A 57,324-nucleotide genomic window follows, 5' to 3' on the forward strand; every position below is an offset into this window, starting at 1 on the left:
GAGCGGGAAACGAGACTCGAACTCGCGACCCCGACCTTGGCAAGGTCGTGCTCTACCAACTGAGCTATTCCCGCAACTACCTTAAAACAGGCCGTACAGCATTTGGTTGCTTGCGCTACTGTACGGGAGCCGAATTATAAGAGCAGACATTCCAATTGCAAGGGCTTTTTTGTCTGGTTGCGCGCGTTCGCTCAAAAGCTGGCCGAACTGTCGATTTTAGCAACCAAACCGGGGCAACTCCTTGCCAATGACTCAGATCTTGAAGACGTGGCTGCGATAGAAGCGCAGTTCGGCGATCGATTCGCGGATGTCATCCAGTGCCTGATGGGTGCCGCTCTTGGTGAACTGATCCAGCAATTCCGGCTGCCAGCGACGGACCAGCTCCTTGATGGTGCTGACGTCCACGTTGCGATAGTGGAAGAAGGCTTCCAGTTCGGCCATGTGCTTGACCATGAAGCGGCGATCCTGACCGATGCTGTTGCCACACAGCGGGCTGGTGCGCTCCGGCACCCACTGGCGGATAAAGTCGAGGGTCTCGGCAATGGCTTTCGCCTCGTCGTGCTGGCTCGCCTTGACCCGGGCCACCAGACCACTCTTGGTGTGGGTGTTGACGTTCCAGTCGTCCATCTTGGCAAGCTCTTCATCACTCTGATGAATGGCGATGACCGGCCCTTCGGCCAGTACGTTCAGATCCTTGTCGGTGACGATGGTGGCGATCTCCAGTACCACGTTCTGTTCGGGGTCCAGACCCGTCATCTCCATGTCGATCCATACCAGGTTCTGCGCGCTGACTGTCATGATTGCTCTCTCTATTGGGAGGAATGGCGGAATTTTGCCAATTTGCATGTATCATACTGGCTTTGGATCTGTTCATAAACTGGCGAATCGAGTGGCAAAGAAAGCAAAACTCAATCTGGGTCAACAAAGGCGCGTCCAGGCCAACCGCGAACGGCGGCTGCAAAAAGATCACTCCACTGTGGTGGATGACACCCTGTTTGGCCCAGCCATCGAAGGGGTGGTGATCAGCCGTTTTGGTCAGCACGCAGACGTGGAAGCGGTCGATGGCACCATCCACCGCAGCAACCTGCGTCGCAGCAGCATCAGCAGTCTGGTGTGCGGCGACAAGGTGGTGTGGCGTCCCGGCCTCAATGCCGCGACAGCGGGCGTCATCGAGGCGGTGCATCCGCGCCACTCGGTACTGACCCGGCCGGACTTCTACGACGGGGTCAAACCCATCGCCGCCAATATCGACCAGATCATCATCGTCTCGGCGGTGATGCCCGAGTTCTCCACCAACATCGTCGACCGCTATCTGGTGGCCGCCGAGGATGTGGAGATCCAGCCGCTCATCGTGCTGAACAAGGTCGATATGCTGGATGACGCGGCGCGCAAGCGCATCGAGCGCCAGCTCGAACCCTATCGCAAGCTTGGCTATCAGGTGATCCTGGTGAGCTGCGAGAGCGGCGAAGGGCTCGATGAGCTCAAGGCCCAGTTTGAAGGCAAGATCAGCATCTTCGTCGGCCAGTCAGGGGTCGGCAAATCGTCCCTGACCAACGCCCTGATGCCGGGGCTGGATGTGCTCACCGGCGAGATCTCCGAAAACTCGGGACTCGGTACGCACACCACCACCACGGCGCGACTCTACCACTTCCCGAGCGGCGGCGATCTGATCGACTCCCCCGGGATCCGCGAGTTCGCCCTCTGGCATCTGGAAGCCGATCGCATCACCTGGTGCTTTATCGAGTTCCGCGACTATCTGGGTGGCTGCAAGTTCCGCGACTGCACCCACAAGGACGATCCCGGCTGTGCCCTGCGGGCGGCAGTCGACAGTGGCGCCATCAGCGCCGATCGCTTCCACAACTATCACCGCATCCTGGAAACCATGCAGGAAGCCCGTCACGGTCGCCAACAGGCGCGCCTGTGACCCTAATAAACCTACGTTGATGATGAACATGAGCATTACTGACAACCTGAAAATTGCCGGTCAATACTGTCTGCCCAAGCACGCCCTCTCCCGTCTGATCGGCAAGTTTGCCGCGGCCGAAGCGGGCAACCTCACGACCAAAGTGATCGAAGCCTTTATCAAGCAGTATCAGGTCGACATGAGCGAGGCGCTGCATGAGAGTCCGGCCCACTACAAGAGCTTCAACGCCTTCTTCACCCGTGAGCTCAAGCCCGGCATCCGCCCGGTGGTTGACGATGCCATGACTCTGGCACTGCCGGTAGATGGCACCGTCAGCCAGCTCGGCCCCATCCAGCAGGGCCGCATCATTCAGGCCAAGGGCCACGACTACAGCGCCCGCGAGCTGCTGGGTGGCTATGAGGATCTGGTTGCGCCGTTCAAGGATGGCGACTTTGCCACCATCTATCTGGCGCCCAAGGATTACCACCGCATCCATATGCCGCTGGACGGCGTGCTGGAGAGCATGGTGTTCGTGCCGGGGGATCTCTTCTCCGTCAACCCGCTCACCGCCGAGAACGTGCCCAACCTGTTTGCCCGCAACGAGCGGGTGGTCGCTACCTTCCGCACCCCGCACGGCCCCATGGCGCTGGTGCTGGTCGGCGCGACTATCGTGGCCAGCATCGAGACCATCTGGGCCGGCAACATTGCGCCGACCAAAGAGAAGAAGGTGGTGCGCTGGGACTACACGGGCGACGAGGCCATTACCCTGCAAAAAGGCGCCGAGATGGGCCTGTTCAAGCTGGGCAGCACCGTGGTCTGCCTGTTTGGCCCGGGCATGCTGGCCGGTTTCGAACCTCACTTGGCCAACGGGGTGACCACCCGCATGGGCCAACCCTTTGCCAAACTGGCGGAGCAGGCATGAGCGCAGAACAGCCGACCCCGGCGCAGAAAAACAACCCGCTGCACGGGCTGACCCTGGAAGCGATCGTCACCGCGCTGGTCGAACACTATGGCTGGGAAGAGCTGGGGCAGCAGATCAATATCCGCTGCTTCACCGATAATCCCAGCATCAAGTCCAGCCTGAAGTTCTTGCGCAAGACCCCCTGGGCTCGGGAGAAGGTCGAAAGCCTCTACCTCTACGTCCAGCGCAAGCAAGCCAAATCGAAGAAGGAAGGGCAAGATGGCCTTTAAGATTACCTATACCTATAAAAAACAGGCCAAAGAGATCGGCTACGCGAACGACAAGTTCCGCAGCATCTACGACGCCATCGCCGCTGCCGAAGGGCTGGATCTCTCCAGTTTCCACGCCATGGAGGCTCAGCTGGCTCAGGTTTGTCGCCGTGACAAGAAAAGCGTAAAGGATTACCAAGAGAACTACTTCAAAGAGTTGGGATTCTCCAACATCGTCATTGAACGGGATCATCTCGAAGACAAGCAGGAGTAATCATGAGAACCTTGACTCTGCTGGCCGCCTCTCTGCTATTGGCCGCCTGCAGCGCACCGGAGCAACCTATGACAGGCACTATGCCAGGCAGTGATCGCGACAGCCACGGCTGTATCGGCAGTGCCGGTTACCAGTGGTCACCACTGACCAACCAGTGCGTACGCCTGTTTGAACAGGGCGTACGACTGAACCCGACCGATACCAGCCAGACCAGCAGCGCCTTCGTGCTGTTCAACACCGACCAGACGCAGGCCGAACTGCATCTGCCAAGCGGCGAGCTGCTTGCGCTGACCCGTCAGGGCGCGGAAGGCAACTGGTCCTGGCAGGGTGGCGACTACATCCTCTTCCCCTGGAAGGGGTATGTGCTCAAGTCCGGTGACAAGGTGCTCTATCAGGGGGAATAACCCAGAGCGATAGCGCACTGCATGGTATCGATGCGATACCAGCGAAAAAAAATGCCGACCATGTGGTCGGCATTTTTGTATCTGAAACAGCCTGTTATCAGGCTCGGCTGAGGTAATCGGCCTGCCCCACCCACTTGTAGCTGGTGAGCTCGGTGAGCCCCATGGGGCCGCGAGCATGCAGCATCTGGGTCGAGACCGCCACTTCAGCGCCCAGACCAAACTGGCCGCCATCGGTAAAACGGGTCGAGGCGTTGACGTAGACCGCTGCCGAACCGGCGCCATTGACGAAACGCTCGGCGTTGGCCAGATCGTTGGTCAGGATGGCATCAGAGTGACCGGCGTTATGCTCACGCATATGGGCCAGCGCTTCGTTGACATCCGCCACCAGCTTGACCCCTAGGGTCAGACCCAGCCACTCGGTATCGAAATCCTCTGGCCCGGCCTCGCACAGGTTGTCGGCGCCCGCCAGTAGCGCCATGGCATTGGCCGCGCCGACCAGTGTCACCTTGCGTTCATTCATCAGCGCCACCAGCTGCGGCAGGAAGGTGGCGGCCACCTTCTCGTGCACCAGCAGGGTATCGAGGGCATTGCAGGCGGAGGGGCGCTGCACCTTGGCGTTGTCGATAACCGCCAGCGAACGCAACAGATCGGCGCTCTCGTCGACGAAAATATGGCTGATGCCAAAACCGCCAATGATGACCGGAATGGAGCTGTTCTCCTTGCACATCTTGTGCAACCCGGCACCGCCGCGCGGGATGATCATGTCCACATAGCGATCGAGGCGCAGCAACTCACCGACCAGCGCCCGATCCGAGTTGTCGATGTACTGGACCGCCGCCTGCGGCAAGCCGGAGGCGACCAGCGCATGCTGGATCACCTGCACCAGCTCCAGATTGGAGTGGAAGGTCTCGCGCCCGCCACGCAGTATGCTGGCGTTGCCGGTCTTGAGGCAGAGGCTGGCGATGTCGATGGTGACGTTGGGGCGCGCCTCGTAGATGACGCCGATGACGCCGATGGGCACCCGCCGACGGGAGAGCCGCAAGCCGTTCTCCAGCACCCGGCTATCCATTTCGGCACCGACCGGATCATCCAGAGTGATCACCTTGCGCACATCGGCCACGATCCCGGCCAGACGAGCCGGATTGAGCAGCAGGCGATCCAGCATGGCTTCTGACAAGCCAGCCTCACGGCCAGCCGCGATATCCTTGTCGTTGGCCGCGAGGATCTGCTCGCTTCGCGCCTCCAGCTCGTCGGCGATGGCGGCCAGCACCCGATTCTTCTGCGCCGTGCTGATAGTGGCCAGCTGATAGGCGGCTTCACGGGCCGCCAGCCCCATTTTCTCCAGACTCATCTCGGTTCCCTTTTATTCATGCTGTGCCGCCCTGATTAGAGCAGCACCATATCGTCTCGATGGATGGCTACTGAACCATAGCCATAGCCCAATACCTGTTCAATCTGATCCGAGTGGACGCCGCGCAGCTTCTCCAGCTCCAGATGGTCGTAACGGCAGATGCCGCGGGCCAGCTCAACCCCTTTGGGATCAAGAATGCGCACCACATCGCCCCGGATGAAGTCGCCCCTGACCGCGACGATCCCCTTGGGCAGCAGGCTGGAGCCTTTATCCTTCATGGCGGCGACGGCCCCCAGATCCACCTGCACTTCGCCGTGAGGGGGGGGGCCTGCCAAGATCCAGCTCTTGCGCCCTTCCAGCGGGGAAGCCAGCGCCGGGAACAGGGTACCGATCCGCTCGCCCTTGGCGAGACGGCCGATCACCTCCGGCATCTGGCCGGTGGCGATCACCACGTTGACACCGGCACGACGCGCCACATCGGCCGCCTGCAGCTTGGTGGCCATGCCACCAGTGCCGAGACCGCTGACGCTGTCACCGGCCAGCGAGCGCAGGGTATCGTCGATGGTCTGCACCTCTTCGATCAGCTGGGCATCCGGATTGGTGCGCGGATCGGCGGTAAACAGCCCCTTCTGGTCGGTGAGCAGGATCAGCAGATCGGCATCGGCCAGGATGGCGGCACGGGCGGAGAGGTTGTCGTTGTCGCCCACCTTGATCTCGGCAGTCGCCACCGCGTCGTTTTCGTTGATCACCGGAATAATCCGGTGATCAAGCAGGGTGCGCAGAGTGTCGCGGGCGTTGAGGTAACGCTCCCGATCTTCCAGATCGGCGCGGGTCAGCAACATCTGGCCGATATGCAGGCCATAGAGGTTGAACAGATCCTGCCATACCCGAATAAGCTGGGTCTGGCCGACCGCCGCCAGCATCTGCTTGTTGGGCAGGGTTGGCGCCAGTGGCGGGTGGCCCAGATGTTCACGCCCGGCGGCGATCGCCCCCGAGGTGACGACCACGACCCGATGGCCGTGACGGTGCAAGGCCGCACACTGTCTGACCAGCTCGACCATATGGGCACGATTGAGCTGGGAAGACCCCCCTGTGAGCACGCTGGTGCCCAACTTGACGACTATGGTTCTGTTTTCCATGGGAGCATAAAGGCTAAAAAAGTAAGGAATATCTTTATACCCACGGCCATGGAGCCCTGCAAGGCAATTAACGCCGGGGGTGAGGAGATGCGGGCAAAGACCCGGAGGATTGTGAGCGGAGGGGAAAATGGCTGACTGATGGCCCGGCAAGCAGCGTGATGCGGCTTGCCGGGCATCAGGGATCAGGCGGCGGTGACGCTCAACTCGTTGGTGACCTGCTCGGCAGGCACCAGCTGGCACTCCAGTGCCGTCAGTTTGTCGCTGATGAGCTTGTAGAAACGGTTGAGGGTTCGCTCCACCTCGACCTGGTGCTTCTTGGGGATCGGCTTGTCCAGCCACTCACCGTCAGCATTGTAGAAACCGAGCTGATAGTGATAACGGAAATGGTGATCGTCCTGCTCCAGCACCAGCCACCAGCCCCAGAACTCCCGTTTGTCCGGCGCCGGCTTGGCGCTGACGCAGACCGACAGGCAGTCGAAACGATAACGCCCCTCTTCGCAGAGATCTTCGCGCAAATAGGGGCCAATGGCAGCGAACTGCCGCAGCAGTCGCTTGTAGGTCACTTTTTCAGACATGTTAACCTCCCTGTTAAACAAGCCGCGCCACCTCGGGATGGCGTCAGTTTTTTAGCGCAATATCAGGTACACAAATGCTGTTTCAGCCACTCGACGATTTCGTCCAGCGCCTTGTCATACACCTCCAGCAAAGGCTGCTTGTCGAAAACGATGGCCTTGCCGTTACGACTGGCCGCCGCCAATGCCCGTACATCCTGCTCGGGACAAATAAAATCTCGCTTGTGTCCAATACTCAATATCGGCACAGAGGTGCGAGTCCCCAGTAATCCTTGCGTTTTCAGTGAAAATACCTGGCACTTGGTACGCATGGCATCCCACTGCGCCGCATCGGCCCCCAACCGGTTGGCCAGACTGTCCCGCATCATGCGCGGGCACTTGGCAAACAGCTCCTGATTGGTAAACACCTGATTGACCCCGGCCCCGACACAGACCACGGTACGCAGCTTGAACGGTTCGATAAAGGCCAATCTGGCGGCGACATTCCCCGCCAGACGCATCCCCACCATGGCGATACGCTGATGATCGACCCAGGCCACCTCGGAGAGGTAGTGCAGCACCGCCTGATGGAGTCGGCTGGTATCCTGCACCAGCGGCCAATGCTCGGCATAGCCGATACCCGGCATGTCGAGAGAGAGCATGCCGATGCCATGGGGTTCGAGTCGCTTGAGATAGAAGTTGAGGAAATCGAGCTGCAGTGAGTCGATCCCGCCGCTAATGATCACCAGCGGCACCGGTTTGTCGGTGGTCGGCAGGTGGAGATAACCCTGAATATTCTTGCCGCGAAAGGGCACCTGGATCTCTTTGAGCGGCACCTTGAACAGCCGACCCGCCTCGCGATAGGCCATGTTGCCGAGCAGTTGGGCCTGATCCGCCAGTTCGTCGTCTTTGAGATGGGGATAGCTGGCGATGGAGTAGTAGCGAACCGCCTTGAGCAGCTGTTTCAGCGCGCCCGCGGCATCCCCCTGCTCGCGCAGCTCGCGGCCCTGCTTGAAGTAGTTGCCAGCCACCTGGCTCCACTCGTAGATCCAGTTGCCGGGCACATAGCCCTTGATGGTATCGAGATAGCAGTCGTGAGTGCGCTCCCCCGTCGCCATGGCGATGCGGGCCAGGGTCTGCTCCACCTCGATCGGATCAGCCCCCTGCCAGGCCCAGGAGGGTCGGCGCAGCAGGCGATACCAGCTCTTTGACATGGAGCCGTCGATAAACATCTCGTCTGACGCGGCCTCCGCCAGATCAGCCGCACTGGAGTTGGAGATCTCGGATGTTTCCAATACCTTCTTGACGCGGGTAAAGAGCTGTTCGGTCAGGTTTAGGTCGTCGTTCAAGTCCAAGATAGTGTCTCATTCATATCAGGCAATGGCCCATCTTAACCACTTTTAGCGCCACTCAGCCACCCCGCAACAGATTGATAGACAAAAAAACAGGGCTCCTAATTGGAGCCCTGTGAAACCATTCTTGCCGCGTGCGGCCAATTGACGCAGTGAACGTCAAATTCCGATCCTGTTACTGTTCGTCGCAGATCGGTGTGGCGAACTCCAGCGCCATATCCCACGGCTGTTCGATCCAGGTATCCTGCGGGATCGCCACTTCGAAATCGTCCAGCAGCGCTTCGCCCATCGGCTTGGCGAAGATCGCGATGAACTTGGCTTTCGGGTAGAGCTCGCGGATCGCCTTGGCGGTGGTGCCGGTGTCCACCAGATCTTCCACCACCAGCCAGCCTTCGCCGTCACCGGCTGTGGTGGCGGCCTTCACGACCACCAGCTCGCGCTGGTTGTCGTGGTCATAGCTGGAGATGCAGAGGGTTTCCACATTACGAATGCCAAGTTCACGGGCCATCAGGGCAGCGGGCACCAGACCACCACGGCTGACCGCGATGATACCTTTCCACTGGCTGACAGGCAGCTGACGACGGGCCAGACGACGAGCTTCACGTTGCAGGTTGTCCCACGACACATAGAACTTTTTCGGCATGTTATCGATCTCAAATAGTTATATAAAAACAATCACTTAAAATAATGACACCCGCAGATTTCCCTGCGGATGCCAGCAAATGGCGGCCCTTGCCCGACTGAATTCAGATTGCACTTCGGCTGCCTCAGGGCTGAGCCTCGGCAGCAAATCTGATAACAATGGAAGCAAGATGGGCGTATCCGGCGATCGGTTCGATGATGTGTCCAAACCGCGGACAGGCTGTTGGGCCGATATGATAGCACCGTTTACAGAGAAAATGCCTGGCAAACGTATGCCAAATTCAGGAAAAATCGGCATCAACCTCTCCATTTGGCACATCAAGAGAGCCAAACGACCAATCTGTCGCTGCTGCTAATGACATCAAAATGGGCGTAGCGGCAAATCGCAGATAAAAAAATAGCAGGGGGAGGTTTGACCTCACGCACCTGCTGCTTTCTCGCCTCTGCCCGGTCAGGCAGCTCGTCTTAGCGACGAGTGACGAAGGGGTTAGGGTAGCTGAAACCCTGGGTATACAAAGACGGGGCAAACCAATAGGTTGAGTTGCTGCCTGGCATATTGAAACTCCTGATTGCTTAACAAGTTACGTACCTTTAATGCGGGCTCAAATCCTTGAACGAACACTCGGTTCCATGGAGGCGCACTTGCTTTGCTTCGGTTCCCTGGAGGCTTTCATCGTCATCCTGACGGGTGGCGAACCACGGAAGCTAATTTACCAGTCGGCGCGTTAAATTCAACTTTTTTGTGAGATCGGTCACATAATTTCTTTTCTACCGGCCAGCGTCGTCCAAACCTGACGATCGTACTGCCTGGTTGCCATGGCCCAGCACAAGCTGCCTGCGATTTGCGCTGATTGCTCACATTTTTGTGTGATTGACTGTATTATCGTTACCCTCTTCCCCGGCCCGCTGATGGGGCCCTGTTTATTCCGTGCTGGTAAGGAGTCCCGACGTGGCACAGCTTAGCTCTCTCTCTCCCAAACTGATTTGGCATTTCTTCGAACAGATCTGCTCCATTCCCCACCCTTCCAAGCATGAAGCCAAACTGAGCGCCTGGATCATTCAGTGGGCACAGGAAGAAGGTCTGGCAGTCAAGCAGGACAAGGTCGGCAACATCATCATCAAGAAACCGGCCACCCCGGGGATGGAAAACCGCAAAGCCGTGGTGCTGCAAGCGCACATCGACATGGTGCCGCAAGCCAACGCCGACACCCAGCACGACTTCGCGACCGATCCCATCGATGCCTATGTGGATGGCGAGTGGGTCACTGCCCGTGGCACCACTCTGGGTGCCGACAACGGCATCGGCATGGCCGGTTGCCTGGCGGTGCTGGCTGACAAGACCATCAAGCACGGCCCACTGGAAGTGCTGCTGACCACCGACGAAGAGACCGGCATGACCGGCGCCTTCGGTCTGGAAGCGGGCTGGCTGGAGGGCGAAATCCTGCTCAACACCGACTCCGAAGAGGATGGCGAGGTCTATATGGGCTGCGCTGGCGGTGTGGATGCCAATATCCGCTTCCCGCTCGAGCTGGTTGACGCCAGCGAAGGCGAAGCGTTCGAGCTGGCGGTCAAAGGGCTGCGTGGCGGTCACTCAGGTTGCGACATCCATCGCGGTCGTGGCAACGCCAACAAGCTGCTGGTGCGTCTGCTCAAAGCAGCCGAGCCGCTGGGTATTCGTCTGGCCGAGATCCACGGCGGCACCCTGCGCAACGCCATCCCGCGCGAAGCCCGCGCAACCCTGCTGGTGCCCGCCGCCAGCGTGAACGAGTTCAAGGCGCTGGTTGACCGCTATACCGGTATCTACCAGACCGAACTGACCGCCACCGAGCCGAACCTGACCCTGCTGGTCAACGGCGCCGCCAAACCGGCCAAGCTGATGAGCGTCTCCCTGCAGCAACGCCTGCTGGATGCCCTGCTGGCCTGCCCGAACGGCGTGATGCGCATGAGCGATGCCATGCCCGGCGTGACCGAAACCTCAACCAACCTGGGGGTCATCAAGACTCAGGATGGTGAAGTGTACGTCCAGTGCCTGATCCGCTCCCTGATCGATTCCGGCCGCGAGAGCATCGAGCAGATGACCCGCTCCCTGTTCACCCTGGCGGGTGCCAGCTGCGAATTCACCGGTGCCTATCCGGGTTGGGCGCCGAACGTGGACTCCCCCGTCATGGCGCTGGTGCGCAACAGCTACCAGACTCTGTTTGGCACCATGCCCAATGTCATGGTGATCCACGCCGGTCTCGAGTGCGGTCTGTTCAAGAGCGCCTATCCGGAGTGGGACATGGTCTCCTTCGGCCCGACCATCCGTGGTGCTCACTCCCCTGACGAGAAGGTGCACATCCCGGCAGTCGAGCGTTTCTGGCAACTGCTGGTGCACGTGCTGGAAGCCATTCCGGCCAAGTAAGCCAGCCCGGATAAAACAACAAAACAAAGCCCCGCACTGCTGCGGGGCTTTTTATTGTCTGCTGTTCAGGTCTATCAGGCTTTGGCGCTTAACGAATGCCGCGTGCCTCGCGGATCCACTCCCAGGCTTGCTGGATCTCCTGGGTCTTCTCCTTGGCCATCTCCATCATCTCAGGCGGCAGCCCCTTGGCGGCCAGCTTGTCCGGGTGATGCTTGCTCATCTCCTTGCGGTAGGCGCGCTTGATATCCTGATCGCTGTCGCTCTCGCTCACCCCAAGCAACTGGTAGGCATTCTTGAGGCGATCCGCAGAGGGCGGCTCCTGCCGATACTGCTGGCCACCCGCACTGCCCCCCTGATACTGACCATGGGCCTGATTGAAGAAGTTCATCTGCGCCTCGGCCATCGCCAGAATGCGGGCCAGCTCGATGCGACTGAACCCCAGCTCGTCGGCAATGGTGTGCAGAATGGCGCGCTCGCCCTCCTCTACCCGCCCGTCGGCAAAGGCCGCCTGTAACTGCACCTCGAGGAAGAAGCGCAGAATGTCGCGCTGCCCCAGACTGGCACGGCGAAACTCGGCCAGGGTCTCGCGCAACGGGAAGTCGGCCTCTTTACCGAGACGGAACGACTCCTGCGCCCGGGCACGCTGTTCGCCCACCAGCCGCATCCGATCCATCAGGTTGGAGGCAACCCGGATCTCCTGCTCGGTCACCTGACCACTGGACTTGGCGATGTGACCCATCACCGAGAAGGTGGCGTGGAAGAAGATGGCTTGCTGCGCCTGACTCGGGCCGCGACGAAACGCCCCCTGCAGCCCCATGCCACGGTCGAAACGGTGGCCAATCCACAGGCCAATCAGGGCGCCGATGATATTGCCGAGCAGAAAACCGAAGAAGGCGCCCAGCACCTTACCCCAAATACGCATGGTTCAAGACCTCTTGAAGTTAATGAGTGCGGGCCTGGAGCTGGTCATCCAGCTCGCGCAGTCGATCGACCGTGCCGATATCGCGCCACTCGCCAGCGAGCAGGCTGCCGCCCACCCGCCCTTGCGCCATCCAGTCACGCAGCAGCGGCGCCAGCTTACGGGCGCCGCCCGCGAGACCGGCAAAGGCAGCCGGATCATATAGTCCGACCCCGCTAAAGGTAAACGCTGGCGTATCTATGACTCGCCCTCCTTGCAGGGCAAAGTCCCCGCTCGGATGCTGGGGCGGATTGGGCACCAGCCAGAGGTGGGCCAGATCATCGCCAAGGGGCTGGCTGACCAGTGTGTGATAATCGAGATCGAGCCAGGTATCGCCGTTGATCACCAGAAAAGGGTCTGCGCCCAGCAGTGGCAGCGCCTGCACTATGCCGCCCGCGGTCTCCAGCGCACTCTCCTCGGCTGACCAGTGGATGGTCACCCCAAGCGAACTGCCATCACCGAGCACTTCGACCAGCTTGTGGCCGAGCCAGGCGTGGTTGATCACCAGCTCGGTCACGCCAGCTGACTTCAACTTTTCGATATGGTGGACGATGAGCGGTTTGCCCCCCACCGCCAGCAGCGGCTTGGGCAGCAGGTCGGTCAGCGGGCGCATCCGCTCGCCACGGCCAGCGGCCAGGATCATCGCCTTCATGGTTTCACTCCAGCGTTGGCTATCCCGGGCAACACCACCTGCTCCAGCCACTGACCAAAACGGGCCAGTACCGGATAGGCGCTACCGTGAGTGCGACAGGCATCCACTACGTAGCCGAGAGTGCGGGGAATATCCTTCAGATAACCGGACTTGCCGTCGCGATGATAGAGCCGGGTGAAGATCCCGGCCGCCTTGAGGTGGCGCTGCATGCCGGTCAGGTCGGCACCACGACGGAAACTGGCATAATCGAGCTCGCCAAGCAGCCCCGCCTGTTGCAGGGTGGCAAAACCGTGGCGCATCCCTTCATCGATCACCTCATCCGGCCAGCGCACGTAACAATCTTTGAGCAGGGAGACCAGGTCATAGCTCAGGGGCCCGATGACCATGTCCTGAAAATCGATGATGGCCAGCCGGCTGCTCTCGGGGGTATCACCGCCACACACCATCAGGTTGCGACTGTGGAAATCCCTATGCATCACCCCTTGCGGCTGGGCCAGATTGCAGGCGGTGAGGCAGGCAAAGGTCTCGTCCAGCAACTGCTGCTCTTCATGGCTCAGGGTCAGTTGCAGATGATGGCCAAGCAGCCACTCGGGGAAAATGCTGTTCTCCCGTGCCATAAAAGCCGTATCGAAGGGCTCAAGCGCCAGTTCGACCGCCCCCAGTCGGGGCAGCAGATCAATGGCTTTGCCATACCAGGCCAATACGTTTTGTTCATTCAGGCAGCTGATCAGCTGGGTATCGCCCAGGTCAGTGACCGCCAGCAAGCCCTGTTCGTAGTCCACCGCCTTGACCTCTGGCGCCAGCAACTGACGCGCCTGCAAGGCGGCAGCGTTACGAACAAATTCATGATTTTTTTCGGTTTTCGGATTGGCATCCACCCACACCAGACCACCACCACGAGAGTAGCGGCGGAAACTGGCATCACCGGAAATGAGGGTAAGCGTGAGAGTGGCATCGCCGGAAATACGGCGTGCCCACTGCAATAGCAGGGAATCGCGATCGTGCATAAGTAGAAGACCAAGGTGGAAAGCAGCACTTGGCTGTTAGCCCTGGCCGCAATAATGCTTTATCATTGCCGGCTAACATAAAGCAATGACATGCAATGTCAACTCGATGAAACCTGTCGTAAAATGCATGCCTTGGATCAACCGTATCTATCACGGATTGCACGAGTCTTTCACATGACCAAATGGACACTGGGGTACCGCTATCCCATCGCCCTGACTATCAGCCTGGCCCCCGCACTCGCCCCAATGGTGGTGCAGGCAGCCCCGTTCGAAACGCCGCCAGCCACCGGCATTCTCGATAGTCTCTGCTATGACTATGTTCCCAAGATAGAGAAGCCTGTATCGGATCAGGAGGCCAACGCACAGCCGGTCGAGGTTGATGCCGACCGTCTCGAGGCCAAACAGGGCGGCACCGCCGTCTATGAAGGCGACGTCAAGGTTCGTCAGGGTGTTCGCAAGTTTGACTCCGACTACGCCCAGCTCGACCAGAAGAGCCGGGATGTCATCGCCATCGGCAACATCTATTACAACGACGGTCAGGTGACCGTCACCAGCGACAAGACCCTCAAATCCAACCTGGATACCAAGAACTCCGAACTGGAAGAGGGCAAATATCAGGTGCATGGCTCACCGGTACGCGGCTTTGCCAAACGCGTGGTGATGACCAACAACAACCAGAACATCACCATGGAGGGGGCCCAGTACACCACCTGCCCCCCCGGTCAGGAAGTGTGGACCCTCAAGGCGGGCAGCATCGACATCGACCAGAAAGAGGTGTTCGGCGAAGCCTGGAACGCCAGCCTCTGGCTCTATGACTATCCGGTGTTCTACTTCCCCTATATCAACTTCCCCATCAAGGATGAGCGGAAGACAGGTCTGCTCTACCCGGGTTACAAGCAAAGCTCCAGCAACGGCATGGATATCACCCAGCCCTTCTACTGGAACATTGCTCCCAACTACGATGCCACCATCACCTCCCGTTTTATGGACAAGCGCGGCCTGATGGAGCAGGTGGAGTTCCGCTACATGCCGGACCCCGCCCACACCGGCACCCTCTATTTTGAAAATCTGGCGGATGACAAGCAGTATGCCGCGGGCAACTCTAGTTTCACCAACCCTGCGACCGGCACTCCGTACCTCTCCGATGGCCATCGCTATTTGATGAATGTCCGTCACGGCTCAACCCTGATGGATGGTTCACTGCGCTTTGGCATCGACTACACCCAGGTGCGGGATAAGGACTACAACTACTTCAACGACTTCAGCCCGCAAGTAGGCACCCAGGTCGACAGCCAGTTGCAGCAATCTTTTACCGCCGGTTACTACCAGCACAACTGGAACCTTACCTCCGAGGTGCGCCGCTACCAGATCCTGAGTCCGTATGCGCTGCTGCCCCACGAGATGCTGCCGCGCATCGACCACAACTACTTCCAGCAGGGCAAGTGGTTCGATCTGGCCTGGAACAGCGAGCTGACCAAGTTTGGCTATGACAGCGGCAGTGCCACTACCCAGCAGGCCGGTGAACGCTACACCGCCACCCGTCTGCATCTGGCACCGACCCTGACCGTCCCCTTGGTGGATGCGCCGGGTTACTACCTGACCAGCCAGTACAAACTGATGTTTACCTCCTACAACCAGGAGGTGCCCAAAGATCTGGTCTATACGGACCGCAGCCGCTTCACCGATGCAGACAGCAAACAGCTGACCCTGAAAGACGGCACCATTACCCGCACCCTGCCATCCTTCCGCCTCAAGGGGGGCGTCAACTTCGATCGGCCGCTCGACTGGTATGATGGCAAGGGTACCCAGACCCTGGAACCCGAGTTCCAGTACCTCTATATCCCTTACAAAAATCAGGACGAGATCGGGATCTACGACTCCACCACCACCCGTCAGGACTACTACAGCCTGTTCAGCGATCGCCGCTTTGCCGGTCTCGACCGCATCAGTGATGCCAACCGGATCACCGTTGGCCTGACCAGCCGGGTCTATGACAATGCGGGTGATGAGCGGTTGCGTCTGGCGGTGGCCCAGGCCTTCGAGATGACGCCACCCAAGGTGCGCCTCTACCCGTCCGATCCGGAAAGCACCAACGCCCGCTCGCTGCTGTCGTTTGAGGGGGATGCCCGCATCACCGATGAGTGGTTCGCCCATGCGGGCACCCAGTACGACACCTCGGAAGGTGAATTTACCGCAGGCAACGGTGCGGTGGAGTACCGGACCGGCAAGCTGACCACCCAGGTCAACTACCGCTACATCAAGGATGGCAACCTGGACTACCGTAATCCGACCAATATGGCGCTGGCGGAAGATCTGAGCCAGGCGGGTTTGGTAGTGATGGCGCCGATCGCCGATCAGTGGCAGATGTATGGTGGTTACTACCGTGATATCAAGCAGGATGTGAACATTGACCGCAAGATCGGTGTCAAATACGACTCCTGCTGCTGGAGTATCAACATGAGCCTGGAGTGGCACAACCAGCCGGACAACGTCACCCTGACCCCCACTTCGGAAAAAGTCATTGGTCTGCAGTTTGAAATGAAGGGACTTGGCAGCGTGGGTACCGGTGGCCGCAGTGTCACGCTGGATACCGAGCTGTTGCCCTATGTTCGCCCGTTTAATCTGAAAGGCCAGCAATGATGCTGGCCCAGCCTTGAGAGATGGATATGAAAAAGACCCTGATTGCCCTGCTGACCGCGGGAATGTTCGGCGCCATGAGCCAAGCCGCACTGGCTGCACCCGAGCTGATGGACAAGGTGCTGGCCGTGGTCAACAAGGACGTAGTGCTGTCCAGTCAACAGGACGCACTGGTCAACAAGGTAAAACTCTCCGCCCAGGAGAGCGGCCAGTCCCTGCCTGACGACGCCACCCTGCGCAAACAGGCGCTGGATCGTCTGATCCAGGAGAGCCTGCAACTGCAACTGGCGGATCGCCAGGGGCTGAAGATCAGCGATACCCAGCTGGAACAGGCTATTCAGGGCATCGCCGCCGACAACAAGATGACCCTGGATCAGTTGCGTGCCCAGCTCGCCCGTGAAGGGATGACCTATGCCCAGTATCGGGAAGAGGTTCGCCGCGAGATCCTGATGAACGAGGTGCGCCGCAACCAGGTGCGCCGCCGTATCAACATCTCCGAGCAGGAGGTGAAGCAGGTGGTGGAGATCCTGAAGAAACAGGGTCAACAGCAGAACGAATACCACGTCGGCCATATCCAGATTGCCCTGCCGGACAACCCCACTGCCGCCCAGCTGGATGCCGCCAAGAGCAAGATCGAGCGCATTCTGGCCGCCCTCAAGCAAGGTGCCGACTTCCGCAAACTGGCCATTGCCGAGAGTAACGGTCCTAAGGCGCTGGAAGGGGGCGACTGGGGCTGGATGAGCCCGCAAGAGATGCCGACCCTGATGGCGGAAGCGGTGCAGGGTGCCAAGAAGGGCGACATCGTCGGCCCGCTGCGCTCCGGCGCCGGTCTGCACATCGTCAAGGTGTTCGACACCAAGGGTCAGCAGCAAGTGATGCAGACCGAGGTGAAGGCCCGCCATATCCTGATCAAACCCTCTATCATCCTGAGCGAAGAGAAGGCCAAGGGGATGCTGGACGGCATTCTGCACGACATCAAGAGCGGCAAGGCCAACTTCGCCAGCATGGCGGAGAAGTACTCCGAAGATCCGGGCTCTGCGGTGCAAGGTGGCGAACTGGGCTGGTCTGATCCCAACGTCTATGTGCCGGAGTTCCGCGACATGGTCAACCGTCTGCAACCGGGCCAGATCAGTGCCCCGTTCCGTACCAGCCACGGCTGGCACATCGTGCAGGTGGAAGATCGCCGCAGCCAGGATGCCACCGACAAGGCTCAGGAGCAGCGCGCCTACCAGCTGATCTACAACCGCCGCTTCGTCGAAGAGTCCCAGGCGTGGCTGGATGAGCTGCGTGACGAGGCCTACATCCAGATCGAAGGCGCTGGTAGCTGATGAGCTGCCGTCGCCTTGCCGTTACCCCGGGCGAACCGGCCGGGATCGGCCCGGATCTGGTGCTGCAGATTGCCCAGCAGGATTGGCCCCACCAGCTGGTGGTGATTGCCGATCCGGCGCTGCTGCGCGAGCGGGCCGCCCTGCTGGGGCTCAGCATCGAGCTTGAGCCCTACGATACCGCCGCCCCTGCCCATCCGCAGCGGGCGGGCACCCTGACCGTCTGTCCGATCACCCTCGGCGCCCCCGTGGTGCCAGGCGAGCTGAACGAAGGCAATGGCGCCTATGTGTTGGCAACCCTGCAACGCGCCTGCGATGGCAATATGAGCGGCGAATTTGCCGCCGTGGTGACCGGACCGGTGCACAAGGGGATCATCAATCAGGCCGGGGTCTCGTTCAGCGGCCACACCGAGTTCTTTGCCCAGCAGTCGGGCACCGCCGATGTGGTGATGATGCTGGCAACCGAGGGGCTGCGGGTCGCGCTGGCGACCACCCATATTCCGCTGGCCTATGTGGCAATGGCCATCACCGAGGATCGCCTCGGCAAGGTGATCAGGATCCTCAACGAGGATCTCGCCACCAAGTTTGGCATCGCCAAACCCCGTATTTACGTCTGCGGCCTCAACCCCCATGCCGGGGAAGGTGGCCATCTCGGACGTGAAGAGATTGACGTGATCGAACCCGCTCTGGCCACGCTGCGCCAGGAGGGGATCGATCTGGTCGGCCCCCTGCCGGCCGACACCCTGTTCCAGGATAAATACCTCAAGGATGCGGATGCGGTACTCGCCATGTACCACGACCAGGGGCTGCCTGTGCTCAAATACAAGGGCTTCGGCAGTTCGGTCAATATCACCCTGGGGCTTCCCTTCATCCGCACTTCGGTGGATCACGGCACCGCGCTGGATCTGGCAGGCAAGGGCCTGGCGGATTCGGGCAGCCTGATCACCGCGATTAACCACGCCATCAAGATGGTAGAGAAAAAAAGATATGAGCAGTAAGGTGCAGAGCAATAAGGTGCACATGGGTCACACGGCCCGTAAGCGTTTCGGTCAGAACTTCTTGCACGACCGCTATGTGATCGACCAGATCGTCGCCGCCATCAACCCGCAGCCGGGTCAGAATCTGGTGGAGATCGGTCCGGGTCTGGCCGCGCTGACCGAGCCGGTCGCCTCCCAGATGGACAAAATGACCGTGGTCGAACTTGACCGGGACTTGGCCGCTCGCCTGCGCGAGCACCCGACCCTCAAGGACAAACTGACCGTCATCGAAGCAGATGCCATGCGTTTTGACTTCGGCACCCTGATGGGTGAAGGCAAGCCGCCGTTGCGTATCTTCGGCAACCTGCCCTACAACATCTCCACCCCGCTCATCTTCCACCTGTGCGAATTTGCCGACCGGGTTGAAGACATGCACTTCATGCTGCAAAAAGAGGTGGTATTGCGGATGTGTGCCGGCCCGGGCAGCAAGGCCTATGGTCGTCTGAGCGTCATGGTGCAGTACTACTGCCAGGTTGTGCCTGTGCTGGAAGTGGGCCCGGGCGCCTTCAAACCGGCGCCGAAAGTGGACTCTGCCGTGGTTCGCCTGATCCCCCACAAGAACCCGACTCTGGTCGCGAAAGACATGCGCTGCCTGAGTCGCGTCTGTACCGAGGGCTTTGGCCAGCGTCGCAAGACCATCCGCAACAGCTTCTCCAACTTCATCACCGACGCCCAGCTGACCGAGCTTGGTATCGATGGCAACCTGCGCCCGGAGAACCTCTCCCTCGAGCAGTTCGTCATCATCGCCAACTGGCTGGCGGATCAGCAACAGGCCTGATCCTGTGGCTCACCCGCACATCGAGATCCGCCCATACCCCGTGTATGTGGCGGGCTCCCAAGACCCTTACCAGTTTCACTATCTGATCGAGATTGAGAATCTGGGGCCCGGCCCGGTGCAACTGCTGCACCGGTGCTGGCTCATCACCGATGCCAATGGCAAGATGCTGGAAGTGGCAGGCCCGGGCGTGGTCGGGGAGCAACCCGTCATTGCCGAAGGTGATACCTACCGCTACCAGAGCGGCGTGCCGCTGGCGACCCCGCTCGGGGTGATGGAAGGGAGCTATACCCTGCAAGATGGCTCTGGTCAGCAGTTCGAGGCGCCTATCGCCCCCTTCACGCTGGCCATCCCCAATATTATCAACTGAGGTTTCATGGCGAACTGTTTTGTCGGTGACATCCAGGGCTGTTACGACGACTTGCGCCGTCTGCTGGATCTTGCCGCGTTCGATCCCGACAAAGACGTACTCTGGCTCTGCGGCGACCTGGTCGCCCGCGGCCCGGACTCCCTCAATACCCTGCGTTTCGTCAAAGGGTTGGGCAACCGCGCCGTCACCGTGCTCGGCAACCACGACCTGCACCTGCTGGCGGTCGCCAATGGCGTCGCGCCGCTCAAGAAGAAAGACAAGCTGCAGAGCCTGATGGATGCCCCTGATCGGGATGAACTGCTGGAGTGGCTACGCCACCGCCCGCTGCTGGCCGAACATCCTGATCTGCCCATCATGATGGTGCATGCCGGTATCTCCCCCGCGTGGGATGCCCGCACCGCCCGCAACTGCGCCCGCGAGGTAGAGAGCCTGCTGCGCGGCGATCAGTACCACTGGCTGCTGCACAACATGTATGGCGACCTGCCCGATGGTTGGAAAGATGATCTGGTCGGGATCGACCGCTACCGCTACATCATCAACACCTTCACCCGGATGCGCTTCTGCTATTTCGATGGTCGTCTCGACTTCAAATGCAAGAAGGGGCCCAAGGAGTCGACTCCGGGGCTGCGCCCCTGGTTCGAACAGCGGGAGCATCACGTGGACGACCCCATTCTGGTGTTCGGTCACTGGGCCGCCCTGATGGGCAACACCGGCAAGAACGATATCAAGGCACTCGATACCGGCTGCGTCTGGGGCAACAGCCTCACCTTGTGGCGCTACGAAGATGATGCCCTGATCGCCACCCCCTGCCCGGTTCACGCCAGCTAGAGGCTACGCAGCAATCAGGCGGTCGCAACCGCACGGATTGCCAAGACCCGCATCAATAACAAAGCCCGGCAACCTGCCGGGCTTGCTGTTTTATGTTCTCTGTTTTCCGGTGGATGACGTTACAACTTGCGCCCCAGCCGCTTCTCGATCTGGCGCCGCTCCCACTCCGGGCCAAACAGCTTGAAGGGCTGAAATACCCGAATGGCATGGGAGGCGAGCCCCAATCCCCACCCCAGTGCTGGCCACCAGGCCCAGATGTACTCCGGATTGCTCAGGTAGTTGATGACAAACAGCCCGCAGATCACCACCACATAGCTGGCGACATGGTGATAGAAGCCCTTGAGCGCCTCCACATAGCGCATGGCAGCCCGCTCCTCGGCCGATACCTGCACCGCATCCTGACCCATAGTGTCACTTCCTCTCATCTCGCGCTCCTGTTGCTCTGACCCATCCAGTTGAGCCACATCGAGTTCAAAGACGGAGGCCAGGGCCTTGAGAGATTCCAGTCCGGGTTGCTGCCCCTGCTCGATCCGCTGGATAGTGCGAACACTCAAACCAGTCATCGTCGCCAACTGATCCTGGGACCAACCCCGTTGCAATCTCAACTTCCTGACGATCATCTCGAACTCCTTGTGGTAATTGACAGGGCCAGCATACGGGCTCAGATGTGACAAACGACACGACAGATGCCTGACATAAACCTGACTTTCCTTTTAAATCAACAGATTAACATCATCATCTCTGCCGTTTTCAAGCACCGCCTGTGAACACTGCAGACAGGTGCCGGTCACCCGACAGCAACCCGACAAACGCTATCTATTCAAGATAGCGTTTACCGAGGCTCAAACCATGGATTAAAGACCCTGCATCAGCTCGGCGGCGATCTCGAAGGAGCGCAGCCGGGCCTGATGGTCGACGATGGGGCCATTGAACATCAGCTCATCGGCACGGGTTTCCGCCAGCAGCGCCTTGAGACCGTGACGAACCTGTTCCGGGTCGCCCACCAGAGAGCGGGCAAGCGTCTGCTCCATCGCCATCAGCTCACGGGGTGCCCACTCGTCGCCAAGCTGGACGACTGGCGCAGGCAGCTTGCCCGCATCGCCGCGATGGAGGCGCAAGAACTGCTGCTGCACGGTAGTGAACTGGAAGCGGGCCTCCCGCTCAGTGTCAGCGGCGATCATATTGATGCAGACCACCGCATGGGGCTTGGGCCAGCGAGCAGAGGGACGATACTGGCTGCGGTAGATCTCCAGCGCTTGCAGCAACATGGCGGGGGCGAAATGGGAGGCAAAACCGAACGGCAAGCCCATTGCCGCCGCCAGTTGTGCGCTATAGAGGCTGGAACCCAGCAGCCAGACTGGCAGATGCAGCCCCTGACCTGGCACTGCCTGCACGGCGCCGATCTCGTCGCCAAAGTAGCTCATCAGCTCGCGCACATCGGCCGGGAAATCGTCCACCTCGCCACTGCGCATACGCCCCAGCGCCCGCATGGTGCGCTGATCGGTCCCGGGCGCCCGGCCAAGGCCCAGATCGATGCGATCGGGATAGAGAGAGGCCAGCGTGCCAAACTGCTCGGCAATGACCAGCGGCGAGTGGTTCGGCAACATGATGCCGCCCGCTCCGATCCGCAAAGTGGTGGTGGCCTCGGCCAGATGACCGATCAGCACCGAGGTGGCGGCACTGGCAATGCCCGGCATGTTGTGATGCTCGGCCAGCCAGTAGCGCTGGTAACCCCAGCCCTCGGCATGGCGGGCAAGATCCCGCGAACGGCGAAACGACTCGGCAGGCACAGAACCTTCGGCAACAGGCACCAGATCGAGTACGGAATAGGGGATGGCAGACATAAATACACTCCATTGCATCACAATTTGCTAACAGAACGGGCACTCTATCATGAGATGTTCGAACGGAACACAATTGCCCTTGATGGCCTGACGGGTGACTCAATGCGCCGGATGCAAAAAGGCCACCCCGCAAGCGGGATGGCCTTTTTCACCACGACGAGGTGATCAGAACAGCAGGTGTGCCACCGCGGCGATAACCGGCAAGGTGACCAAGGTGCGCAGCAGGAAGATAACGAACAGCTCCCACAGCTTGACCGGGATCTTGCTGCCCAGCAGCAGGGCACCCACTTCCGACATATAGATCAGCTGGGTCACTGACATGGCGGCAATCACGAAGCGGGTCATCTCGCTTTCGATGGTCGAGGCCAGTACCGCCGGAATGAACATGTCGGCAAAACCGACCATGATGGTCTTGGAGGCCGCTTCCGCCTCCGGCAGTTGCAGCAGCTCCAGCAAGGGGACGAACGGGGCACCAAGCCAGTTGAAGATCGGAGTGTGTTCGGCCAGCATCAGGGCACAGGTGCCGATCGCCATCACCACCGGCAACACGCCAAACACCATATCCAGCGCATTCTTCACCCCTTCCCGCGCGACGGCGCCCAGGTCGGTCATGCTGTCAGCCTTGGTCAGCGCCCGCTCGAAACCATAGCTCATCACGCTGTGCTGGTGCGGCACCGCCTCCTGCTTGCGGCACAGGGGAGTGCCGTCGGCATAGATGTCCTTCTTCCAGCAGAGCGGTGGCAGACGCGGCACCACGATGGCAGCAACCACACCCGCCAGACAGACGGTCAGGTAGAAGGGAACAAACATGTGCTCCAGCTTCACCTGGGAAATCACCACCAGACAGAAGGTGATGGAGACGGCGGAGAAGGTGGTGCCAATCACCGCAGCTTCACGCTGGGTGTAGAACTTGCCTTCATACTGCTTGCTGGTCAGCAGGATGCCGACGCTGCCATCGCCGAGCCAGGAGGCAAAGCAGTCCACCGCAGAGCGACCCGGCAAGCGGAACACCGGACGCATGATGCGGGTCATCATGGTGCCGACAAATTCCAGCAGCCCGAAATCGAGCAGCAACGGCAGCAGCAGACCGGCGAAAATGAAGACCGAGAACAGCACCGGCAACAGATCGTTGAGCACCAGTCCACCGGTTGCGCCCGAGTAAAGCACCTCTGGCCCCGCCTGGAAGAAGGTCAGCAGCACGAAGATACCGCCCAAGACCCGCACGCAGGCCCAGAAAGGGGAGACATTGAACAGGCTGTTGAGGAAAGGACGGCGCACCAGAATCGCCGGTTTGAACAACCAGGCGATCAGCGTCATCAGCATGGTGGTGGTGATCACTGCGCTGACCATGGCGACCAGATAATCGGCAAACACCCGCTGCACCAGCTTGGCCAGCACGGCCACCGGAATGGTGACGTTACCGTCATAGACGACCGGCGTCATGAACAGCAGGATCCCGATGAGTGACGGAACCAGAAACATCAACAAGTTACGGCGGGTATTGACCGCAGGTGCTTCGAGACTCTTTTCCAACATGATATGACTGCCCTAATGTTACTTTTCCCTAGCCCGGCCAACCTGCGTATTCATGCATTAACCGGCAAAAACGGGCGCAAGAATACTCTAAAAAAATGCACAAACAAGCCTTTAAGGCAGAAATCTGCGCATAAATATTTCTGCAGGTAAACCTTCCATCAAAACAACCGGATACAGCAACGCATATCGATTCAATCGACATCGCCAGATGATTGTTTCGTTATTGTTAATTTAGGTGGGCAGTATAATCGGTTATCAATGGCAGACAATAAGTGACATAACAAATATACCTAATGAGCGGTGACTCGATAGATATAAAAAAACCGGAGCCTGTTCAGGCTCCGGTTTTCAATGAGAGTGACGAGGATCAGTCGCGCACGTAGATGACTTCAACACCGTCATCTTCGTCGTCATCCCAATCGTCATCATCCAACCCTTCATCGAAGGCCACGGAAGCTGCCAGCGCTTCGGCTTCAGCCTGAGCCAGCTGGTTCTTGTGGTAGTCGTCCCACTTGAACTCGACCTTCTCGATCGCCTCTTTGGCATCCTGCTCCAGTTGACGGGGCATGGTGTCCAGCAGATCCAGAATGTCATAGCAGACCTTCTTGGTACCTTCCTTGCTGATGGCCGAGATCTGGTAGACCGGACCTTCGTATGCCAGTGCCGCCTTGACGCGGTCCATCACTTCCTGGGCTTCCTCTTCCAGGATCAGATCCATCTTGTTGAACACCAGCCAGCGCGGCTTGCCTGCCAGCTCGGGGCTGTATTTTTCCAGCTCCCGGACAATGGTCACGGCATTTTCAGCAGGATCGGAGCCATCGATGGGGCAGATATCCACCAGATGGAGCAGCACGCGGCAACGCTCGAGGTGCTTCAGGAAGCGAATCCCCAGACCGGCACCTTCGGCGGCCCCCTCGATCAGACCCGGAATATCCGCGATCACGAAGGAGCGGGAGTTCTCGCCACGCACCACACCCAGGTTCGGCACCAGGGTGGTGAAGGGGTAGTCGGCCACTTTCGGACGCGCGGCGGAAACGGCACGGATAAAGGTCGATTTACCGGCGTTGGGCAGACCCAGCATACCGACGTCAGCCAGCAGCAGCAGCTCCAGCTTCAGGGTCCGCACTTCACCCGGGGTACCGTTACTCTTCTGGCGCGGAGCCCGATTGACAGAGCTCTTGAAGCGGGTGTTGCCCAGACCATGGAAACCACCCTTGGCAACCATCAGCTTCTGACCATGAGTGGTCAAGTCGCCCAGTCGCTCACCGGTATCCTCGTCGCTGGCGCGAGTACCGACAGGCACACGCAGGATCTTGTCCTTGCCACGATGGCCGGTACAGTTGGCACTGCGACCATTCTCGCCACGCTCGGCGGCATGGAAACGCTCAAAACGGTAATCGATCAGGGTGTTGAGGTTTTCGTCGGCCAGCAGATAGACATCACCGCCATCGCCACCGTCACCGCCATCCGGACCACCGTTGGGAACATACAACTCCCGGCGAAAACTGACACAACCGTTACCACCGTCACCGGCATCGACTCGAATCTGGACTTCATCAACAAACTTCATAGGTAACCGTCACCTTAATTCGAAAAACCGATACGCAATTATAGTGGTACAGACCCCTGCGGGCGATACGCATCTTGGCAATCCACGCCCCTGTCGGAGCCCGGGTCATCTGCGTTCCGTTTTTTCGTCAGTTATTCAGAAAAACAAAAGCCCCGCCTGTTGGCGGGGCTTCGGATCCTTGCGGTCCGTAATTACTCAGCAACGATGCTAACGTACTTACGATTCAGCGGACCTTTAACTTCGAACAGGATTTTACCAGTCGCGGTTGCGAACAGGGTGTGATCCTTGCCCAGACCAACGTTGGTGCCAGCGTGGAACTTGGTGCCACGTTGACGAACGATGATGCTACCAGCCAGAACTGTTTCGCCGCCGAAACGCTTAACGCCCAGGCGTTTAGCTTCAGAATCGCGACCGTTGCGGGATGAACCGCCAGCTTTTTTGTGTGCCATTTATCGGACTCCTCTAATTAAGCGCTGATGCCAGTGATTTTGACTTCAGTGAACCACTGACGGTGGCCCGCTTGCTTACGATGGTGCTTACGACGACGGAACTTGACGATAGTCACTTTCTCGCCACGGCCGTGAGCCACAACTTCAGCTACAACCTTGCCACCTTCAACGAAAGGAGCACCTACTTTAAAAGTGTCGCCTGCAGCAACCATCAGAACTTCGTTGAAGTCGATAGTAGCGCCAGTCTCAACGTTCAGCTTTTCCAGACGAACGATTTGACCTTCGGCCACACGGTGTTGTTTTCCGCCGCTTTGGAATACCGCGTACATTTGATTAACTCCGTAAAGGCATGTCTTTTGCTCAAGGCTAGACATGCGCAAAAACCTATAACAATGGGCGGGCATTCTACGCAAATCGATCTGCTCAGGCAAGGCCAATTTAGCAAAAAGTTTATTTTGTGCGCATATCTGCCGCCGTGGATAAACGCCTAACTGTAACCCATTGTGAAATCGTGTAGAATCCCTGCCATTACTAAAATCGCAGTTATTGCTGCTGTCACGTTACGAGACTTATGGACCAACAGACTATCCGTGCGCTCTGTGCCGCCGACATGACGGCGGTCAATGAACTGATCCTGGCCCGACTCCAGTCCGACGTTAGTCTGATCAATCAGCTGGGTTTCTACATTGTCAGCGCCGGCGGGAAACGGATGCGCCCCATGCTGACCGTGATGGCTGCGCGTGCGCTGGGCTATGAGGGTGAGGATCACCTGAAACTGGCCGCCATCATCGAATTCATTCACACCTCTACCCTGCTGCATGACGACGTGGTCGACGAATCTGACCTGCGCCGCGGCCGGGAGACCGCCAACGCCATGTTTGGCAATGCCGCCAGCGTGCTGGTCGGTGACTACCTCTATAGCCGCTCCTTCCAGATGATGGCCGAACTCTCCAACCTGCGGGTCATGGAGATCCTCTCGGACGCCACCAACACCATCGCCGAAGGGGAAGTGTTGCAGCTGATGAACTGCAACGATCCGGACACCACCGAAGAGAGCTACATGACGGTCATCTACTGCAAGACCGCCAAGCTGTTCGAGGCCGCCACTCGGCTCGCCGCCGTACTGACCCATCAGCCCGAGCCCGTCGAGCAGGCCATGACCGATTACGGCAAGTATCTGGGCACCGCGTTCCAGATCATCGATGACGTGATGGACTATTGCTCCCAGAGTGAAGAGATGGGCAAGAACGTCGGTGACGATCTGGCCGAAGGCAAACCGACCCTGCCGCTGCTGCGCGCCATGGAAGTGGGCACACCGGAAGAGCGTCAACTGGTGCGCGATGCTATCGAGCACCGCAACGGTATGGAGCATCTTGAGCAGATCCTTGGGATTCTCGACCGTACCGGCGCGCTGGAGTACTCCCGCATGCGGGCCCGGGAAGAGGCCGACAAGGCCATTGCCGCTCTCGCCATCCTGCCTGACTCCCCGCACAAGCACGCACTGGAAACACTGGCCCACATGGCCGTGCAGCGCAGTGCCTGAGTAAACGACATGCATGAAAAAAGAGGCCTTCGGCCTCTTTTTTATTGTCTGCTATCTGCTGGACTGTGCATTGCGCCAGACTCAGCGACTCAGCATCCAGAGGATCACGCTACCCGCCACCACTAGCGAGCCGCCGATACGGCGCAACTGCTCCGCTGGCTGATCGCTCAGCAGCCGCAACATCTGCTGCCATGCCCTGGGCATCAACAGCGGGCCGAGCCCCTCGAACAACAACAGCAATCCCAACCCCATCAGCATGGATGTCAGCATCCGACCTCCTTCAATGCAACCAGCCACCCGGGTCGATGGCTAGCGTTGGCGCCAAAAACAAAAGGGTCTGACAATGCAGACCCTTTGAATGTGACCTCGTGGCGATTACTGCTTGGTGCCGTGAGGAGACTTAAGGTAACGGAAGAACTCGCTGTCCGGCTTCAACACCATCAGGTCGTTGCCACCGGCGAAGCTCTTGCGATAGGCCTCCATGCTACGCACGAAGCTGAAAAACTCGGGGTCTTTCTTGTAGCTGTCGGCATAGATCTTGGCGGCTTCCGCATCCCCTTCACCGCGCAGCTGGCGAGCGTTACTCTCGGCGTCGGCGATCATGACGGTCACCTTGCGGTCGATATCGGCACGCAGGATTTCAGCCTTCTCGCGACCCTGAGAGCGGTGCTCACGGGCGACTGCGGTACGCTCAGCGCGCATCCGCTGGTAGATGGAGTTGGAGACTTCCACCGGCAGGTTGATCTGCTTGATCCGCACATCCACCACCTTGATACCGAGCTCGGAGGAGCGCGCCATCTTCTTCAGGGCATCTTCCATCACGGTACTACGCTCACCGGAGACGATATCCTTGATGGTGCGGTTACCGATCTCGGAACGCAGACCGTTGTTGATCTTGCGCTTGAGCAGATCTTCAGCCTGCAGCTTGTTGCCACCACCGGTTGCCAGGTAGTACTTGGAGAAGTCCTCGATCTTCCACTTCACGTAGGAGTCGATGATCAGATCTTTCTTCTCGGAGGTGACAAAACGGTCGGCCTGGCTGTCAATGGTCTGGATGCGGGCATCCATCTTGCGAACCTGGTCGATGAGCGGCACCTTGAAGTGCAAGCCCGGCTCATAGAGGCGCGGCTCACCGGAGTCAACCCGCTTCACCTTGCCAAACTGCACCACAATCCCCTTCTGACCTTCATCAACGATAAAGACAGAAGAGAAGCAGACCATGGCCGCGACAGCGATTGCACCAATAGCTAGCTTTTTCATCTATCAGTTTCTCCCTGAGCTGAAGCGGTCACCGCTACGCAGCGGCGTTGTCGGCGTAGAGTTGGCACCCTCGTTGGAAACGGGGGCCTGCTCTGCGACCGGGGCGACAGTGGCACGATCAGACTGGGCTGCATTCGGCTTGCCGGACAGCTTGTCGAGCGGCAGGTAGATCATGCTGTTGTTGCCAGCCGGCATGTCGACCACCACCTTGTTGGCCTGCTGATAGAGCTCTTCCATCGTTTCCAGATAGATACGCTCACGGGTCAGCTCGGGGGCCGCCTGATACTGGGGCAGCAACTCGTTGAAGCGAGCGACTTCACCCTGGGCTTTCAACACGATCTGGGATTTGTAAGCTTCCGCTTCCTGCTCCAGACGCTTGACCGAACCACGCGCCTTCGGCTCCACTTCACGAGCGTAGGCTTCCGCTTCACGAATGAAGCGCTGTTCATCTTCCTGAGCGGAGATGGCGTCATCGAAGGCGTCTTTCACCTCTTCCGGCGGACGCGCCGGCAGGAAGTTGACGTCGACGATCTGCAGACCCATCTGGTAGGGCTCGATGATGCCATCGATCACCTGCCAGGTCTCCTGACGCACCTTCTCACGACCGGTAGTCAGCACGTCATCCATCCGGGTATGACCCACCACGTAGCGCAGGGCGCTATCGGTAGCCTGGCCCAGACTCTCGTCGGCATTGGTCACGCTGAACAGATACTGCTCGGGATTGACGACACGGTACTGTACGTCCATCTCGACCCGTACCACGTTCTCATCCTGAGTCAGCATGAAACCGGAAGCAGGCAGGGAGCGCACGGACTCGACGTCCACCGGGATCACTTGATCGATAAAGGTCGGTTTCCAGCGCAGGCCCGGCTCGACAATATGGGAAAACTTGCCAAACCGCAGCACGGCACCACGCTCCGCTTCGCGAATGGTGTAGAAGCCGCTGACGACCCACACCACCACAGCCACAACCAGCGCGATGGAGATACCAAAGCGACCTATATCGCCGCCAGATTTGCCGCCACCAAACAAGCCACCGAAACGGCGACTCACTTTGCGCAGCATTTCATCCAGATCAGGGGGTCCCTGATTCTTGCCGTTATTCCCCCAAGGGTCACGGTCTTTGCCGTTGTTACCAGGCTCATTCCAAGCCATCAGCGTCTCCATTAATACATGCGGATGGATATCATCTCTACCGGGCCATCATACGTTGAGAAGCCCCTAAGGGTTCATCTTCTTCGACGAATCAATGCCTGATAAAGCGTTGTAAACTCTCACCTTCCTGTTTCACGAGGCGGTTCCAGTCGGCCACTTGCAAGCGGACTTCCAGCACGAAATCACCCTCCTCGCTAAAACCTTCCTGCTCAATCCCTTTCAGCTGATAGAGCGCACTGCGCAATCTCGCGGCAGAAGGAGGCAACTGCAGGGTGTGATGCACCATGGAGCCAGCCAGCAATTCGGTCAGCGCCGTAAACAGATGCTCACAACCTTCACCGGTCTGGGCAGACAGCCAGACGCGCAACGGGCGCCCCTCGTCATCTCGCTCCAGACCTGCCGGACGATCCGCCAGCTTGTCGATCTTGTTGCAGATCATCAGCTGGGGCCTGTCATCGGCTTCAATCTCGGCCAACACCTGCTGCACGGAGTCGATATTCTCCTGCATCTGCTCATCGGCACAGTCCACCACATGCAGCAGCAGATCCGCTTCACGGGTCTCCTGCAGGGTCGCCTTGAAGGCCGCGACCAGATCATGGGGCAAGTGCCGAATAAATCCAACTGTATCCGCCAAAATCACATCACCCACATCCCGGATCACCAGTTTACGCAGGGTGGGATCCAGAGTTGCGAACAATTGGTCGGCAGCATACACGCTGGCAGCTGTAAGTTGGTTGAACAAAGTGGACTTTCCGGCGTTGGTATAACCAACCAGTGACACCGTCGGCACTTCGTTGCGGTTACGGGCGCGGCGTCCCTGCTCCCGCTGCTTGGCCACCTTGTCGAGCCGACGCAAAATCGCCTTGATGCGTTCCCGCAGCAGACGTCGGTCAGTTTCAAGCTGGGTTTCACCCGGGCCACGCAGACCGATCCCGCCCTTTTGACGCTCAAGGTGGGTCCAGCCTCGCACCAGACGAGTGGAAAGATGGCGCAACTGGGCCAGTTCGACCTGCAGTTTACCTTCGTGGGTACGGGCGCGCTGGGCAAAGATATCGAGGATCAGGCCGGTTCGATCCACCACCCGGCACTGGAACAGACGCTCCAGGTTGCGCTCCTGGGCGGGGGTCAGGGCATGGTTGAAGATCACCACGTCCGCCGCCAGCATCTGAACCTGGGACGCGATCTCTTCAGCCTTGCCGCTGCCGACAAAAAATTTGGCACTGGGCGCACTGCGACTGGTGGTCACGACCCCCAGCGCATTGACTCCGGCCGAGCTCACCAACATCTTGAGCTCTTCCAGATCCTCCCGCTCACCCTCATCACTGAAGTTGACATGCACCAGAACGGCCTGTTCGCCAGCTTCATAACGGTCAAACAAGCGCTTGCTCCTTAACAGGAATCATGATGAATCTGAGTTGGCGAGTCGACTCGCCCAGGGATATCACGCCTCGGCATCACCCTGTTCATCAGCCGCGCCACCCGGAGTGGGCTGGTGATGATTGACGGCACGGGCCGGTACAACAGTCGAGATGGCGTGCTTGTAAACCATCTGGCTAACGGTGTTTTTCAGCAGGATAACAAACTGGTCAAAAGACTCGATCTGACCTTGCAGTTTGATGCCGTTCACCAAATAGATAGAAACAGGAATCCGCTCACGGCGCAGCGCATTCAAAAACGGGTCTTGGAGAGATTGCCCCTTAGCCATTTTTCTTTTCCTTATAGTTTGTTGTTTTTAAACACCGAATATCAATATAACAACCTGATTATACAGGGAGTGTCAAGCCGCACCAGCGCGAGCAAGCACGCGGGCGAGATTGCCAGACTCACCAGATTCCAACCAGGTCACGTCGGGCCAGCCACGCAACCAGGTCATCTGTCGTTTTGCCAATTGGCGTGTGGCAACAATGCCACGATAACGCATCTCATCATACCCCACTTCACCGCACAGGTAGTCCCACATTTGGCGATAACCCACACAGCGAATGGAGGGGAGATCCGGGTTCAGATCGCCGCGCGCCATCAGCGCACGAACCTCCTGTTCAAAGCCACCTTGCAGCATCTTGTCAAAACGCTGTTCGATCCGCTGATGCAGCACGGCGCGATCGCTCGGGGCGATGGCAAACTGCAGCACCCGATAGGGTAACCCCTCCCCCTGCACCTGCGTCAGCTCGGTGAGGGTCTTGCCGCTGATGCGATAGACCTCCAGTGCACGACTCAATCGCTGCGGGTCATTGGGGTGGATCCGCGCCCCGGCCACCGGGTCAATGCGCACCAGCTCGTCGTGCAGCGCCTGCCAACCGAGGCGGGCAGCCTCTTCCTCAATCCCGGCACGAATGGCGGGATCGGCGGAGGGCAATGGGGACAATCCCTCCAGCAGCGCCTTGAAATAGAGCATGGTACCGCCCACCAGCAGCGGAATGCGGCCACGGTCGGCGATCTCTTTCATCTCCCGCAGGGCATCCTTGCAAAAGTCGGCCGCCGAATAGCTCAAGGCCGGGTCAAGAATGTCGATCAGCCGGTGCGGGGCCCGCGCCAGTTCATCGGCGGTCGGCTTGGCCGTACCGATATCCATGCCGCGATAGATCAGCGCCGAATCGACGCTGATGATGTCGCAAGGCAATGCCTGGCACAGTTCAATGGCGAGATCCGTCTTGCCGGAGGCCGTCGGCCCCATCAGAAAAATTGCGGTCGGCAAGTCACTCGCCATGTTCAAACTCCTCCAGCACGGTCGCCAGCGAAAGCGGGCGCACCATGCGAATGTCTGCCAGTTGGTCACTGAAATCGGTCACAAGTTCCGTCAGCAGACGGCTGGCAGTTGAAAAATCGTATATTTTTTCGCGACTTATCCCCTGATCTACCAGCCATTGGCATAATACTTCAGCCTGCTGGCCAGCATCACTGTCAGATCCGCCCTCGATAATTTGCAGCAATTCGGGTAACAGCCTCACCAGATCGGTCTGGCGCAGCAGGGCCGGCACCCGAGTCAGGATCATGGTGTCGCGCCCGCCGCTTTTCAACTCCAGCCCCATGCGTTTGAGCAAACGTTCCTGCTCGGTCACCAGCGCGATCAGATTCTTCGGCAATTTGAAGGAGACCGGCAGCAGCAGCGGCTGGGCCGCCAGCCCCTGGCCCCAGGTCTCCAGCAACCAGTGACGCAGCAGCACCCGCTCGGCGCGAACCAGCGAGAGCAGCGCCAGCTGATTATCCCGCTCGATCAACAGGTAGGCCTGATCCACCAGCGTTAGGGCGCGACATCCCCCCTGTTTGGGTGGCGGCACTGTGTCAGTGGGCTGCTCGGTCGCAGCAGCCGTTGCGATAGGCAACGCAGTGAGCAGCGCCCCCATGCCGCGCATCGCCTCGCGGCTTGGCGGCTCGGGCGGTTGATAGTTGCTGGCGCGCGCCGCGCCCCCTTCCCGCACCTGCGCAGGCGCCCGGTAGCTGTGCTCGGCACCGTACCACTCCGGGCGTGGCGCCTGACCGGGATATTCAATCTGCGGGCTGACCGGCAACTCGACCAGGGTTTCGGCCAGCGGCGCGTCCTGATGCACGGCGCGGACCCCTTCACGACGCAGCGCGGTAAACAGCGCCTGAAAGATAAAGTCGTGGATCAGCCGCGCCTGATGGAAGCGCACCTCGTGCTTGGCCGGGTGGACGTTGACATCCACCTGACGGGGATCCAGCTCGATATAGAGCACATAGGCGGCGAAGCGATCGGGAGGCAACAGTTCGTCATAGGCCTGACGGATGGCGTGATTGATGAGCTTGTCGCGCATCATCCGGCCGTTGACGTAGGTGTATTGCAGGTCGTTCTGCGGTCTTGCCCCCTCCGGGGTCGCCAGCCAGCCCCACAGCCGCACGTCGCTGTGTTCGCTCTCTACCGCCAGCGCATGGTGCATGAAGGGGGTGCCGCAGACGGCGGCGAGGCGGCGCTCCTGCTCCGGCACGGTATTGGCGGCCTTGTACTGGCGCACCACCTTGCCGTTGTGGCGCAGGATCAGGGTGGCATCGAAGCGGGAGAGCGCGATGCGGCGCACCAGCTCGTCGATATGGGCAAACTCGGTCTTTTCGCTGCGCATGAACTTGCGCCGCGCGGGGGTATTGAAGAAGAGATCCACCACCTCCACCGTGGTGCCCACCGGATGGGCCGCCGGCTTGATGGTGACGTTCATCTCGCGCCCTTCGGCCTGCGCCTGCCAGGCCTCGGCCTGCTCGGCGGTGCGGGAGGTGAAAGTGAGGCGGGAGACCGAGCTGATGGAGGCGAGCGCCTCGCCACGAAAGCCCAGGCTGTTGATCCCCTCCAGATCATCGAGGGTCGCCACCTTGGAGGTAGCGTGGCGCGACAACGCCAGCACCAGCTCATCTTTGGCAACGCCGCAGCCGTTGTCACGGATACGGATCAGCTTGGCGCCCCCCTTGTCGATATCGATTTCGACCCGGTCGGCGCCCGCATCCAGACTGTTTTCCACCAACTCCTTGACCACGGAGGAGGGCCGCTCCACCACCTCTCCGGCGGCAATCTGGTTGGCCAGAATAGGTGGCAAAATACGGATCGGCATCATTTACTCCTGAATTTCTATCTTGCGGATGGTCAGTCCCTTAACGATCCAGGAGGACCGCTCCACCACATTACCACCGGCTGCGATCTGGTTGGCCAGAATCGGGGGCAATATACGGATCGGCATCACTTGCTCCTGAATTTCAATCTTGCTGATGGTATTCGCTAACAGCGGGAGCGGCATCGCCCGCTCCCGCGCATCAGTTTTGCGGAATGTAGAGCACCTGCCCCACCTGAATATCCCGCGACTTGAGCTTGTTGATCTCCACCAGCCGCGCCTGACTCACCCCATGCTTCTCGGCAAGGCGGGAGAGGCTCTCGCCCCGCTTGACCACATGGCGGATCATCTGCGACTTGTCGTCACTGCGAACGGGAGCGGCACTGCGGCTCTGCCCCTGTTGGGGGATATAGATGGTCTGACCAATCTGAATATCCCGGCTGCGCAGCTGGTTGATCTCCACCAAAGTGGACTGACTCACCCCATGCTTCTCGGCAAGGCGGGAGAGGCTCTCGCCCCGTTGGACCACATGGCGGAGCATCCGCGATTTGTCATAGTCGCCCACGCTGCTGACCGGCGCTCCGGTCTCTTGCGCTGCTGCCGAATAAGGCTTGATCACCCCGGCACCAGAGCCGGTCGCCGCACCGCCGTCGCGGGCAGTGGCGGGCATCTTGTTACTCACCACCGGCTGCAACTGTACCTGTCTGGGCTGGCTCACCGGCTGCTGGGCGACCGGCGCAGACCGAGTGGTCGCGGCAGGTCGGCTCGCCTGCCCCTTGCCAGTCAGCATGGCCCCCTTGGTCGGGTGGGCACGGTAGTAGTTGCGGATCCCCTCGAAGATGGCGCGGGCCAGCTGGTCCTGATAGCTGGCGGTGGCCAGCAGCTTCTCTTCCGCATGGTTGGAGATAAACCCGGTCTCCACCAGCACAGAGGGAATATCCGGCGCTTTCAGCACTGCCAGACTGGCGTGTTCCGGCGCCTTCTTGTGCAGTCGGGCAACCTTGCCCATGGAGCGCAGGATCTGGCGGCTGACGTCATATCCTTCGGCACGGGACTTGTCCATGGAGAGGTCGAGGAAGGTCTGCGCCAGATAGGGGTTGGGATCGGATTCCGCCAACACCTTGCCGACACCGCCCAGCAACTCGCCCTGCTTCTCCTGCTTCTCCAGCCAGCTGCCCATCTCGCGGTTGGCGCGGTTGGTCGACAAGACCCAGACCGAGGCACCACGGGGAGTGGAGTTATGGAAGCTGTCCGCATGCACAGATACCAGCAGATCGGCCTTGGCCTTGCGGGCAATCTCGGAGCGCTTGTTGAGGTCAACGAAGTAGTCGCCACGACGGGTCAGCACGGCGCGCATCCCCGGCTCGCGGTCGATCAGCGCCGCCAGCTTCTGGGAGACCGCCAGCGTGACCCGCTTCTCGTAGGTACGGCGCGGGCCGATGGAGCCCGGATCTTCCCCGCCATGGCCCGGGTCGATGGCAATCACCACCCCCTTGCCCTTGCCACCGACAGGCGTGGATTGCACCGCAGCCGCCGAGCGCTTCTCTTCATAAGGCAGGTCGATGACCAGACGGTGGCCATAAGGCCCGGCTGGCGCCAGCGGAAAGACCACCGGCTTGATGGCGGAGCTGAGATCCATCACCAGCCGCAGACCGCCCTTCTCCAGCGGCGTGCTCTGGCGGATCTTGCGCACCAGTTCGCTGTTGTTCTCGATCCGCGCCAGATTGGCGGCGTTGCTCGCCCCTTTCAGGTCGATCACCAGCCGATCCGGGCCGGTGAGGGTGAAATAGTTGAAGTTGGGGGCGCTGCTCATGTCGAGCACCACCCGGGTATTATCCGGTGATGGCCAGATTCGTACGCTCTTGAGCTGATTCGCCCAGGAGGGTAACGCCATCAAAGAGAGAGCAATAACAAGGATCAAGCGCACGTAGATGACAACCGTTCCAGAATGGCTTCGCCAATAGCAGTGCGGGCCTCTATCAGAACCTCGCGCTGCTCGCCTACATAAGTGAGGGTAATTTCCAGGTCGGGAGCCGGTAACCAGCCCTCGCCCTTCTCGGACCACTCCACCAGACAGAGAGTGTTGGCGGCAAAATAGTCCCGAATGCCCATGAATTCCAGCTCTTCCGGATCAGCCAGGCGATAGAGATCGAAATGGTAGACTTGCCAGCCATCGAGCTCGTAGGGCTCGACCAGGGTGTAAGTCGGGCTTTTTACCTTGCCCTGATGGCCAAGGCCCTGTACCCAGCCGCGGGTCAGGGTGGTTTTACCGGCGCCAAGCGTGCCATGCAAAAACACTGTGGTCGCCTGCTGGCAAGCCTGTGCCAGACGGCCACCCAGTGCCACGGTTGCTGCCTCGTTCGGCAGTGTCATCATCAACTGTTTTGCCATGTTCTTCTTTTTAACTTGTTATGGTGTCGGGATTAACCAGTCTGCGGATCAGCGGCAGCAGATCTGACGCCAGCATGCCCCGCTCGCCGTCGGCGGCGGCCTGATCTGCGGCCTCGCCGTGGATCACGGCGCCCAGCCAGCTTGCCATGGTGGCAGACCAGCCCTGGGCCAAAAGGGCGGCGATTATACCAGATAACAGATCACCCATGCCGCCACTTGCCATGCCGGGATTGCCTTCACAACAGAGAGCGACCCGCTCGCCGTCATAAATAAGTGTTCCCGCCCCTTTTAACAACACCACACCGCCATAGCGCCGCTGCAACGCCTGCACGGCGGCAAACCGGTCGGTTTCAATCTCGGCAATGGTGCATCCCAGCAGTCGCGCCGCTTCGCCGGGATGGGGCGTGAGCACCCAATTATCCTGATGGCGGGGAGATTGCGCCAGCCAATTCAATCCATCGGCGTCCAAAACCAGTGGCAGCCGATCGGTGAGATAACGGGCGATTTGCCCCCTTCCCCACTCATCCTGACCGAGGCCGGGGCCAATGACCTGCACCGACGCCCACCCCTCGTCATCTGTGGTGATAAGGCTCATCAGCTCGGGTTGATAGAGGCTAACCGGCGGATGCTCCGGATGTTGGCACACCCGCACCAGCCCGGCCCCCGCCCGCAGGCAGGCGCGGGCTGCCAGCACGATGGCCCCCTGCATGCCGCGATTGCCCCCCACCAGCAGCACCTTGCCATAAGAGCCCTTGTGGGAAGCGCGCTGGCGCGGGGTCAGTTGCGTGCTTAGCAGTGGATAATCGATGCGCCAGGCGGCGGGCGAAATAGCATCATCTGGCGTGACGCCAAGGGGATCACAGTCGAGCAGGCCGACGCAATCCACCCCGTCGCCGGTGAGCATCCCCTGCTTGATCCCGATAAAGGTGAGGGTGCGAGTGGCCTGCACCACGGCCCCCATGGCACGGCCGGTATCGCCGTTGAGGCCGGAGGGGAGATCCACCGCCAGCACGGGCACAGCCAAGCCATTGATTGTTGCGACGATCTTTGTCAGTAGCGGCGAGAGGGGGGTGTTGACGCCGGTGCCAAGCAGGGCATCGACCACCAGATCCGGGGCAGGCTGCTGGGCACCATCAAACTGCTCGGCCAGCCAGACCCGGCCACCGGCCGCCAGCCACTCATCGGCGGCCCGTCTGGCATCCCCCTTCAGCTGGTCGGGTGCTCTGGCGGCAATCACCACCACCTCGATGCCGATCTGGCGGGCAAGGCGGGCCAGCACATAGCCATCACCGCCGTTATTACCGGGGCCGACGAAAATCCACCAGCAACGACTCTCGGGCCAATGCAGGGTGGCATAGGTGCGCAGTGCAGCACCGGCTCGCTCCATCAGGGCATAGAGAGGTTGCCCCTCACGCGCGGCCCAGTTGCGCTCCAGTGTGCGGATCTGTTCAGTCTGCCACAGCCCCTGTGGTAAACTGCCCCCCTCTTTTGTGCCCAACGCGCCCCTGATGATCTCTACCATGACGGCTCCCGCCTCTTATCAATCGACCCACGCCAGCCAACTCCGGCCAGGCCAAGCCGCATGAGCGCACCTGACTTCCACCAGCTGGCCCACGATATCAAGCTCTGGGCACGGGAGCTAGGATTTGACCAGGCGGGCATCACCGACACCGATCTGCGTATCGAAGAGCCGCGATTGCAGGCCTGGCTGGATGCGGGCTATCACGGCAGCATGGATTACATGGCGCGCCACGGCATGATGCGCGCACGCCCCCACGAGCTGCTGCCGGGCACGGTGCGGGTGTTGTCAGTGCGGATGAACTACCTGCCATTCGAGGCGGGCTTTGCCGCCACCCTGCGCGATCCGACCCTCGGCTATATCAGTCGCTACGCCCTCGGCCGCGACTACCACAAGGTACTGCGCAACCGGCTCAAACAGCTGGGTGATCGCATCGAAGCGCGCTGTGCCGAGCTGTTTCAAGGCACTGAAGAGACCTTGGGTGAGTGGCGCCCCTTCGTTGACTCCGCCCCCATCCTCGAGCGGCCGCTGGCAGCCAAGGCGGGCCTCGGCTGGGTTGGCAAACACTCACTGCTGCTCAACGAATCGGCCGGCTCCTTCTTCTTTCTCGGTGAGCTGTTGCTCAACCTGCCGCTGCCGCTCGACCAGCCGGTAGCGAAGGAGCTGTGCGGCAAGTGCGTCGCCTGCATCAACATCTGTCCGACTGGCGCCATTGTCGCCCCCTATGTGGTGGATGGCCGCCGCTGCATCTCCTATCTCACCATCGAGAACGATGGCCCTATTCCGGAAGAGTTCAGGCCCTTGATGGGCAACCGCATCTACGGCTGTGACGACTGCCAGCTTATCTGCCCCTGGAATCGCTATGCCGATGCCAGCCCGGAACCCGACTTCAGCCCGCGTTCCAGCCTGCACCGCCCGCCCCTGCTGGCGCTGTGGCACTGGAGCGAGAGTGATTTTCTCAAGCAGACCGAAGGGAGCCCGATCCGCCGCATCGGTTACCAGCGCTGGCGCCGCAATCTGGCGGTCGCCCTCGGCAATGGCCCGGCAACCCCCGAGGTCATCGCCGCCCTGCAACTGGGGCTGACCAACGCCGAGCCCATGGTAGCCGAACATATCGAATGGGCGCTGGCCACTCTTACCCGGCGTCAGGATGAAGAGAACAAGAAAACCCGTTTGCTGATCCGCTGCATCGAAAAAGGTCTGCCGGATCACGCATAAGTGATCTGCCCCTTGCCGGATTGCTGTACTTTTTTCATGCTCTGCCGACCCGCAGTGACCAGAACACCGTAATCAGTATCAGCTGGTCGGCACACAACAAGGACAACACAGATGCATATGTTGGGAGTGGATATTGGAGGCTCTGGGATCAAGGGCTGTCTGGTGGATACCAAAACCGGCGAACTGATCGGCGAGCGCCATCGCATTGCCACGCCGCAACCGGCCACCCCGGCCGCCATCGCCCATACCCTCAAGGCGCTGGTCGAACACTTTGACTGGAAAGGGCCGGTGGGTTGCGGCTTTCCCGCCACCATTCACAACGGCATTGCCAAGAGTGCGGCCAATATCGACAAGAGCTGGATTGAGACCGATGCCGAGCATCTGTTTGCCGATGTCACCGGCAAGCCCTGCTATGTGCTGAATGATGCCGATGCCGCCGGTCTGGCCGAGATGCGCTTTGGCGCCGGTAAAGATCGCAAGGGGGTCATCATCCTCATCACGGTCGGCACCGGCATCGGCACCGCCATCTTCGTCAACGGCCACCTGCTGCCCAACACCGAGCTGGGTCACCTGATGCTGGAAGGGATGGTGGCCGAGCACTACTGCTCCGATGCGGTGCGCAAACGGGAAGATCTCTCCTGGAACCGCTGGGGCAAGCGCTTCAACAAGTATCTGGCGCGCCTCGAGTTTCTCTTCTCCCCCGACCTCTTCATTCTGGGGGGCGGCAGCGCCGCCAAGCTGGATAAATTTGTCGATCGCATCGAGACCCGGGCACCGCTCATTCCAGCGGCCAGCCTCAATCAGGCGGGCATTATCGGGGCCGCCCTCTACGCGGCCGAGCGGCAGGGCTGATCGACGCTCACCGCCAATCAGCAGAGAGCAAATGGAAAGGGCCCGGCACTGCTGCCGGGCCCTTTTGCTTGACCGCTATCTTGCGTGTTTGGCGCTTATCACCCGTTACATGTCATCGAGTCGGTGTACCCCGTGCACCAGTCGGGTCAGGCGGGTCTGCTCCAGCCCGGCCAGATTCTCGAGCAGGGTGGTGGTGGCCGGTGTCGGGCACTCCCGGGCCAGATGGCCCAGCTCGCCCACCAGCTGCTCTTCCCAGCGGCACACCTGAGTGACGATATCCTGGGTCTGGGCCGAGGCCGGCAGCTCGAAGCGGGTGATGGCGGGCACCATATCCTCGCTGAAACTCTGGTTCAACCAGGTCTCCCTCACCGCCTCTCCCAGCTGGGCGGCATATTCGTGCAGATGGGCACTGGCCGCATCCTCACGCCCTTGCAGATAGACCAGCAACATCCGGCTACGTTCGCTGTCCACCTGACTGGTCAATCGCCCGTAGCAGAGCCCGAGCTGGTGATGAACCTGTTCAAGATAGTGCAGCAACTCTTTGATCTGTTGGAATCTCATCGCACTGCCCTCCATGCTGTCGGTATCATCAGTATAAAAAACAAGCGCCACCGACCCAATCCCTATCCGAGCCCCCCTTGCGCTGCATCAAGGTTGATGCCGACAAAGGGGCGGACAGGTGATCCGGTCGCGAATAGGGAACGATTTGTGCAGCTATTTGTGCAACTATGGTGGCGTTTCAGGCTCGACACCTGACATGAGTGACATCGGGCTGACACACTAATAAAACCAGCGTTTACCCGATATAAACCATCTTTAATTCGGCCATATACCAAACTGGCGAAACAGGATCTGGATGCGAGACATATCCACCCAGATCGTTATCCACCAGACAGATATCCTTATCACTTTTTTAGACGTCTAGACGTAAAAACATGCGTTGACACGGCCATCCAGACATCTTAGCATCATCCTCCATGATGGCAGAGTAACCCAGTGGAACCTCTGCCCAATTTCCCCGCCTGTAGCGCCCTGTGCTGTAAGGCTGTTAGCACGGAAGAATCCATGATTAAGTTGAAAGGTCTCAACAAAGTCTACGGTACAGGCAGTGACGCCGTGCACGCCCTGCGTGATGTGAGTCTGCATGTACCCCAAGGCAAAATTTTCGGGGTGATCGGTGCCTCCGGTGCCGGCAAGAGTACCCTCATTCGTTGTGTCAACCTGCTGGAGCGCCCGACAGAGGGCCAGGTGATTGTCGATGGCCAGGATCTGGTAGCCCTGAGCGAACGGGATCTGACCCAGGCTCGCCGCCAGATCGGGATGATTTTCCAGCACTTCAACCTGCTCGCTTCCCGCACCGTGTTTGCCAACATCGCCTTTCCGCTGGAGCTGGCAGGCTGGAGCAAAGAGCAGATCCAGCAACGGGTTGCCGAGCTGCTGGCGCTGGTCGGGCTGGAAGCCCGTGCCCATGCCTATCCGTCCGAGCTTTCCGGCGGTCAGAAGCAGCGTGTTGCCATTGCCCGCGCACTGGCACCGGCCCCCAAGGTGCTGCTCTGTGACGAGGCCACCTCGGCCCTCGACCCGCAGACCACCCGCTCGATCCTGACCCTGCTCAAGGAGATCAACGTCAAGCTGGGGCTCACCATCCTGCTCATCACCCACGAGATGGATGTGGTGAAAGGGATCTGTGACGAAGTGGCCATCATCAGCGACGGCCGTCTAATCGAGCAGGGCGAAGTGGCCTGGTTCTTCAGCAACGCCAAGACCCAGCTGGCCCGTGACTTCATCCACTCCACCATCCATCTGGAGGTACCGCAGGAGTATCAGGATCGGATGAGCAGCGAGCGGGTGCCAGGCAGCTATCCGCTGGTGAAGCTCGGCTTTACCGGCAGTACGGTCGATACGCCGCTGATCTCCGAGGCGAGCCGCCGTTTCAATATCGACATCAGCATTCTGAGCGCAGACATCGAGTACGCCGGTGGCGTCAAATTCGGTTTCCTGCTGGCCGAGCTGTTCGGGGATGAAGCCCAGTGCGAGGCAACCCAGCAGTTCCTCATCGACAACCACATTCAGCTGGAGGTAATGGGTTATGTCCGAAGCCATGATTAATCTGCTCATCACGGCCCTGGGCGACACCCTGATCATGGTGTTTGCCTCCGCCCTGTTCGGCTGCCTGCTGGGCCTGCCGCTTGGCGTGGCACTGCACGTCACCAAGGCGGGCCAGATCCTGGCCAACCCCTTGCTCAACCGTACTCTGGGCATGGTGGTCAACGTGGGTCGCTCGGTGCCCTTTATCATCCTGCTGGTCGCCATCATTCCGCTGACCCGGCTGATTGTCGGCACCAGTATCGGCACCATCGCCGCCATCGTGCCGCTGACCGTGGGTTGCATCCCCTTCATCGCCCGTCTGGTGGAAGGAGCCCTGATGGAGGTGCCGGATGGCCTGCTGGAAGCGGCCAAGGCGATGGGCGCCAAGCCGCTGCAAATCATCACCAAGGTGCTGCTGCCCGAGGCTCTGCCCGGCATCCTCAACAGCGTCACCATTACCCTCGTCACGCTGGTGAACTACTCGGCCATGGCCGGGGCCATCGGTGGCGGCGGTCTGGGGGATGTGGGTATTCGTTATGGTTATCAGCGCTTTGACCCGACCGTCATGCTGGTGACCGTGGTTATCCTGGTAGTACTGGTTCAACTTATCCAGAGCGCGGGTGAGCGCCTGGTCCACAAATGTGATCATCGTTAATCGTCGATTTCTGACAGGAGGTTTTATGAAATTTGGCATCAAATCCGTTGCGGCTGCGCTGCTGGCTGGTCTGGTTCTGGCCGGTTGCGGTCAAAAAGAAGAGAGCAAGGTTCTGAAAGTGGGCGCCATTGCTGGCCCCGAGACCGAACTGGTTGAAGTGGCGGCCAAGGTCGCCAAAGAGAAATACGGTCTGACCGTCGAGATCGTCAACTTCTCCGACTACGTCACCCCGAACGTGGCGCTGAACGATGGCAGCATCGACGTCAACGCCTTCCAGCACAAACCCTATCTGGATGCGCAAGTGCGTGATCGCGACTTCAAGCTGGTGCCGGTTGGCAACACCTTCGTCTACCCGATCGCCGGTTACTCCAAGAAGATCAAGGCGCTGAGCGAACTGAAAGATGGCGCCCAGATCGCGGTACCGAACGATCCGACCAACCTGGGTCGCTCGCTGATCCTGCTGGCCAAACAGGGTCTGATCACCCTGAAGGATGGCGCCGGTCTGGAAGCCACCGTGCTGGATATCGCCAGCAACCCGCGCAACTTCAAGATTGTCGAACTGGAAGCTGCCCAGCTGCCCCGTTCACTGGAAGATGTGGATCTCTCCATCATCAACAACACCTTCGCCGGTCAGATTGGTCTGACCCCGACCGAAAACGGCCTGTTTGTTGAAGACAAGGAGTCCCCCTACGTCAACCTGATCGTCGCTCGCGACAACAACAAGGATGACGAGAAGGTCAAACAGTTTGTCCAGTCCTATCAGACCGACGAGGTCTACAAGAAAGGTCTCGAGCTGTTCAAAGGCGGCCTGGTAAAAGGTTGGTAATTGCTCACTTGGCAAAAAAGGCCACGCAATGCGTGGCCTTTTTTATTGGCGCCGCTATCATATCCGCGAGCACGGCAACACGAACATACTCATAACATGAAAAAATGGTATCTGGCCTACTGCAAGCCAAAAGAAGAGGCCCGCGCCCGCGCCCACCTCGATGCCCAGGGTATCGAATCCTATTACCCCATGGTGGAGATCGAGAAGCTGCGCCGGGGCAAGCGAGTTCCGGTACGGGAACCCATGTTCCCCAACTATCTGTTTATCTTCGTCGATCTGGAAGAGGTGACACCGGTCACCCTGAAATCGACCCGTGGCATCAGCCGGATCATCCACTTTGGCAGTGAATGGACCCCGATCAGCAGCAAGCTGGTCTATCAGCTGATGAGTCGTGATGACAGCGACGAGGCACGAGCCTGCTACGCCAACCTGCCCTGCTCGGGCGACAAGGTACTGATTGAAGAGGGGCCACTGGCTGGCTTCGAAGCCATCTATATGGAGCCGGATGGGGATAAACGGGCGATTTTGCTGGTCAGTCTGCTCAATCGCGAGACCACCAGCAGCTTCGATAACCACGCCTTCAGACGGCTGGACTAAACCAACAGTCCAAACGACCGGATAAATGGCAAGGGCGGGGTGATCCCGCCATCTCATGCCTCAAGATCAAAGCGGGAGATCACCGCCGTCAGCTTGCCGGTATCGCCAGCCAGTCTGGCTACGATCTCCTCCCCCTGCTGACTGCGTTGGCAGGATTGCCGACTGAGCGCGGCAATATCATCGACCGTCCCGGCAACCTCGGCAGCCACCCGCGACTGCTGCTCGGTCGCCACCGAAATGGCCTCCAGTTGACCCGACAGCGACTGCACCAGCTGGTTCATGGCACTCAGGGTATCGGTCACCAGGCCGACTGCATCCCGCCCCTGCTCCACCAGTCGGGTACCGCTGCTGACGGTACTCACCGTCTGGCGAGTCTGTTGGGAGATGGCCGCAATGGTCTGGCTGATCTCGGCGGTTGATTGATGGGTGCGGGTCGCCAGCTGGCGTACCTCATCGGCCACCACCGCAAACCCGCGTCCCTGCTCGCCTGCCCGCGCCGCCTCGATCGCCGCATTGAGGGCCAGCAGGTTGGTCTGCTCCGCGATCGTGGCGATCACCTCGGTGATCTGCCCCACCTGTTCGCTCTGATGCGCCAGCAGCCCCATGGCCTCGTTGGCCTGCCCAATCATGGCGGCAATCTGCTGCATGGCGTCGGTCATCCGCGCCAGCGCGGCCTGCCCCTGTCGGGTCTGCTGCTGCACCTGCTGGGCGCCACCTGCCGCGGCGGCGATATTGCCAGCCACATCCCGGGCGCTGACTGACATCTGATCGATAGCCGCCGCCACCGCATCGACCCGCTGATCCTGCACCGTCAAATCCACTACGATGGCCCGCGTGGTGCTACCCACCTCACCACAGGCTTCTTCTACCTGCCCCACCGCCCCCTGCAACTCACCTACCAACTGGCGCAGTTGGACAGACATCCGGTTGATGGAGCCAGTCAATTCTCCCAACTCATCCTGCCCCGTTATCGGCAAGGGCCGGGCTGCCAGTCGGCCATCGGCAACCTGCCCCGCCCGGGTTACCAGGCTGGCAATGTCACGAGTCAGACGGCGGCTAAAGAGCCAGGCGACCAGCATGCCAAGCACGATGGCACTGCCGGTAGCCAGCAGCAGGGTCTGGTTGATGGCGCTACCGGCACGGGTCATCTGCGCCGCGATCTGCGCCACCTCGGCGCGGGTTTTGCCCACCTGCTGGACCAGCTGTTCACTGAGAGTGGACTGCATCGGCTCGATGTCGGTGGCCATCAGGTAGTTGGCCTGATCCCAATCGGGCGCCTGGCGCTTCTCGATCACCTGCCCCACCAGCACGGAGAAGGGAGTCGCCATCTCTTCAAACAGCTGCCAGAGGCTCTGCTGGGTGTCGGTAAAGAGCGCGGCTTGCTGCTTCACCTCTGCCACCCGCTGCTGGTGAAACTGGTAGTAATCCTGATATTTGCTGCGGTATTCGGGATCGCCTGAGATAAGAAAATCCCGCAGGGCGGAGAGGGCGTTGGCGAGGCTGTTGTAGGCATCCCCCACCTGCTTGAGCAGCATGCGGCGATCGCCGGAGAGTTGATCCTGCGCAGTGCCAACCTCCTCATTGGCAAAGGATTGCAACTGATCGAGTGCCGCCTCCGCCAGCGGCCCCGCCTCCTGCAGCATCAGGGTGTGGGCAGGCAGATTCTCTTCGCTCTGGGCGATGGCCCACACCTTCTCCTGATGGCTTTTGAAGGTCTCGAGGGACTGGGCGAGCGCCGGGCTGAATGTCTGATGGGCGATGGCCTGCCAGGCTGACTCCCACTCCTGCTTGAGGCGGGAGGCCTGAGCCGGATCCTTGCCGAGGATCAGGTAGCCACGCAAGGCAGAGACGGTGGCCACCAGCGCCTTCTGGCTCGCCTCATCCCGCTGCAGAGCGGGCAGCGCCTGCTCCAGCAGGGTGTATTGGGCCTGATTGATCTGGGTAAGCCGGTAATAGACCAGGGTGGAGGAGAGCAGCATCAGCAGGTTGATAAAACCGAAGCTGAGCAACAGCTTGCTTGAGATTTTCATGAACATCCTTGTTCAAACGGAGGAGCCAGCCAACAGAATCAGATAGATATCAGTGTAGGCAATCTATCTTGCCAAGTCCGGTGCCAACTTGCCAACTCACTGTGCGGCATCGGGCGGGCGGAGAAAAAGCCCTGGCAGAGGTCACAGCCGAGCCTGGCCAGCAGGTGCCAGGTCGCCGCGTCCTCCACCCCTTCTGCCACCGTTTTGAGCCCGAGCTTGCGGGCCAGCTCGATACTGGACTCGATAATGGCCAGGTGCGCCGGATCGGCATGGCAGCGATCGACGAAGGAGCGATCCAGCTTCAGCTCGGTAAAGGGCAGCAGCGCCAGCTGCTGCATCGAGGAGTAGCCGGTGCCAAAGTCATCGATGGAGAGGCCAAAACCGTGCATCCGCAGCCGGGTCAGCACCTCCAGCATGGCACCGATGTCACGAATGAAAGCACTCTCGGTCACCTCCAGGGTGATAAGGGCCGGATCCACGCTCCAGTGCCGACACTGGTCAATCAGGGTCTGGCACAGACTGCCGTCATTGAGGGAGCTGGCACACAGATTCATCGACAGATTGATCGACAATCCGGTTTCCCCCCACAGGTGGGCATCACTCAACGACTTGCCAATGATGATCTCGGTCAGGGGCGCAATCAGGTCGTGCTCTTCCGCCATCGGGATAAAGAGTCCCGGCGAGATGAGTCCATATTCGGGATGCTGCCAGCGAGCCAGCGCCTCCATCCCGGCCCACTGACCCGTGGCGAAGCTCACCTTCGGCTGATACCAGGGCAAGATCTGCTGCTGCTCGATGCCGCGTTTGAGCTGATCGAGATCGATCCTGTGCCCCTCCTCCTGACGGGAGGGCTCCCGGGCGGGAGACCATGACTGAATCAGCTGTGCGAGTTGCCCCGGCCGGGCGGGCTTGTCGAGCCGCCCCAGCACATGCAAGCCATAGGCGGCACTCATGCGCAGCACCGCCTCGACCACATCCCCCTCCAGCGCGCTGGAGAGGATGATGCCGCCGCGAAAGCCTGCCTGCGAGAGACGGCGCAGCAAACCCATGCCATCCATGCCGGGCATCCGCAGGTCACAGAGCAGGATATCGACTCTCTGCTGCTGGCAGAGCGCCAGCGCCTCCACCCCGTCCCGCGCCTCCAGCAGTTGCCGATAGCCCAGGCCACGGATCTGATGCAACAGCGCCTTGCGTTGAAAGGTGTGATCCTCAGCCACCATGATGACCACTTCATGCTCGCGCTTGTTCATTCAGCCATAATCCTGTCTCGTAGGTAACCCGGTTGATCAGCAGATCAACCTCCTGCCCCAGCACGGCAAACTCATCCAGCTGCTTGAGCCGTGCGGCACTCTCCAGCAGTTCGGCCTGTTCGGCCAGGGCACACTCCCCCACCATGCGGGCGGCCCCTTTTATGCGGTGAGCGATCTCCAGCAACGCGTCCCCGTTGCGGACCGCCAGCGCCGCCATCATCTCTTCGCGATCCAGCAGATTGGAGGCCAGATATTCGCTGGCCATGGCTCTGGCATCCTCTTCATCGCCAAACAGCGCCATCCAGCGGGCAGCCAGCGCCGACGCGCCGGTGAGCGGCTCCGGAGTCACGGCTGCGCAGGCTGGCAGCCACTGCACCAGCGTCTGGCGCAGCGCTTCCAGCATATAAGGCTTGATCAGCATGCCGTTCATGCCGGCGGCGACCATGCGGGCCGACGCCTCCTCCGAGGTATCGGCCGTCACCCCTATGATGGGGGCCTGATCGCCGTTGGCGCGCAGGGTGTTGGTCAGGGTATAGCCATCCATCACCGGCATATGGCAGTCGGTCAGCAACAGCGAGAAGGGCTCTGCCTGCCAGGCCTGCAGCGCCTGCTCGCCGTTCTCGACTACCACGCACTCGACCCCCAGGATCCCCAGCTGGCGCTCCAGCAGGGCCCGGTTGACCGGATGGTCATCCGCCACCAGTACCCGACCGTTCAACTTGTCGGCATGCGTAGCCATCACCGGATTGACGACCCCGCAGAGCAGCTCGCGGCCACTCTCCAGCAGCAGGTCCGGATAGAGAGGAGAGAGTCCCAGTCGCCACCAGCGCGCCGGGCCCAGTCGGGTTCGCAGCACCTCGTCAGGGGAGAAGACGATCCCCTTGAGCCCGGGCTGCTGCACCCGCTCCAACCAGTTGTGGCCGAGATCGCGCGCCAGCCAGCGCTCGTCGGCCAGCAGCAGGCCATTGACCCCCCGAGCCAGCCGGTTGGCATCGATAGGGTGCAATTTGGCCCCCAACCGCGTCATCGTCTGTTCCAGCAGGTGGTCGTCACCGAAATACCACCACTCGCTGCCTGTCAGCGCCGGGAGATCCCAGTGGGGGTTGCTCAGCGGAATGGTGAAGCAGAAACTGGCCCCCTCACCGGCCCGGCTATTGAGGCTCAGCGAGCCCCCCATCTTGCGCACCAGTTGATCGCAAATGGCCAATCCCAGCCCGGTGCCGCCATAACGACGATTGATATCGGAGTCGAGCTGCTCGAACGGGGTGAACAGCAGCGCCTGCTTCTCCTCGGCGATCCCGATGCCGGAGTCGGCTACCGTGATGGCGAGCTGCTGCTCCCGATACCTGACGCGAATGGCAATCACCCCGCGCTCGGTAAACTTGACCGCATTGTTCAGCAGGTTGGAGACCACCTGCGCCACCCGGATGGCATCGATATCCGCCCGATCCGGCACCTCGCTCTCCCAGCTGAACTCGACTTGCAACCCCTTGCCATGGGCCTGGGCGGCATGACCACGAACCGCATCGCAAATCACCGACTGCAACGGGCTCGACTGATAATCCAGATGAAGCTGGCCCGCCTCGATCTTGGAGAAATCGAGGATATCGTTGACCAGATAGAGCAGGTTGTTGGTCGAGGTGACCACGTTGCGCAGCAGATAGCGCTGATCATCGTCCACGTCGCTCATCCGCAGCAGCTCCAGCATGCCGTGCATCCCCGAAATCGGCGTGCGAAGCTCATGGCTCATGGTGGCCAGAAAGCGACTGCGGGCCTGCATGGCCTGTTCGGCGCTGGCGCGCGCCTCATGCAACTCATACTGCTGCTGTTTGAGGGCCGTGATGTCCTGCACCATGCCGTTGAGCAGCAGGGTATCCGGCCCTTGCTCCACGAAGCTGCCCCGCACCTGCAGATAGCGTTCGCCACCGTAGTGGGGCACCTTGACCTCCCAGTCGATCGGCGTCCGGGTCGGCGCATTGGCGGCAACCCGACTGAAGAACGCCTGCAACACCTCTTCACTGACGCCAAATGTCTTCCACTCGGATCTGGCGGACATCAGGGCCTGGGAAGGCACCCCCAGCGTCTCCCCCGCCCCTTGCGAGACATAGAGAAAACGTCCCTGATCCGAGCGATGCCACAGATACTGATAGACCACGCCGGGCATGCTGTCCGTCATGTCCCGCAGCATGGCTTCCACTTCGCGCACCTTGTCCTCGGCGGCTTTCAGGGCGCTGACATCGGTCAGCACGGTCAATACCCCCTGGATCTCGCCATCTGCCGCCCGGTAGGGCAACTTGACATAGACCACATGGAACTGGGATTCGTCAATCCGCCGGGTATAGCCAGCGCCCTCCAGCCTGACGCCGGTCGCCCAGACGCTCTGCTCTTCACGCAGCATCTGCTCCCGCTCCTCGGTATGCATATAACTCCAGCCATCCCCGCCGGATTCTGCGCCGATAAAGGCCTCCCGATACGCCTTGTTGCAGAGGGTCAGGTTCTGTTGGCGATCTCGCAGTGCCACCATGCTCGGCAAGGAGTCGAGCAGCGTCTGGACAAAGGCCAGCTGCTCGTTGAGCTGTTTTTGGGCCTGTTTTCGCTGATCATTTTGCCGCTGCAGCGTTTGGTTCCAGTGCCAGAAGATGGTAAAGAACACCAGCGCCCCCCCCGCGCAGACCAGAAACCACAGCACCACGGTGCGGGTATCCAGGCCGGTCTGCAGCCGCATCGTCAGCCAACGGGATTCAAGCTTGTCAATCTCGTGCTGGGGGATGGCATAGAGGATCTTGGTCAGGATCTGCTGCAACATGGGGTCGGCGGGGGATACCCCCATGGCGCCGGGAAGTCGCAAGTTTTGCCCGGAGTAGACCACCCGATAGCGATCTTCAAAGCCTCGCCCCAGGGCGGCCGGCAGGGTGGTCATGGTAAGCAGCACATAATCGGCCCGCCCCTCATCGAGCAGGCGCAGCAGGCGGCTGTCATCCTTCACCTCCACCGGAATGGCCCCCAGCGAGGCCAACAGCTCCTCGTCAATGGACGCATCCACAATGCCGACCCGCGTGCCTCGCAACAATTCGATGTCGGAGAGATTTTTGCTCTCTCTCCCCCCCACGATGACGCGGTCAACAAACATGTAGTTGGGGGTGTAAATCCCCAGATGCTCGCGCTCTGCCGACGGGCTCATCACCGGAATAAAGTCGATCAGGTGTTTTTTGAGCAAATTCTGGGTCTCTCGCCAGGATTCGGTACGCACCAGCGAGAACTCCAGCCCGGAGTAGCGGCGCAGCAGGGCCACCATATCGGGTACGTAGCCCACCAGCTTGCCACGATAATTGAACTCGCTCATCGAGACCCAGTGCGGCGAGATGCCGTAGCGCAAGATCGGATGCGTGCGCAGCCACGCCTGCTCCTCGGGGGTAAATTTGACCGTGGTGATCTCCCCCGATGCCGTAGTCTGCCCCCCATTGATGGCTTCAAGGATCGGGCGCATGTCCGTCACCGGCAGCTCGGGCATGACCCGGTTTATCAGGCTGGTGAGCCCGGAGTTGTTGCGCAGCATATTGACGGACAAGGAGGAGACCGGCGCCCACTGCGGTTTGACAATCGAAAAACCGGCATTGGGGTTTTGTGCCCGCTCCGACAATAGCGATGGCATATCCGCCAGATAGGCATCCGCCAGCTGTTGCTTGAGCATGAAGGTGGCTTCGCTGCGCCGCTCCACCGCCTTGACCGGCACCAGACCCAGCGCCTCGAGCTGGCCACAGGAGTCGGTCCCGACCATGCAGACCCATTTAAGCTTGCGAGCCTCGTCAAGAGAGAGCCGGGTGAGCGTGCGATTCAGCAGCACCCCCTGCGGAATAAAGAACGGAAAGGGCACCGAGGCTATCTGGTTTTCCCACTGCTCTCCGGGCTGAAAATTGATGATGATGTGCACCTTGCCCGCCTGCAACGCGCTCAGCGCCTCGTCATAGGAGGTGAACTCCTTGTAGTGCAGGGGCAAGCCGAGCGCTCTGGCGATCAATAGCGCCATCTCGGGCACCGGGCCGTTGAACCCCTGTACCGCATCCTTGTAGCTATAAGGGGGCGCTCCCATCATCGGCATACCGATGATCAGCTCGTGATGGGCCGCGCTCCACTGACGTTCGGCCTCTGTAAGCGCCAATGGATTAAGCCCTGCTTTAGATTCACTCAGTCCCAGCACACACCATAGCAGCAGGGATATAAACTGAAATAAACGGCGAGTGCGGCTCATAACCTGAATCCAAAGAAAGGTCGGCCGCAAATAATAGAGATTTTCGCAAAATTCGCGAATGGATATTCGCGCATTAACTTAACCACAGCTTAATAAAATGAAAATGGCAGACCGGGGTCTGCCATCAATGCCAAGAAAGGGGCCATACAGGCCCCTTCCATCAGGTTATTCGATTCCCGAGTCGGAAGCCGGTTTGATACTCCCGCTCGCGAACGAGGGAGATCTGACCCTGATACCCTTCCAGCCCGATATCCCTGAGCAGGGCGGGTGACAGATTGACCTGCACGAGACGACGCTCGACCCGAGCAATCCTTCTCTGGACCAGGGATTCAACACTGCGCAGTAAAACCAGTTCGATAGACATGACATTCTCCAGTAGAACAGGCGGTTCTCCCGGAGAAAGTGGATATCACCCTGCGGGACGAACCGCGGGTGATAAAAAGACAGGAGTTACCTGTTTACGCCACGCGGTAAAAGAGCACGAGATTTCACGCCGCACGCAGTGCCGCGAGAGAATGCAATATTGAGCATCAGATGTTGCATATTCGTCTCCTTACCGGGTAAAAGTTGAACAGGTTGCAGAAGTCTAAAAAATATCCGAATTTAAAACAAGCCTCCTGCGACTCCTTTTTAAACGTTTTCATGGCATTTTATGCTGCCTGACCAGGGGCAACCCCGGGCATCAGATCCCGGAGAGCAGCCGGTACTCCTCCAGCACATAGGTATCTGTCATGCCGCTGACGTAGTCGAGCAGCAGCCGCACCCGGTAATACCACTCCTGCTCATGCTGGCAGGCAAAGCGCGAGTCCGGGGTGGCAATCGCCAGCCGGTAGGCCTTGAGATGGCGGGCCGAGAGGCGGTGATAGAGGCGGCGGGCGAAGAAGAGATCCTGACTCCCCTCCCCGGCCAACAGGCGAGCAAATTGCCGCGCCGGCAGCGCCAACAGACAGGCATAGCTGGTCAGCACCCCACGCAGCGCCGCATACCCTTCCAGCTCGAGCGCTTCCACCTCGGGGCGCATAAAGACCAGCTCCCGGGCCACCTGTTTGAGGATATCGAGCACCCGCGCCGCCGGCGCCTGACCGTGCAGCAGTGCCTGCGGATAGGAGCCCTGCAAAATGGCCTGATGTTCGCTGACATAGCTCTGCGCCGCCAGTGCCACCAGATCACGGGTCAATTGCTGGCGAAAATGGGGGAAAAAGCCCCGACCAGAGGCCAATGCCTCATCCAGCAACGCCGCTAGATAGTCGCTTCCATCAGCACGGCGCAACGCCACCAGCAGCTCTGACAGTGTCAGGATCCGCCGATCCACAGCATCTTCCAGATCGGCGATGCAGTAGGAGATGTCGTCCGCCGCCTCCATGATGTAGACCAGCGGATGGCGACAGCCGGGGGCCAGCCCCAGACTCTGGCCGAGGGCGCGGTAGAGCGGCTGCTCGCTGAAGAAGATGCCGCGCTTGCTGCTCCAGCCGTGATGCTGGCCGTAACTCACGCCGGGTTGCGGCTGCTGCGGGTATTTGCACAGCGCCGCCAGTTGCCCGAGCGTCAGGTTGAGTTCGTGCAGGCTGTGCACCAGCCGCAGGCTCTGGGCGTTGCCATCAAACAACTGCAGATCCTGACGCAATTCCGCCCACTGGGCCGAGGGGGGCTGCGCCAGCGCCTGCTGATAGAGGGGATCGAGCATCTCGCCAAGCCACTGGCTCATCACCTGCTCGCCAAAATGGCCAAACGGCGGGTTGCCCACATCATGGAGCAGGCAGGACATCTCCACCAGATTGATAAAGGCCCCTTCGCAGACCACGCCTGCTGGCAAGGCGGCCAGAATGCGGCGACTGATCTGGCGACCGGTCTCCTGCACCTCCAGCGAATGGGTGAGGCGACTGCGCACCGAGGCCTTCACATCGAGCGGAAAGACCTGGGTCTTCTGCTGCAACCGGCGCACCGGCGCGGCCTGCACGATGCGGGCGCGATCCTGCTCGGTCGCCTCCAGCAGATCTTCATCCCCCCAGGAGTGGATGCGCGCGGGGGTAATCAAACGGCTATACATCTTGCAGCTCCTTGCCAACAACGTCCCTCAGACTCAAGACAACCACCCGCCTCAAGACAACAACCAGCGCCGCAGACGGGCGATATCGCCGGGATATTCGCGGCGCAGCGTTTCAATCCAGTCTTCCACGTTTTCCCACCAGGCGGGGTGATCCGGGCTCTGGATCAGCTGGGCCGTCTGCTGCAGACGGCGCAGGCCGATGGAACCTGCCGCCCCTTTTATCTTGTGGGCCTCCTCCACCACCCCCGCCTGATCCTTGGCAATCATGTTGGAGTCGAGCACCGCCATGTAGTCCGGCATCATCTTCTCGAACAGATCGACGCTGGAGAGCAGCACCGGCTTGCCCACGGTATCTGCGTAATCGGTGAGGAAGGGCAAGTCCAGCAGCGCATCCTGATTGCCCGCATCCGCCTGCTCGTCCGCTTCATCCTCGGCCAGACCGGCAAACAGGTGGCCAATCACCTCCCGCACCGCTTTGGAACCGAGCGGCTTGTTGATCACATCCTGCATGCCGTGATCCCGGTAGTACTGGCGATCGCCGGTTGAGTTGGCGGTGAGCGCCACCATGGGCGGCAGGCTGTCGCCATAACGCGCCAGCAGTTGTTCCGCCACATCGAAGCCGGTCATGTCCGGCAGCTGGATATCGAGCAAAATGAGGTCAAAATCATCCGGGTTGGCCATCGCCAGCGCCTGGGTGCCGTCCCGCGCCACCTGCACCTGATGACCCAGCTTGTTGAGTAACGCGCAAGCCACCGTCACGTTGAGCTCCACATCCTCCACCAGCAGGATATCGAGGGAGGGCATCTCCTCTTCCGGCTCGGCCAGCACCGGCTCGGCGCAGGCCACTTCCAGTTCGGCGGTGAAGCAGGAGCCCTCGCCCGGATCGCTGTCCACGTAGAGCTGGCCCCCCATCGCCTGCACCAGCTGACGGGAGACCGCCAACCCAATGCCGGTACCGGTGGCGTGCTTCTTGCCCTGCACCTGATAGTACATGGCGAAGATCTTCTCCTGCTGGGCGCGCGGGATGCCGACACCGGTATCCTCCACCTCGAAGTGCAGGGCCAGCTTGCCCGGCTCGTCGGCAGGATGGGCGAGACAACGTACGGTGACGCCCCCCTCATCGGTAAACTTGACCGCGTTGCCCACCAGATTCCACAACACCTGGCGCAAGCGGGTGCCATCGGCCATCACGAATTGCGGCATGTCGCCGTCGCGATCGAAGTGCAGATAGAGCCCCTTCTGCTCTGCCTGAATACGCGACAGGGTCTCCAGCTCGTCGAGGAAGGCGGGCAGGTCGATGCGGGTCGGCGCAATTTCGAGGCGACGACGATCGAGTTTGTCGAGATCGATGATGTCGTTGAAGATATTGCCAAGGGTCACCGCACTCAGGTGGATGGTCTTGAGCTGCTGATGCTGCTTGGGATCGAGGGGGGTATCCATCAGCATCCGGCTCAAGCCCACGATGCCGTTGAGCGGGGTGCGCAACTCGTGGCTGATAGTGGAGATAAAGGTGGTCTTGTCGCGACTCGCCTTCTCCAGCTTGTCCTGATACTGCTTGCGCTCGGTGATGTCGCGGCCAAAGCCGAGCAGACCGAGCCGCTTGCCGAAGCGATCGAAGAAGGGCACCTTGCGCAGCTCGAAATAGGCCTTACGGCCATCGGGATACTCCAGCCACTGCTCGTAGGTAAGCGGCTCGTTACTGGCGAAGACCTGCCGGTCAGTCTCGACGATCTTGTTGGCGATCTCCTGCTTGTAGACATCGAACGGGGTCAGGCCGATCAGCTCCGCCTCCACCTTGCCGGTCAACTCCTCCATGGCGCGGTTGCAGCCGGAGAACTGCTCATCCTCGTTGCGGTAGTAGACCAGATCCGGAGAGCAGTCGATAAAGGATCGCAACAGGGCGGTGCGCTCCCCCAGATGGAGTTGGGCTTTTTCGCGCTGGAACACCTCGTTCTCCAGATCCTCGATGGCCTGCAGACGCAGGCTCTCGGCCCGGTTGGTCTCGGCAATCTGGGCGTTGAGGCGACTGATGTTCTCCTGCAACTGGGTATTGAGCTCCAGATCCCGCTCGCGCATATCCTGCAGCTTGCGCACCATGCGCGTCAGCCGCTGGCGGGAGTCCTCCAGCTGATCCACCACGATGGAGAGAAAATAGACGGCCCAGGGGGTCACCAGCAGGCCGAAGAAGACCGAACGAACGAAGTCGATCACATCGATATTGCCGCGCAGGAACAGGGTCACCCCCATCTGGATGGCGACCGCCAGCACGATAATGCCTGCCGCCAGAAACATGCTGAATCGCACCAGTCCCAGCTTGGTCATCAGATCGACGTAATATTGCGCCCAGGATTTAATCTGTTTCATCTTGTTGTTTTCCCCCGATATTCGCGGTACAGAATACCAGCACAACAGGGGGAACTCTTCTTTATCTCATCCCGTTGCGTCACGATTCTGTGAGCTGGCTGACGAATGTCGGCAACTTGAACCTCATCTTTTCATCCCGAACGATCGGATCAGGAGAACACTTCGATGCGTCACATCTCTCTGCTGGGCCTTGGCCTGCTTGTCGCCAACAGCGCCCATGCCGATTTGGGAAGCATACCCAAAGAGTCCGGCTGGTCCGGTTTTCTGCTGGGCGGTATCAATGTCGTCAACTATGAATCCAACTTCTACAGCGGCGATGATGACCACAACACCCTCTCCGGTCTGGGCAGCCCGCAGAGCAGTTCGGCCGTCACTCCGCTGATCAATGCCGACATCCGCTACACCTTTGCCGATACCCGCACCCAAATTTTTCTCGGCAACCTGATCCAGGATGCCATTCGCTTCGACTTCACCCAGCAACTGGGGCTGCGGCAGGAGCTGGGGGACAAGGGGATTGTCGGCGGCTCGCTGGTGTTCAGCGCCATGCCAACC

General features: G+C 60.0%; 53 protein-coding genes and 1 tRNA gene (1 of these 54 only partly in view). 20 read left to right on the forward strand and 34 right to left on the reverse strand.

Annotation, left to right across the window (positions count from 1 at the left end):
• Position 1 precedes the first annotated feature (1 nt).
• Positions 2–74, reverse strand: a tRNA-Gly gene (locus tag PG888_RS08735).
• Positions 75–252: 178 nt separating this feature from the next.
• Positions 253–798: an oligoribonuclease gene (orn, locus tag PG888_RS08740; RefSeq protein WP_042656672.1), complete on the reverse strand. Its 546-nt coding sequence runs from the start codon at positions 796–798 to the stop codon at positions 253–255.
• Positions 799–889: 91 nt separating this feature from the next.
• Between orn and rsgA the strand changes: the two genes are divergently transcribed.
• The 5 genes from rsgA to PG888_RS08765 are packed head-to-tail and all read left to right on the forward strand — an operon-like array spanning position 890 to position 3,751.
• A complete protein-coding gene (rsgA, locus tag PG888_RS08745; RefSeq protein WP_162851507.1) occupies positions 890–1,924 on the forward strand; it encodes a small ribosomal subunit biogenesis GTPase RsgA in 1,035 nt (344 codons plus the stop codon).
• A 28-nt stretch (positions 1,925–1,952) separates the two neighbouring features.
• Positions 1,953–2,825, forward strand: a complete 873-nt coding sequence (asd, locus tag PG888_RS08750; RefSeq protein WP_058053575.1) for an archaetidylserine decarboxylase — start codon at positions 1,953–1,955, stop codon at positions 2,823–2,825.
• The gene (locus tag PG888_RS08755) at positions 2,822–3,094 is read left to right on the forward strand and encodes a VF530 family DNA-binding protein (protein ID WP_075112876.1); all 273 of its coding nucleotides are present in this window, start codon (positions 2,822–2,824) and stop codon (positions 3,092–3,094) included. The genes asd and PG888_RS08755 overlap by 4 nt, the downstream gene beginning before the upstream one ends.
• Positions 3,084–3,347: a DUF2960 domain-containing protein gene (locus PG888_RS08760; protein WP_042059978.1), complete on the forward strand. Its 264-nt coding sequence runs from the start codon at positions 3,084–3,086 to the stop codon at positions 3,345–3,347. Before PG888_RS08755 ends, PG888_RS08760 begins: the two co-directional genes overlap by 11 nt.
• A 2-nt stretch (positions 3,348–3,349) precedes the next feature.
• The gene (locus PG888_RS08765) at positions 3,350–3,751 is read left to right on the forward strand and encodes a hypothetical protein (RefSeq protein ID WP_182938922.1); all 402 of its coding nucleotides are present in this window, start codon (positions 3,350–3,352) and stop codon (positions 3,749–3,751) included.
• A gap of 97 nt (positions 3,752–3,848) precedes the next feature.
• Here the strand turns inward: PG888_RS08765 and PG888_RS08770 are convergent, their stop codons facing one another.
• From PG888_RS08770 to gpt, 5 genes are all read right to left on the reverse strand, one after another.
• Positions 3,849–5,102, reverse strand: a complete 1,254-nt coding sequence (locus PG888_RS08770; RefSeq protein WP_182938921.1) for a glutamate-5-semialdehyde dehydrogenase — start codon at positions 5,100–5,102, stop codon at positions 3,849–3,851.
• Between the two features lie 35 nt (positions 5,103–5,137).
• Entirely contained in the window at positions 5,138–6,241 is a 1,104-nt protein-coding gene (proB, locus tag PG888_RS08775; protein ID WP_182938920.1) for a glutamate 5-kinase, read from the reverse strand.
• A gap of 182 nt (positions 6,242–6,423) precedes the next feature.
• Positions 6,424–6,816 (reverse strand): sigma factor-binding protein Crl, encoded by a 393-nt coding sequence (gene crl, locus PG888_RS08780; RefSeq protein ID WP_042059969.1) that lies wholly within the window; start codon positions 6,814–6,816, stop codon positions 6,424–6,426.
• Positions 6,817–6,878: 62 nt separating this feature from the next.
• Positions 6,879–8,147: an esterase FrsA gene (frsA, locus tag PG888_RS08785; RefSeq protein WP_058053569.1), complete on the reverse strand. Its 1,269-nt coding sequence runs from the start codon at positions 8,145–8,147 to the stop codon at positions 6,879–6,881.
• Between the two features lie 172 nt (positions 8,148–8,319).
• The gene (gene gpt, locus PG888_RS08790) at positions 8,320–8,787 is read right to left on the reverse strand and encodes a xanthine phosphoribosyltransferase (protein ID WP_058053568.1); all 468 of its coding nucleotides are present in this window, start codon (positions 8,785–8,787) and stop codon (positions 8,320–8,322) included.
• Between the two features lie 948 nt (positions 8,788–9,735).
• Between gpt and PG888_RS08795 the strand changes: the two genes are divergently transcribed.
• Entirely contained in the window at positions 9,736–11,187 is a 1,452-nt protein-coding gene (locus PG888_RS08795) for an aminoacyl-histidine dipeptidase (RefSeq protein WP_182938919.1), read from the forward strand.
• Between the two features lie 88 nt (positions 11,188–11,275).
• Here the strand turns inward: PG888_RS08795 and djlA are convergent, their stop codons facing one another.
• Genes djlA through PG888_RS08810 form a run of 3 tightly spaced genes read right to left on the reverse strand, consistent with a single transcriptional unit; the run spans position 11,276 to position 13,804 of the window.
• Positions 11,276–12,109: a co-chaperone DjlA gene (djlA, locus tag PG888_RS08800; RefSeq protein WP_182938918.1), complete on the reverse strand. Its 834-nt coding sequence runs from the start codon at positions 12,107–12,109 to the stop codon at positions 11,276–11,278.
• A gap of 19 nt (positions 12,110–12,128) precedes the next feature.
• The gene (gene murU / locus PG888_RS08805) at positions 12,129–12,797 is read right to left on the reverse strand and encodes an N-acetylmuramate alpha-1-phosphate uridylyltransferase MurU (protein ID WP_182938917.1); all 669 of its coding nucleotides are present in this window, start codon (positions 12,795–12,797) and stop codon (positions 12,129–12,131) included.
• Positions 12,794–13,804: an aminoglycoside phosphotransferase family protein gene (locus PG888_RS08810; protein ID WP_182938916.1), complete on the reverse strand. Its 1,011-nt coding sequence runs from the start codon at positions 13,802–13,804 to the stop codon at positions 12,794–12,796. Before PG888_RS08810 ends, murU begins: the two co-directional genes overlap by 4 nt.
• Before the next feature lie 174 nt (positions 13,805–13,978).
• Between PG888_RS08810 and lptD the strand changes: the two genes are divergently transcribed.
• Genes lptD through PG888_RS08840 form a run of 6 tightly spaced genes read left to right on the forward strand, consistent with a single transcriptional unit; the run spans position 13,979 to position 20,776 of the window.
• Positions 13,979–16,444, forward strand: a complete 2,466-nt coding sequence (lptD, locus tag PG888_RS08815) for an LPS assembly protein LptD (protein ID WP_182938915.1) — start codon at positions 13,979–13,981, stop codon at positions 16,442–16,444.
• 26 nt (positions 16,445–16,470) lie between these two features.
• The gene (gene surA, locus PG888_RS08820) at positions 16,471–17,769 is read left to right on the forward strand and encodes a peptidylprolyl isomerase SurA (RefSeq protein WP_182938914.1); all 1,299 of its coding nucleotides are present in this window, start codon (positions 16,471–16,473) and stop codon (positions 17,767–17,769) included.
• Positions 17,769–18,764, forward strand: a complete 996-nt coding sequence (pdxA, locus tag PG888_RS08825; RefSeq protein WP_182938913.1) for a 4-hydroxythreonine-4-phosphate dehydrogenase PdxA — start codon at positions 17,769–17,771, stop codon at positions 18,762–18,764. Before surA ends, pdxA begins: the two co-directional genes overlap by 1 nt.
• Complete coding sequence (rsmA, locus tag PG888_RS08830; protein WP_162518047.1) at positions 18,754–19,581, forward strand: 16S rRNA (adenine(1518)-N(6)/adenine(1519)-N(6))-dimethyltransferase RsmA; 828 nt, start codon at positions 18,754–18,756, stop codon at positions 19,579–19,581. Before pdxA ends, rsmA begins: the two co-directional genes overlap by 11 nt.
• 4 nt (positions 19,582–19,585) lie before the next feature.
• Complete coding sequence (gene apaG, locus PG888_RS08835; RefSeq protein WP_182938912.1) at positions 19,586–19,948, forward strand: Co2+/Mg2+ efflux protein ApaG; 363 nt, start codon at positions 19,586–19,588, stop codon at positions 19,946–19,948.
• Positions 19,949–19,954: 6 nt separating this feature from the next.
• Positions 19,955–20,776, forward strand: a complete 822-nt coding sequence (locus tag PG888_RS08840) for a symmetrical bis(5'-nucleosyl)-tetraphosphatase (RefSeq protein ID WP_111808580.1) — start codon at positions 19,955–19,957, stop codon at positions 20,774–20,776.
• A gap of 119 nt (positions 20,777–20,895) precedes the next feature.
• On the opposite strand, the gene PG888_RS08845 is transcribed toward PG888_RS08840, so the two are convergent.
• The 6 genes from PG888_RS08845 to rplU form a co-directional block, all read right to left on the reverse strand.
• Positions 20,896–21,396, reverse strand: a complete 501-nt coding sequence (locus PG888_RS08845) for a 2TM domain-containing protein (RefSeq protein WP_042059946.1) — start codon at positions 21,394–21,396, stop codon at positions 20,896–20,898.
• A 234-nt stretch (positions 21,397–21,630) separates the two neighbouring features.
• Positions 21,631–22,620, reverse strand: coding sequence for a luciferase-like monooxygenase (locus PG888_RS08850; protein WP_182938910.1), 990 nt, complete (start codon positions 22,618–22,620; stop codon positions 21,631–21,633).
• A gap of 165 nt (positions 22,621–22,785) precedes the next feature.
• Positions 22,786–24,156 (reverse strand): YjiH family protein, encoded by a 1,371-nt coding sequence (locus tag PG888_RS08855; RefSeq protein WP_042059942.1) that lies wholly within the window; start codon positions 24,154–24,156, stop codon positions 22,786–22,788.
• A gap of 367 nt (positions 24,157–24,523) precedes the next feature.
• Entirely contained in the window at positions 24,524–25,726 is a 1,203-nt protein-coding gene (gene cgtA, locus PG888_RS08860; protein WP_042059940.1) for an Obg family GTPase CgtA, read from the reverse strand.
• 191 nt (positions 25,727–25,917) lie between these two features.
• Positions 25,918–26,175, reverse strand: coding sequence for a 50S ribosomal protein L27 (gene rpmA, locus PG888_RS08865; protein WP_005339028.1), 258 nt, complete (start codon positions 26,173–26,175; stop codon positions 25,918–25,920).
• 17 nt (positions 26,176–26,192) lie between these two features.
• Positions 26,193–26,504, reverse strand: coding sequence for a 50S ribosomal protein L21 (gene rplU, locus PG888_RS08870; RefSeq protein WP_005304210.1), 312 nt, complete (start codon positions 26,502–26,504; stop codon positions 26,193–26,195).
• A gap of 242 nt (positions 26,505–26,746) precedes the next feature.
• Here rplU and ispB point away from each other — a divergent pair, with 242 nt between their 5' ends.
• Positions 26,747–27,718, forward strand: a complete 972-nt coding sequence (gene ispB, locus PG888_RS08875) for an octaprenyl diphosphate synthase (RefSeq protein ID WP_005339034.1) — start codon at positions 26,747–26,749, stop codon at positions 27,716–27,718.
• Positions 27,719–27,799: 81 nt separating this feature from the next.
• Here ispB and PG888_RS08880 read toward each other — a convergent pair whose 3' ends face one another.
• The 11 genes from PG888_RS08880 to PG888_RS08930 all read right to left on the reverse strand — a co-directional run bounded on the left by PG888_RS08880 (position 27,800) and on the right by PG888_RS08930 (position 38,599).
• Positions 27,800–27,988 (reverse strand): DUF2065 domain-containing protein, encoded by a 189-nt coding sequence (locus PG888_RS08880; protein WP_111900703.1) that lies wholly within the window; start codon positions 27,986–27,988, stop codon positions 27,800–27,802.
• 105 nt (positions 27,989–28,093) lie between these two features.
• Positions 28,094–28,978 (reverse strand): protease modulator HflC, encoded by an 885-nt coding sequence (gene hflC / locus PG888_RS08885; RefSeq protein ID WP_005339038.1) that lies wholly within the window; start codon positions 28,976–28,978, stop codon positions 28,094–28,096.
• A gap of 3 nt (positions 28,979–28,981) precedes the next feature.
• Positions 28,982–30,133 (reverse strand): FtsH protease activity modulator HflK, encoded by a 1,152-nt coding sequence (gene hflK / locus PG888_RS08890; RefSeq protein WP_182938909.1) that lies wholly within the window; start codon positions 30,131–30,133, stop codon positions 28,982–28,984.
• Positions 30,134–30,224: 91 nt separating this feature from the next.
• On the reverse strand, positions 30,225–31,511 hold the full coding sequence (gene hflX / locus PG888_RS08895) for a ribosome rescue GTPase HflX (RefSeq protein ID WP_033135815.1): 1,287 nt from the start codon (positions 31,509–31,511) through the stop codon (positions 30,225–30,227).
• A gap of 63 nt (positions 31,512–31,574) precedes the next feature.
• The gene (gene hfq, locus PG888_RS08900; RefSeq protein WP_005339045.1) at positions 31,575–31,838 is read right to left on the reverse strand and encodes an RNA chaperone Hfq; all 264 of its coding nucleotides are present in this window, start codon (positions 31,836–31,838) and stop codon (positions 31,575–31,577) included.
• Between the two features lie 72 nt (positions 31,839–31,910).
• On the reverse strand, positions 31,911–32,840 hold the full coding sequence (gene miaA / locus PG888_RS08905; protein WP_162518046.1) for a tRNA (adenosine(37)-N6)-dimethylallyltransferase MiaA: 930 nt from the start codon (positions 32,838–32,840) through the stop codon (positions 31,911–31,913).
• Positions 32,830–34,689, reverse strand: a complete 1,860-nt coding sequence (gene mutL / locus PG888_RS08910; RefSeq protein ID WP_182939708.1) for a DNA mismatch repair endonuclease MutL — start codon at positions 34,687–34,689, stop codon at positions 32,830–32,832. The genes miaA and mutL overlap by 11 nt, the downstream gene beginning before the upstream one ends.
• Positions 34,690–34,692: 3 nt before the next feature.
• The gene (locus PG888_RS08915) at positions 34,693–34,872 is read right to left on the reverse strand and encodes a hypothetical protein (protein WP_042059932.1); all 180 of its coding nucleotides are present in this window, start codon (positions 34,870–34,872) and stop codon (positions 34,693–34,695) included.
• 16 nt (positions 34,873–34,888) lie between these two features.
• A complete protein-coding gene (locus tag PG888_RS08920; protein WP_232093610.1) occupies positions 34,889–36,580 on the reverse strand; it encodes an N-acetylmuramoyl-L-alanine amidase in 1,692 nt (563 codons plus the stop codon).
• Between the two features lie 23 nt (positions 36,581–36,603).
• The gene (tsaE, locus tag PG888_RS08925) at positions 36,604–37,077 is read right to left on the reverse strand and encodes a tRNA (adenosine(37)-N6)-threonylcarbamoyltransferase complex ATPase subunit type 1 TsaE (RefSeq protein ID WP_182938907.1); all 474 of its coding nucleotides are present in this window, start codon (positions 37,075–37,077) and stop codon (positions 36,604–36,606) included.
• A gap of 10 nt (positions 37,078–37,087) precedes the next feature.
• Positions 37,088–38,599: an NAD(P)H-hydrate dehydratase gene (locus PG888_RS08930; RefSeq protein WP_182938906.1), complete on the reverse strand. Its 1,512-nt coding sequence runs from the start codon at positions 38,597–38,599 to the stop codon at positions 37,088–37,090.
• Positions 38,600–38,659: 60 nt separating this feature from the next.
• Here PG888_RS08930 and queG point away from each other — a divergent pair, with 60 nt between their 5' ends.
• Both queG and ppgK read left to right on the forward strand, forming a co-directional pair.
• Positions 38,660–39,814: a tRNA epoxyqueuosine(34) reductase QueG gene (gene queG / locus PG888_RS08935; RefSeq protein WP_182938905.1), complete on the forward strand. Its 1,155-nt coding sequence runs from the start codon at positions 38,660–38,662 to the stop codon at positions 39,812–39,814.
• A 111-nt stretch (positions 39,815–39,925) separates the two neighbouring features.
• A complete protein-coding gene (ppgK, locus tag PG888_RS08940) occupies positions 39,926–40,666 on the forward strand; it encodes a polyphosphate--glucose phosphotransferase (protein ID WP_042059923.1) in 741 nt (246 codons plus the stop codon).
• A 105-nt stretch (positions 40,667–40,771) separates the two neighbouring features.
• On the opposite strand, the gene PG888_RS08945 is transcribed toward ppgK, so the two are convergent.
• Positions 40,772–41,227, reverse strand: coding sequence for a hypothetical protein (locus PG888_RS08945; RefSeq protein ID WP_058053064.1), 456 nt, complete (start codon positions 41,225–41,227; stop codon positions 40,772–40,774).
• Positions 41,228–41,731: 504 nt separating this feature from the next.
• Between PG888_RS08945 and metN the strand changes: the two genes are divergently transcribed.
• The 4 genes from metN (at position 41,732) to rfaH (ending at position 44,832) form a co-directional block, all read left to right on the forward strand.
• A complete protein-coding gene (gene metN / locus PG888_RS08950; RefSeq protein WP_058053063.1) occupies positions 41,732–42,775 on the forward strand; it encodes a methionine ABC transporter ATP-binding protein MetN in 1,044 nt (347 codons plus the stop codon).
• A complete protein-coding gene (locus PG888_RS08955) occupies positions 42,756–43,409 on the forward strand; it encodes a methionine ABC transporter permease (protein WP_042031786.1) in 654 nt (217 codons plus the stop codon). The genes metN and PG888_RS08955 overlap by 20 nt, the downstream gene beginning before the upstream one ends.
• Before the next feature lie 25 nt (positions 43,410–43,434).
• Positions 43,435–44,235, forward strand: coding sequence for a methionine ABC transporter substrate-binding lipoprotein MetQ (metQ, locus tag PG888_RS08960; protein WP_075113702.1), 801 nt, complete (start codon positions 43,435–43,437; stop codon positions 44,233–44,235).
• 96 nt (positions 44,236–44,331) lie between these two features.
• The gene (gene rfaH / locus PG888_RS08965; RefSeq protein ID WP_042059913.1) at positions 44,332–44,832 is read left to right on the forward strand and encodes a transcription/translation regulatory transformer protein RfaH; all 501 of its coding nucleotides are present in this window, start codon (positions 44,332–44,334) and stop codon (positions 44,830–44,832) included.
• Between the two features lie 53 nt (positions 44,833–44,885).
• Here the strand turns inward: rfaH and PG888_RS08970 are convergent, their stop codons facing one another.
• The 6 genes from PG888_RS08970 to arcB all read right to left on the reverse strand — a co-directional run bounded on the left by PG888_RS08970 (position 44,886) and on the right by arcB (position 56,772).
• Complete coding sequence (locus PG888_RS08970; protein WP_182938904.1) at positions 44,886–46,862, reverse strand: HAMP domain-containing methyl-accepting chemotaxis protein; 1,977 nt, start codon at positions 46,860–46,862, stop codon at positions 44,886–44,888.
• Positions 46,863–46,900: 38 nt separating this feature from the next.
• Positions 46,901–48,112, reverse strand: coding sequence for an EAL domain-containing response regulator (locus PG888_RS08975; protein WP_111808608.1), 1,212 nt, complete (start codon positions 48,110–48,112; stop codon positions 46,901–46,903).
• Positions 48,093–52,361 carry an ATP-binding protein gene (locus PG888_RS08980; protein WP_182938903.1) on the reverse strand — a complete coding sequence of 1,423 codons (4,269 nt, stop codon included), beginning with the start codon at positions 52,359–52,361 and terminating at the stop codon, positions 48,093–48,095. The genes PG888_RS08975 and PG888_RS08980 overlap by 20 nt, the downstream gene beginning before the upstream one ends.
• Positions 52,362–52,521: 160 nt before the next feature.
• On the reverse strand, positions 52,522–52,725 hold the full coding sequence (locus PG888_RS08985; protein WP_042059910.1) for a hypothetical protein: 204 nt from the start codon (positions 52,723–52,725) through the stop codon (positions 52,522–52,524).
• Between the two features lie 318 nt (positions 52,726–53,043).
• Positions 53,044–54,408, reverse strand: coding sequence for a dGTPase (gene dgt, locus PG888_RS08990; protein WP_058053058.1), 1,365 nt, complete (start codon positions 54,406–54,408; stop codon positions 53,044–53,046).
• Positions 54,409–54,459: 51 nt separating this feature from the next.
• Positions 54,460–56,772, reverse strand: coding sequence for an aerobic respiration two-component sensor histidine kinase ArcB (gene arcB, locus PG888_RS08995; protein WP_111808616.1), 2,313 nt, complete (start codon positions 56,770–56,772; stop codon positions 54,460–54,462).
• A 165-nt stretch (positions 56,773–56,937) separates the two neighbouring features.
• On the opposite strand from arcB, the gene PG888_RS09000 reads away from it, so the two are divergent.
• Positions 56,938–57,324: the beginning of a DUF2860 family protein gene (locus PG888_RS09000; protein ID WP_182938902.1), read on the forward strand. It continues 612 nt past the right edge of the window; only the first 387 of its 999 coding nucleotides appear in the window; it begins with the start codon at positions 56,938–56,940; its stop codon lies off the right edge, out of view.

This window comes from Aeromonas sp. QDB23, from assembly GCF_027707745.1.
GTDB lineage: Bacteria > Pseudomonadota > Gammaproteobacteria > Enterobacterales > Aeromonadaceae > Aeromonas > Aeromonas allosaccharophila.

What these genes read in the sequence shown, in the direction of transcription:
- djlA (WP_182938918.1), bottom strand. Translation starts at nt 12,109, where the DNA reads ATGCGTATTTGGGGTAAGGTGCTGGGCGCCTTCTTCGGTTTTCTGCTC.
- rsmA (WP_162518047.1), top strand. Translation starts at nt 18,754, where the DNA reads ATGAGCAGTAAGGTGCAGAGCAATAAGGTGCACATGGGTCACACGGCC.
- rfaH (WP_042059913.1), top strand. Translation starts at nt 44,332, where the DNA reads ATGAAAAAATGGTATCTGGCCTACTGCAAGCCAAAAGAAGAGGCCCGC.
- rpmA (WP_005339028.1), bottom strand. Translation starts at nt 26,175, where the DNA reads ATGGCACACAAAAAAGCTGGCGGTTCATCCCGCAACGGTCGCGATTCT.
- asd (WP_058053575.1), top strand. Translation starts at nt 1,953, where the DNA reads ATGAGCATTACTGACAACCTGAAAATTGCCGGTCAATACTGTCTGCCC.
- dgt (WP_058053058.1), bottom strand. Translation starts at nt 54,408, where the DNA reads ATGTATAGCCGTTTGATTACCCCCGCGCGCATCCACTCCTGGGGGGAT.
- hflK (WP_182938909.1), bottom strand. Translation starts at nt 30,133, where the DNA reads ATGGCTTGGAATGAGCCTGGTAACAACGGCAAAGACCGTGACCCTTGG.
- PG888_RS08975 (WP_111808608.1), bottom strand. Translation starts at nt 48,112, where the DNA reads ATGAACAAGCGCGAGCATGAAGTGGTCATCATGGTGGCTGAGGATCAC.
- PG888_RS08765 (WP_182938922.1), top strand. Translation starts at nt 3,350, where the DNA reads ATGAGAACCTTGACTCTGCTGGCCGCCTCTCTGCTATTGGCCGCCTGC.
- PG888_RS08915 (WP_042059932.1), bottom strand. Translation starts at nt 34,872, where the DNA reads ATGCCGCTCCCGCTGTTAGCGAATACCATCAGCAAGATTGAAATTCAG.
- hfq (WP_005339045.1), bottom strand. Translation starts at nt 31,838, where the DNA reads ATGGCTAAGGGGCAATCTCTCCAAGACCCGTTTTTGAATGCGCTGCGC.
- hflC (WP_005339038.1), bottom strand. Translation starts at nt 28,978, where the DNA reads ATGAAAAAGCTAGCTATTGGTGCAATCGCTGTCGCGGCCATGGTCTGC.
- cgtA (WP_042059940.1), bottom strand. Translation starts at nt 25,726, where the DNA reads ATGAAGTTTGTTGATGAAGTCCAGATTCGAGTCGATGCCGGTGACGGT.
- PG888_RS08970 (WP_182938904.1), bottom strand. Translation starts at nt 46,862, where the DNA reads ATGAAAATCTCAAGCAAGCTGTTGCTCAGCTTCGGTTTTATCAACCTG.
- PG888_RS08850 (WP_182938910.1), bottom strand. Translation starts at nt 22,620, where the DNA reads ATGTCTGCCATCCCCTATTCCGTACTCGATCTGGTGCCTGTTGCCGAA.
- PG888_RS08840 (WP_111808580.1), top strand. Translation starts at nt 19,955, where the DNA reads ATGGCGAACTGTTTTGTCGGTGACATCCAGGGCTGTTACGACGACTTG.
- PG888_RS08810 (WP_182938916.1), bottom strand. Translation starts at nt 13,804, where the DNA reads ATGCACGATCGCGATTCCCTGCTATTGCAGTGGGCACGCCGTATTTCC.
- PG888_RS08955 (WP_042031786.1), top strand. Translation starts at nt 42,756, where the DNA reads ATGTCCGAAGCCATGATTAATCTGCTCATCACGGCCCTGGGCGACACC.
- queG (WP_182938905.1), top strand. Translation starts at nt 38,660, where the DNA reads ATGAGCGCACCTGACTTCCACCAGCTGGCCCACGATATCAAGCTCTGG.
- PG888_RS08930 (WP_182938906.1), bottom strand. Translation starts at nt 38,599, where the DNA reads ATGGTAGAGATCATCAGGGGCGCGTTGGGCACAAAAGAGGGGGGCAGT.
- crl (WP_042059969.1), bottom strand. Translation starts at nt 6,816, where the DNA reads ATGTCTGAAAAAGTGACCTACAAGCGACTGCTGCGGCAGTTCGCTGCC.
- PG888_RS08920 (WP_232093610.1), bottom strand. Translation starts at nt 36,580, where the DNA reads ATGGCGTTACCCTCCTGGGCGAATCAGCTCAAGAGCGTACGAATCTGG.
- mutL (WP_182939708.1), bottom strand. Translation starts at nt 34,689, where the DNA reads ATGCCGATCCGTATTTTGCCACCTATTCTGGCCAACCAGATTGCCGCC.
- PG888_RS08770 (WP_182938921.1), bottom strand. Translation starts at nt 5,102, where the DNA reads ATGAGTCTGGAGAAAATGGGGCTGGCGGCCCGTGAAGCCGCCTATCAG.
- PG888_RS08880 (WP_111900703.1), bottom strand. Translation starts at nt 27,988, where the DNA reads ATGCTGACATCCATGCTGATGGGGTTGGGATTGCTGTTGTTGTTCGAG.
- PG888_RS08855 (WP_042059942.1), bottom strand. Translation starts at nt 24,156, where the DNA reads ATGTTGGAAAAGAGTCTCGAAGCACCTGCGGTCAATACCCGCCGTAAC.
- rplU (WP_005304210.1), bottom strand. Translation starts at nt 26,504, where the DNA reads ATGTACGCGGTATTCCAAAGCGGCGGAAAACAACACCGTGTGGCCGAA.
- PG888_RS08980 (WP_182938903.1), bottom strand. Translation starts at nt 52,361, where the DNA reads ATGAGCCGCACTCGCCGTTTATTTCAGTTTATATCCCTGCTGCTATGG.
- murU (WP_182938917.1), bottom strand. Translation starts at nt 12,797, where the DNA reads ATGAAGGCGATGATCCTGGCCGCTGGCCGTGGCGAGCGGATGCGCCCG.
- gpt (WP_058053568.1), bottom strand. Translation starts at nt 8,787, where the DNA reads ATGCCGAAAAAGTTCTATGTGTCGTGGGACAACCTGCAACGTGAAGCT.
- pdxA (WP_182938913.1), top strand. Translation starts at nt 17,769, where the DNA reads ATGAGCTGCCGTCGCCTTGCCGTTACCCCGGGCGAACCGGCCGGGATC.
- orn (WP_042656672.1), bottom strand. Translation starts at nt 798, where the DNA reads ATGACAGTCAGCGCGCAGAACCTGGTATGGATCGACATGGAGATGACG.
- PG888_RS08945 (WP_058053064.1), bottom strand. Translation starts at nt 41,227, where the DNA reads ATGAGATTCCAACAGATCAAAGAGTTGCTGCACTATCTTGAACAGGTT.
- PG888_RS08985 (WP_042059910.1), bottom strand. Translation starts at nt 52,725, where the DNA reads ATGTCTATCGAACTGGTTTTACTGCGCAGTGTTGAATCCCTGGTCCAG.
- metN (WP_058053063.1), top strand. Translation starts at nt 41,732, where the DNA reads ATGATTAAGTTGAAAGGTCTCAACAAAGTCTACGGTACAGGCAGTGAC.
- lptD (WP_182938915.1), top strand. Translation starts at nt 13,979, where the DNA reads ATGACCAAATGGACACTGGGGTACCGCTATCCCATCGCCCTGACTATC.
- surA (WP_182938914.1), top strand. Translation starts at nt 16,471, where the DNA reads ATGAAAAAGACCCTGATTGCCCTGCTGACCGCGGGAATGTTCGGCGCC.
- PG888_RS08845 (WP_042059946.1), bottom strand. Translation starts at nt 21,396, where the DNA reads ATGATCGTCAGGAAGTTGAGATTGCAACGGGGTTGGTCCCAGGATCAG.
- tsaE (WP_182938907.1), bottom strand. Translation starts at nt 37,077, where the DNA reads ATGGCAAAACAGTTGATGATGACACTGCCGAACGAGGCAGCAACCGTG.
- PG888_RS08760 (WP_042059978.1), top strand. Translation starts at nt 3,084, where the DNA reads ATGGCCTTTAAGATTACCTATACCTATAAAAAACAGGCCAAAGAGATC.
- ppgK (WP_042059923.1), top strand. Translation starts at nt 39,926, where the DNA reads ATGCATATGTTGGGAGTGGATATTGGAGGCTCTGGGATCAAGGGCTGT.
- miaA (WP_162518046.1), bottom strand. Translation starts at nt 32,840, where the DNA reads ATGGCGAGTGACTTGCCGACCGCAATTTTTCTGATGGGGCCGACGGCC.
- arcB (WP_111808616.1), bottom strand. Translation starts at nt 56,772, where the DNA reads ATGAAACAGATTAAATCCTGGGCGCAATATTACGTCGATCTGATGACC.
- proB (WP_182938920.1), bottom strand. Translation starts at nt 6,241, where the DNA reads ATGGAAAACAGAACCATAGTCGTCAAGTTGGGCACCAGCGTGCTCACA.
- PG888_RS08755 (WP_075112876.1), top strand. Translation starts at nt 2,822, where the DNA reads ATGAGCGCAGAACAGCCGACCCCGGCGCAGAAAAACAACCCGCTGCAC.
- metQ (WP_075113702.1), top strand. Translation starts at nt 43,435, where the DNA reads ATGAAATTTGGCATCAAATCCGTTGCGGCTGCGCTGCTGGCTGGTCTG.
- ispB (WP_005339034.1), top strand. Translation starts at nt 26,747, where the DNA reads ATGGACCAACAGACTATCCGTGCGCTCTGTGCCGCCGACATGACGGCG.